The following is a 56,846-nucleotide window of genomic DNA, read 5'->3' on the forward strand; positions in this document are numbered from 1 at the left end:
CTGCCGGTAGGCCGACAGCGGCGACATGTTCAGCGCCGTCACCGCTTCCCACTGACCGCGCGGCACGGCGTCGAGGCCGGCGCGATACACCTCGGCGGTGTAGCAGGCGTAATGCAGGGCGATGCCGAGGATGCCCGCCTGCAACGCGGTAAGGTTCAGCCCGTAATTGGGGAACACGTAGAACAGGAAGTACACCTGGATCAGCAGCGGCGTGCTGCGGATGAATTCGATCAGCCCAGCCACCGGCCAGGACAGCCACAAGTGTCTGCTGCGCCGGGCGATGGCCAGCAGCAGGCCAACGACGATGGCGATGGCAAAGCCGGCGAAGGTGATCAGCAGAGTATTGAGCGAAGCCTTGAGCAGGTCCGGGAGGATGCTCAGGGCGAAATCCCAGTCGAAGAAATTCATTGCAGGCCTCCGCGCATCCGGCCGCGACTCAGGCGTTTTTCCAGCAGGCGCATGCCGAGGTTGATCACCTGTGCCATGAGGAAATACAGCAGCAGCGCCAGAGCGAAGATCTCCAGGGTCATGAAGGTCGCCTGGTCCAGCTGGCGGGCGCGGAAGGCCAGGTCCGACAGGGTGATCAGCGACACCAGCGAGGTGTTCTTCAGCAGCTCGATGAGCAGGTTGGTGCCCGGCGGAATCGCCGCCAGCAAGGCCTGCGGCAGGATGATGCGGGTGAAGCGCCGGAACGGCGTCATGTTCAGCGCGATGCAGGCTTCGTATTGGCCCTTGGCGACCGAGCGGATGGCGCCGCGCATGACTTCCGCACCGTAGGCGCCGATGTGCAGACCGAGGCCGACCACGGCCACGGCGAAGGCGCTCATCTCGATATTGAATGGTGGCATCGGCAGCACGAAGTACAGCCAGAACAGCTGCACCAGCAGTGAGGTGCCACGGAAGATCTCGATGTAGGTGATCGCCAGCCAGCGCAGCGGGCCGATTGGCGACAGCCGGCCGAGGGCGGCGATCACGGCGCTGACGATGGCCAGCAGCGAGCCCCAGAAGGTGACTTGCACGGTGACCCAGGCGCCTTGCAACAGCAGGGGGAGAAGATCGGTCATGAATGTCTACCGGTCGAAGGATCCATGCCGCGCACCGGCGTGCGCGGCAGACACCGCGTTACTGACCGCAGAGCTCGGCGGCGGTCTTGTCGGTGATGTTGGACTGGTCGAAGCCGAAGGGCTTGACCGTGGCCAGGTGATCCTCGCTGCCGAGCCATTTCTTCAGCTCGGCGTTCACCGCATCGCGCAGGTCCTTGTCTTCCGGACGGAAGGCAAGGGCGCCATAGCCGGTGTGGGCCGGGTCGTCCTTGAACTCGGCGATGGCCTCGACGCCGTCGCCACCCTTCTCGGCCAGGCCCTTCATGGTCAGCTGGGTACCGACCGCTGCATCGGCGCGCCCGGCGCGCACGGCCTGCAGCTGTGCGGTGGTGTCCGGCACCTGGAGAATCTGCTCGTCGGTCACGCCCGATTCACGTGCGTAACCCAGGTTCACCGTGCCGGCCATGATCGCCACCTTGGCGCCGCTCTTGGCGATGTCTTGGTAGCTGTGCAGGTTCTTCGGGTTGCCGGCCTTGGTCAGCAGGGTATCGGGCAACTGGTAGTGCGGATCGGTGAACAGCACCTGCTTGCAGCGTTCGGGGGTGATGTACATGCCGGCGGCAATCAGATCGAAACGGCTGGCGCGCAGGCCGGGGATCAGAGAGCCCCATTCGGTGAGCACCGGGTTGATGGTCTTGACACCCATCTGCTCGAAGATCTTCCTGACGATCTCCGGCGACTCGCCGGTGACGCTGCCGTCCAGCGCGGTGTAGGCGAAGGGCGTTTCGTTGGCGTAGCCGATGCGCACGCTGCTGCTGTCCTTGACCTTGTCCAGGGTCGAGGCCTGGGCGCCGGCCGCGAGACCGCCGAGCAAGGCGCAGGTCAGTGCGAGGTGACCGAAGCGGGAGGGGATAACGCTACTCATCTTGGTGTTCTCCTGTTTCTTGTAGTCCGCCAGCGGCGGCGTGCTGTGTTAGGAGGCAGGTAAATCAAGAGCGTTGGTGGCGCGTGGAGCGCCGGGTGGTGTTCTTCTGAGTTGCCGAGGCACTGTTTTCCACCCTTGGCCCGAGCATACAAAGGCTTTTTTCGCTGCGGCATTGCACTAGGACAATTGAATCGCAATGCCCCACGCGGGATGCTTGCCCGCAGCCGCCAGAGGAGGCCATCGATGCACAACTGGAAGAAGGCCCTGGCCAACGCGCGTCCGGGCGAGTCGAAATACAAGCTCCTGGTCCAGGCGGTCGCCGCCGACATCGAACAGGGTAACCTGATCGACGGTCAACGGTTGCCCCCGCAGCGCCAGGTGTCCGATGCCCTGGGTATCAGCGTGCAGACCGTGACCAACGCCTACAAGGAGCTGGAGCGCCAGGGCCGGGTGCGCTGCGAAGTGGGCCGCGGCAGCTTCGTTTCGCGGCGCACCAGCGAGCGCGTGGCCACCAGCATGCTCGATCGCAGCGAACAGGCGCTGATGGACTTTTCAAACGCGCGCATCCTGCACACCGATGCCCACAACCGCCTGTGGCGGCAGACCTGCCTGGAGCTGGCGCAGGAGTCGGATCAGCCGTGGATTCACGCCTTCCGCCCGATTGCCGGCATGCAGCACCAGCGCGAGGCGGCGGTGCGCTGGCTGGCGCGGCTGGGTATGGACGTGGGGACCGAGGACGTGTTGCTGACCAGCGGCGCAGCCCACGCCATTTTCCTGGCTTTGGCGACGCTGGCCGGCCCGGACGATGTGGTGCTCTGCGAAGGCCTGACCGACCACGGCGCCATCGGCAGCTCGCAGGTGCTCGGCTTTACCCTCAAGGGGCTGGAGATGGACCGCCACGGGTTGAATCCCGAGCACTTCGAGGACATGTGCGGCAACGAGCGCATCACCGCGCTGGTCTGTACGCCCAACCTGAACAACCCGACCAGCGCGCTGATGCCCGATGAGCGCCGCCGCGAGATCGCCGAGATCGCCCGCCGCTATGGCGTGTACATCATCGAGGACGACGTCTACGGCCCGCTGCTGGCCGGCCAGCAGGCCACCCGGCCGCTGAGCCATTACGCGCCGGAGCTGTCGTTCTACTGCACCAGCCTGACCAAGTCGGTGCTCACCGGCTTGCGCATCGGCTACCTGGCGATGCCCAAGCGCCTGGCCCTGCGCACCGAGAGCATCCTGCGGGTCAACAGCTGGATGGCGCCGTCGCTGCTCGGCGAAGTGGCGACGCGCTGGATCGACTCCGGTGAAGCTGAAGACCTGGTGCAGCTGCAGCGCCAACTGCTGGCCAACCGGCAGGCGCTGGTCGAGCAGGAGCTGGGCGAGCACCTGATCGGCAACCACCCCTACTCGCTCAATAGCTGGTTGCGCGTGCCCGAGGGTTGGGAGACCGACGGCCTGCTGCGCGAACTGCGCCGACGCAACGTCGCGCTGACCCTGCCCGACCCCTTCGTCCCGCCCGGCATGCCCAGGCCACGCGCGGTGCGTCTGTGCGTCGGCGCCGAATGCAGCGAGGCGAAGATGCGCCAGGGCGTGCAGATCGTCCGTGACGTGTTCGGCCAGTACCCGAAGGTGCATGATTTCTAGCGCGGTAAGAGGTTTCGCGGCTGAAGCGGAATGCCGCCCAGCCGCTCCTACAATTTCGCCCGTCATGCTGATCAGCCCCTCTCGCTTGCGGGAGAGGGTTGGGGAGAGGGCTACAAGCTGGTGCGCGCGGCGCACCCTACGGTCGACGCCTCTGTAGGGTGCGCCGCGCGCACCGATTGTCCACCGAGTTGAGCGGACCCATAAAAAATCGTCCTAGTACATTCAGCCACTCAATTTCCCGCTCATACACTCGGCCGCACACCTTCACGGAACGTGCGCCATGTCTTCCATCACCGCCGATGATCTACTCAAGGCCCGCCAGCGTATCGCCGGCCTGGTGCGGCAGACACCACTGGAGCACTCACCCAGCCTGAGCCGCCTGGCCGGGGTGCCGGTATGGTTGAAGCTGGAGTCACAGCAGGCCACCGGCAGCTTCAAGCTGCGCGGTGCGAGCAATGCGGTGGCGCAATTGGACGATGAGCAGAAACGCCTGGGCGTGGTCACCGCCTCCACCGGCAACCATGGCCGCGCGCTGGCCTTCGCTGCTTCGCAGCAGGGCGTGAAGGCCATCGTCTGCCTCTCCGAGCTGGTGCCGCAGAACAAGGTGCGCGCCATTCGCGAGCTGGGCGCCGAGGTGGTGATCAGCGGCCGCAGCCAGGACGATGCCCAGCTCGAAGCGCTGCGTATTTCCCATGAGCAGGGCGCGGCGTTCATCCCGCCCTTCGACCACCCGCATGTAATCGCCGGCCAGGGCAGCCTGGGCCTGGAGATTCTCGAGCAATGCCCGGACGTCTGCGAGGTGCTGGTGCCGCTGTCCGGCGGCGGTCTGTTCGCTGGTGTAGCGCTGGCGCTCAAGGCTTCCAGCCCGGCGATTCGTGCCCACGGCATCAGCATGAAGTTGGGCGCGGCGATGCATGCCAGCCTGCAGGCCGGCGAACCGGTCGAGGTGGAGGAGTTGCCAACCCTGGCCGATTCGCTCGGCGGCGGCATTGGCCTGGACAACCGCTACACCTACGCCATCACCCGCGACCTGTGCGACTTGGTGCATCTGCTCGACGAGGCGTCCATCGCCCGTGGCATACGCCACGCCTACCGCGAGGAACGGCTGGTGATCGAAGGTGCGGCCGCAGTGGGCATCGCTGCCCTGCTCGACGGTCTGATCGAGCCGCGTGGCCCGGTGGTGGTGGTGATCAGCGGGCGCAACATCGATATCGACCAGCACCTGCGCGTGCTCAATGGCGCTAATGCCTGAGGAGTTGCCATGGCCAAGACCCTGATTCTCAACCAGGCCGACCTGCGCGACTGTGTCGGCCTCGACAGCGACAGCCTGGCGGTGGTGGAAAACGCCTTCCGCCTGCTCGCCACCGCTGCCGTGGCCATGCCGCCGATCCTGCGTCTGGACGTGCCCGAGCACAACGGCGAGGTGGATGTGAAGACCGCCTACCTGCCTGGCGTTGCGCACTTCGCCATCAAGGTCAGCCCTGGCTTCTTCGACAACCCCAAGCTCGGCCTGCCCAGCCTCAATGGCCTGATGATGCTGTTCTCGGCGCACACCGGCCTGGCCGACGCGCTGCTGCTGGACAACGGCTACCTCACCGCCGTGCGCACCGCTGCTGCCGGCGCCATCGCCGCCAAATGGCTGGCCCGCGAGGACGCCAAGGTGGTCGCCATTCTCGGTGCCGGCGAGCAGGCACGCCTGCAGTTGCAGGCACTGCGTCTGGTGCGCGAGGTAAGCGAGGTGCGTATCTGGGCCCGCGACCCGGCCAAGGCCGAGGCGATGGTCGCCGAACTCGATGATGCCTGCGCCGTGGACAGTATCGACGCCGCGCTGGACGGCGCCGATATCGCCATCAGCACCACACCCAGCCGTGAGCCGCTGATCCAGCCGCAGCACCTGCGCCCCGGCCTGCACATCACCGCCATGGGCTCGGACGCCGAGCACAAGAACGAGATCGCCCCGGCCGTGCTGGCGCAGGTCGACGCCTATGTCGCCGACCGCCTGAGCCAGACCCGCGTGCTTGGTGAGCTCAACCACGCCATCGCCGCAGGGCTGGTTGAGGCTAACGCCGACTTCGCCGAACTGGGCCAGGTCATCGCCGGCCAACGGCCCGGCCGCACCGCCAACGAGCAGATCACCCTGTGCGACCTGACCGGCACCGGTGCGCAGGACACCGCCATCGCCAGCCTCGCCTATCAACGTGCCCGGCAGGCCGGCAAAGGCCTCAACTTCGATTCATGACCTTGTGGGAGGGCTTCGTCGCGGCTGAAACGGAATGCTGCCCGGTCCCTCCCGCAGCCAAAAAACCACGGGGATTCATCCATGTCCGAAATCGTCGTCAATCTCCCCTTCGCCCGGGAGGAATATGCCCAGCGTCTGGCCAAGACCCGCAGCGCCATGCAGGCCAAGGGCATCGAACTGCTGATCGTCAGCGATCCGTCCAACATGGCCTGGCTCACCGGTTATGACGGCTGGTCGTTCTACGTGCACCAGTGCGTGCTGCTGGCGCTCGATGGCGAGCCGGTCTGGTATGGCCGTGGCCAGGATGCCAACGGTGCCAAGCGCACGGTGTTCATGCAGCAGAGCAACATCGTCGGCTACCCCGATCACTACGTGCAGTCCACCGAGCGCCACCCGATGGACTACCTGTCCAAGGAGGTCATCGCCGCACGTGGCTGGGACAAGCTGACCATCGGCGTCGAGCTGGACAACTACTACTTCAGCGCCGCCGCCTACGCCTCGCTACAGCGCAACCTGGCCAGCGCACGCTTCGTCGACTGCACCGCGCTGGTCAACTGGCAGCGGGCGATCAAGTCGCCGACCGAGATCGGCTACATGCGCATCGCGGCGAAGATCGTCGAGAAGATGCACGCGGCGATCTTCGACAAGATCGAGCCCGGTCTACGCAAGAACGAGCTGGTGGCCGAGATCTACCGCACCGGCATCCTTGGCGCCGACGGCCATGGCGGCGACTACCCGGCCATCGTGCCGCTGCTGCCCACTGGCGCCGACGCCAGCGCGCCGCACCTGACCTGGGACGACTCACCGATGATCAGCGGCGCCGGCACCTTCTTCGAGATTGCCGGCTGCTACAAGCGCTACCACTGCCCGCTGTCGCGCACCATCTACCTGGGCAAACCGCCGCAGCATTTTCTCGATGGCGAGAAGGCCGTGGTCGAAGGTATTGCCGCCGGTCTGGAGGCGGCCAAGCCGGGCAACACCACCGGCGACATCGCCCGCGCCTTCTTCAAGGTGCTGGAGAAATTCGGTATCCACAAGGACAGCCGCTGCGGCTATCCCATCGGTATCAGTTACCCGCCGGACTGGGGCGAGCGCACCATGAGCCTGCGCCCGAGCGACGAGAGCGTGCTGCAGCCGGGTATGACCTTTCACTTCATGCCCGGCCTGTGGCTGGACGACTGGGGCCTGGAGATCACTGAATCGATCCTGATCACCGACAGCGGCGTGGAAACCCTCTGTGACGTACCGCGCCAGCTGTTCGTGAAGGATTGATCCTGTGGCTGCCGCTCCACCTGTAGGAGTGGCCGGGCGGCGATCCGCTTTAGCTGCGAAGTTTTCCAGTCGCGGCTAAAGCCCCTCCCACAATGAGCCCCATCTTGAAGGCCCGACCATGACCCAACTGCGCGACAACCCCATCAGCCCCACGCTCGACTTCGAGCGTGACGGCGTGCAACACGGTTTTCTCAAACTGCCCTATTCCCGCGACGACTCGGCCTGGGGCGCGGTGATGATCCCTATCACCGTGGTGAAGAACGGCAGCGGCCCCACCGCGTTGCTCACTGGCGGCAACCATGGCGACGAGTACGAAGGCCCGCTGGCGCTGAGCAAGCTGGCCCAGCGCCTGCGCGCCGAGGACGTCAGTGGCCGGGTGATCATTGTGCCGTTCATGAACACCCCGGCGGTGCAGGCCGGCAGCCGCACTTCACCGATCGACAAGGGCAACCTCAACCGCAGCTTCCCCGGCAAGCCGGACGGCACGGTGACGCAGAAAATCGCCGACTACTTCCAGCGCACGCTGTTGCCCATGGCCGATGTGGTGCTGGACATCCATTCCGGTGGCAAGACCCTGGATTTTCTGCCCTTCGCCGCCTGCCACGTGCTGCCGGACCAGGCCCAGGGCGCCGCCTGCGCCGCCGGCATGCGCGCCTTCGCTGCGCCCTACTGCATGCGCATGCTGGAGCTGGATGCGGTGGGCATGTACGACACTGCCGCCGAGGAACTGGGCAAGGTGTTCGTCACCACCGAATTGGGCGGCGGCGGTAGCAGCACGGCGAAAAGCCTGGCTATCGCTGAGCGCGGTGTGCGCAACCTGCTGATCCATTTCGGCCTGCTGCAGGGCGAGATCGAAGCCGGTGAGTCGGTGATGCTCGATATGCCCGACGGCGACTGCTTCGTCGCCAGCGAGGACGACGGCCTGCTGGAGATGTGCCGCGATCTCGGCGACAGGGTGGAGAAGGGCGAGGTGATCGCGCGGGTACACAGCACCCGCCGCACTGGCGAGCCAGCCCGGGAATACCGCGCTAAACGCAGCGGCCTGCTCGCTGCCCGGCATTTTCCGGGGCTGGTGAAGGGAGGTGATACCCTCGCCGTGATTGCCGAGGTGGTGGGCTAACCTGTCGCGGCTAAAGCCCCTCCCACAGACTTACCGATCGTGGGAGGGGCTTTAGCCGCGACCGGGAGTCATACGCCCCATGAACGCTCAATCGACCGAGGCACCGATGCACAAGCTCGACCGCTATGACCTGAAGATCCTGCGCATCCTCTCCGAGGACGGGCGGATCACCAAGTCGGCCCTGGCCGAGGCGATCAACCTCTCGGTGACGCCAGCCTGGGAGCGTGTGCGCAAGCTCGAAGGCGCCGGGCTGATCCAGGGTTACCGCGCGCAGATCGACTGGGCTGCGTTGTTCAAAAGCCAGCAGGTGCTGGTGGAAATCACCCTGGCCCGGCATACCGCGCAGGACATGCGCCGTTTCGAGCAGCGCCTGAGCGAGGCGCCGGAGGTGGGTTTCTGCTACGCCACCGGCGGCGGCGTCGACTACATCGCCATGATCCGCGCCCGCGACATCGACCATTACCAGCGCTTCATCGACCAGTTGCTGCTGGAAGACCTCGGCATCGAGCGCTACTTCACCTATATCGTCACCAAGACCATCAAGGCAGACGCCTCGGGTGCACCCGCCGAGCTGGATGACTAGAGTTTGGCCTTGACCGCCGCCAGGCCGTCACCACCATCGCGGGTGGTCACACCGTCCAGCCAGCGTTCCAGCACCTGAGGGTTGGCCTCGATCCAGGTCTTGATCGCCGTGGCGTTGGCCACCTGGCGGTTGAGCACCTCATCCATGATGCTGTTCTCCATCTCCTGGGTGAAGGTCAGGTTGCTCAGCAGCTTGCCGACGTTCGGGCATTCGGCAACAAAGCCCTTGCGCGCCAGGGTGTTGACCGAGCCGGTACTGCCGAAGAACTTCTCTCCGCCCTTCAGGTATTGCATGTCGTATTGCACGTTCATCGGGTGCGGCGTCCAGCCGAGGAATACCACGAACTGGTCGCGTTTCACCGCGCGGCCGACCTGCACCAGCATTGCCTGTTCGCTCGATTCCACCAGCTTCCAGTCGCCGAGGTCGAACTCGTTGCCGTCGATCATCTGACGAATGTAATCGTTGGCCGGCGAGCCGGAGCCGATGCCGTAGATCTTCTTGCCGAACTTGTCGGCGAATTTGTTCAGGTCATTGAAATTTTTCACACCGGCTTCATGGGCATAAGTCGGCACAGCCAGGGTGTATTCGGTGCCGCCGAGGTTTTCCACCACCTTGTCGACCTGACCGCTCTCGACGTAGCGCTCGTAGTCGTGCTGACCGGCCGGCATCCAGTTGCCGAGAAACACATCCACCTGCCCTTTCTGCAGCCCGGCGAAGATGATCGGCACGGCCAGGGTGCGGGTTTGCGGTTTGTAGCCCAGGCCGTCGAGCAGCAGGCTGGCGATGCCATTGGTCACGGCGATATCGCTCCAGCCGGGATCGGCGAGGGTTACCGAAGTACAGCTGGCACTGTCGTTCTGCGCCTGAACACCGAAGCTGATAGCCAGCAGTGAGGCACTGAGCAGGGCATTTCTCAGGTGCATGCGTGAATCCTTCCGGTTATGGGTCTTTCTGGACCATAACGGCCAGGCAGTGCCTGGCTCAACCGATTGGTCGCAATTGGGTGTGATTCGTCGAGAAAACGACGGTATCAGCAGAAAACCGTTGGTCGACTAATACCGTGTGCAGTGAACCAAGTGGGCTTCCTGATGGTCCGTCTCCGGGACGGTCGGGAAGGCCGTTTTCGATGCAAGGCCTTGATTCGGGAAGGTTTCCGTACGATGGCCAGTAACCAGGACTACTGGGTTTGAATAAATTTTTTCTGTCTTTTTGCCTTGGGGGCGCTCTTTTACTGGGAATTTGTACCCAAGCCTCCGCCACCTTTCGTATTCAGACTATTCCGGCAGGTTCGCAAGCGACCGCGCCCAAGCCGACCAGCGAAGTGATCGACCGTGCCCTTGGCGCGCTGGGCACCCCCTACCGCTGGGGCGGCACCAGTCTGCGTCATGGCTTCGACTGCAGCGGCCTGGTGCAGTACGCCTTCAAGACCCAGAGCGACCTCGACCTGCCGCGCACCTCGCGCGCCCTGTCGCGCCTGGATGCACCCTCGGTGAAGCGCAGCGACCTGCAGCCGGGCGATCTGCTGTTCTTCCGCATCCGCAGCCGCTCGGTGGACCACGTGGCCATCTATCTCGGTGACGGCCGTTTCATCCACGCGCCGCGGCGTGGCAGCAACGTGCGCATCGACCGCCTCAACAACGCCTACTGGCAGCGTCATTTCCAGTTGGCCAAGCGGGTCGTGCCGGAAGCCTGAGCGATCGAGCGGACCAACGGCGTGGGACCCGTCGGGCAAAAACTATCCCGCGGGTCAACAACGCGCTAGAATGCGCGCCGCTCGTGGCCATGTCGGCTGCGGCAGTGGGTTCCCTCACCCCACTTCACGAAAAAGGACATCGACATGACCCTGATTCCTGCGTCGGTCAGTCGGCCCGTGCTGGCCGGCCTGATCGCCTTCCACATCCTCATCATCATCGCCAGCAACTACCTGGTGCAGCTGCCGATCACCCTGTTCGGCTGGCATACCACCTGGGGCGCGTTCAGCTTCCCGTTCATCTTCCTGGCCACCGACCTCACTGTGCGTCTGATCGGCAAGCACGCCGCGCGCGTGGTCATCGCCCGCGTGATGCTGCCGGCGCTGGTCGCTTCCTACGTGGTTTCGGTGCTGTTTCACGAGGGCGCCTTTGGTGGTCTGGCGGCGCTGGGCGAGTTCAACCTGTTCGTCTTCCGCATCGCGCTGGCCAGCTTCCTCGCCTACGCCTTCGGCCAGTTGCTAGACATCCAGGTGTTCGACCGCCTGCGACGCATGCGCCAGTGGTGGATCGCACCGACCGCCTCGACCATCTTCGGCAACCTGCTCGATACCTTCCTGTTCTTCTCGGTGGCTTTCTGGCGCAGCGACGACCCGTTCATGGCCGCCAACTGGGTGGAAATCGCCACGGTGGACTACGTGATCAAACTGGCCATCAGCCTGATCCTCTTCGTGCCGCTGTACGGCATGCTGCTCAGTGCCATCGTGCGCGCCCTGCCGCAGCGTACTGCCACGGCGTGAAGCACGCTCGCCGCTAAAGCGCCTCCCACGGTGGCCGGTGGCGAGTGTGTGGGAAGGGCTTTAGCCGCGATTGTCTGAGTGCCGCTGCCGAGGCGCGATGGGGCCTCAGAAATCTTCTGTTCGTCCCGGTCCTTCAGAAAAAACTGCGGTAACGCGGTGGCGGCTTGGAAAAAACAGCAAGCCGCCTTTCCCTAGCATGTCTCCCATGCCCCTCGGCCCGGAGACATCGTCATGCCCCTCGACCATCCCCTGCTGTTCAAGTCGCTCTGCTATGTCGACGGTCATTGGGTACACAGTGACGACGGTGCCAGCGTCGCGGTGCAGAACCCGGCCGACCAGAGCCTGATTGGCCATGTGCCGATGCTCAGTCGCGGGCAGATCAGCGCCGCCGTGGACGCCGCCCAGCGTGCTTTCGCCGCCTGGCGCGAACAGAGCCTGGACAGCCGCGCGGCGTTGCTGCGGCGTTGGGCCGAGCTGATCCTGCAGCACCAGGAGGACCTGGCGCGCATCCTCAGCCTGGAGCAGGGCAAGCCGCTGGCCGAGGCGCGTGGCGAGATCCGCTACGCCGCCAGCTTCATCCCCTGGTTCGCCGAGGAGGCGCGCCGGCTCTACGGCCAGACCATCCCCAGTCATATCCCCGGCGCCCAGCTCGGTACGCTGAAGGAGCCGGTGGGCGTCTGCGCCCTGCTCACGCCCTGGAACTTCCCCAGCGCGATGATCACCCGCAAGGCCGCCGCGGCCCTGGCCGCCGGCTGCACCGTGGTGGTCAAACCGGCGCACGAGACGCCCTACTCCGCGTTCGCTTTGGCCCAGTTGGCCGAGGAGGCGGGCTTCCCTGCGGGTGTGTTCAACGTGGTGCTGGGCGAGCCGCAGATGGCCATGGAAACCCTGGTCAAGGATGCGCGGGTGCGTTCGGTGAGCTTCACCGGCTCGACCCGCGTCGGCAAGCTGGTGCTGCAGGCTGCCGCCGAGGACGTGAAGAAGGTGGCCCTGGAGTTGGGTGGCAACGCGCCGCTGATCGTCTGCGCCGACGCCGATCTCGATCATGCCGTGCAGGTGGCGCTGGACGCCAAGTTCCAGACCTCCGGGCAGGACTGCTGCGCGGCCAACCGCATTCTGGTGCAGCGTCCGGTCTACGAGGAATTCCTGCAGTGCTTCGCCAAGGCCGTGCGCGGCTTGCGCGTGGGGCCGGGGCATGACGAGCGCAACCAGATCGGCCCGCTGATGCACCAGGCGGCGCTGGACGGCACGGCTGCCCGGGTCGCCGATGCCATCGAGCAGGGTGCGCGGCTGCTGGTCGGTGGCGAGCCGCATGCGCTGGGCGGCTGGTTCTGGCAGCCCACGTTGCTGGCCGATGTCACCGACGGCATGCGCATCTACCGCGAGGAGAACTTCGCGCCCATCGCCGGGGTGCGCGCGTTCGACAGCCTGGACGACGCCGTGGCCATGGCCAACGACACCGAGTACGGTCTGGCCGCCTACATTTGCTCCAACCGCCTGGATGTCGTTCATCCGCTGATTCGCCGCCTCGAGCATGCCATGGTCGCGGTCAATGGCACCAAGTTCACCGGCCACCCGATCCCCTTCGGTGGCATGAAAGCCTCCGGCCTCGGCCGCGAAGGCGCTACGGAAGGCTTCGAGCCCTTCGTCGAAACCAAGTACTTCTGCATTCATCACCAGGGCCAGCGCTACCCCTGATGCACCCGGAGAGCAGCTGGGAGGAGCTTCAGCCAGGCGCTGCAAGCCCCTCCCACAAACCTGTGAATTACCTTTATCGCCACCCCAGCGAATTAGATGGAGATCGTCATGACCGACTACCAGAAGCTGTTCGAGCAGGACCGTGCCCACTTCATGCACCCGTCCACCCACGCCCATGACCATGCCAGCGGCGCGCTCAAGGGCCGCATCATCAAGGGCGCTTCGGGCATTCGCATTCAGGACCACGAGGGCCGCGAGCTGCTCGATGCCTTCGCCGGCCTGTACTGCGTGAACATCGGCTATGGCCGCACCGAGGTGGCCGAGGCCATCTACAAGCAAGCCAAGGAGCTGGCCTACTACCACACCTATGTCGGCCACTCGACCGAGGCGATCATCGAGCTGTCGGCGCGCATCATCGACTGGGCGCCGCAGGGCATGAAGAAGGTCTACTACGGTATGTCCGGCTCGGACGCCAACGAGACCCAGATCAAGCTGGTGCGTTACTACAACAACGTGCTCGGGCGCCCGGCGAAGAAGAAGATCATCTCGCGCCAGCGCGGCTATCACGGCTCGGGCATCATGACCGGCAGCCTCACCGGCCTGGCCAGCTTCCATCAGCATTTCGACCTGCCCCATGCCGATATCAAGCACGCCGCCTGCCCGCACTTCTACAAGGCGCCGGCCGGCATGGACGAGGCGGCCTTCGTGCGGCACTGCGCCGAGGACCTGGAGCGCCTGATCCTGGCCGAGGGGCCGGAGACAGTGGCGGCCTTCATCGGCGAGCCGGTGATGGGCACCGGCGGCATCATCGTGCCGCCCAAGGGCTACTGGCAGGCGATTCAGGCCGTGCTGGCGAAGTACGACATTCTGCTGATCGCCGACGAAGTGGTCTGCGCCTTCGGCCGCCTGGGCACGCCGATGGGCAGTCAGATGTTCGGCATGCAGCCGGATCTGATCACCACTGCCAAGGGCCTGACCAGCGCCTATGCACCGTTGTCGGCGGTGATCGTCGGCGAGAAGGTGTGGAACGTGATCGACGAGGCGTCCAGTCGCGACGGTGCCATGGGCCATGGCTGGACCTACTCCGGCCACCCGATCTGCGCCGCCGCGGCGTTGGCCAACCTGGATATCCTCGAGAAGGAAAACATCGCCGCCAACGCTGCCGATGTCGGCGCCTACCTCAACCAGCAGCTGCGCCAGACCTTCGAAGGCCACCCGCTGGTGGGCGAAGTCCGTGGGGTCGGCATGCTCGCGGCGCTGGAGTTCATGGCCGACCGTGACGCGCGTACACCCTTCGACGCCTCGCTCAAGGTCGGCCCGCGTGTTTCCGCAGCGTGCCTGGAGCGCGGCATGATCGCCCGCGCCATGCCGCACGGCGACATCCTCGGTTTCGCCCCGCCGCTGGTGCTGAACAAGGCCGAGGCGGACGAGGTGGTGGGTATCGCCAAGGCGGCGGTGGATGCGGTGGCCAGCAAAGTGCTCTGAGGCGGGCTGAACGGCGTAGGGTGCGCTGTGCGCACCGCGGCTGGCTCGGTGCTTCGGCCATCCATTCGCAGAGTTGCAGAGGAAAGTGTGGGAGGGGCATCAGCCGAGACAGCTTGAGTCCCTGAGAACAGGAGGCAATGGTTTGTTTCGGTGCGCACGGCGCACCCTACGGTTCTGAAGCGCCTCCTACGGATCGGCACCGAGCTTGTGGGAGGGGCTTTAGCCGCGATTGCTGCCCGGCTTGTCCAGGGCGACTCGGTGCTTGGTGTGCACGGCGTGGCCTACGAGTGTTTGTCCAGTTTGCGCAGAAACACGCTCATTTCCTTCTCGGCCTGTTTGTCGCCCTTGGCCTGTGCCGCAGCGATGCCCTGCTGCCAGGCCTGGCGCGCACCGTCGAGGTCGTCTTCGGCCTGCAGCGCCTTACCCAGCAGCTTCCACGCCGCCGAGTAGCCTGGGTCGAACTCGACGCAGCGTTGCAGGTGCTCGGCGGCCTGCGCGGTGTTACCGCTGTCCAGGTGGGCTTTGCCCAGGCCGAAGCGCAGCAGGGCATTGTCCGTGCCCTTGGCCAACATCTTTTCCAGTGCTTCGGTACTCATCTCGGCTCCTGCGTCGTCACGTGGGCATCCCGGATGGCATCCAGGCTACGGTCTCGTAGCCGGATGTGGCGAGGGACTCAGAAGAACGTCAGCCCGGCCTGGAACAGGCGCTCGACGTCGCGGATGTACTTCTTGTCGACCAGGAACAGGATCACGTGGTCGCCGGACTCGATCACTGTGTTGTCGTGGGCGATCAGTACTTCCTCGTCACGGATTATGGCGCCGATGGTGGTGCTCGGCGGCAGGGCGATTTCCTGGATCGCACGACCGATCACCTTGCTCGACTTGGCGTCGCCGTGGGCGATGACTTCCAGCGCTTCCGCCGCGCCACGGCGCAGGCTGTGCACGCTTTCGATGTCGCCGCGGCGCACGTGGGTCAGCAGGGTGCCGATGGTGGCCAACTGCGGGCTGATGGCGATGTCGATCTCGCCACCCTGCACCAGGTCGACGTAGGCCGGGTTGTTGATGATGGTCATCACCTTGCGTGCGCCGAGGCGCTTGGCCAGCAGCGATGACATGATGTTGGCCTCATCGTCGTTGGTCAGGGCGAGGAAGATGTCGGCGTCGTTGATGTTCTCTTCCACCAGCAGGTCGCGATCCGAGGCACTGCCCTGCAGCACGATGGTGCTGTCGAGGTTCTCCGACAGGTAGCGGCAGCGCGCCGGGTTCATCTCGATGATCTTCACCTGGTAGCGGCTTTCGATGGCCTCGGCCAGGCGCTCGCCGATATTGCCGCCACCGGCGATGACCACGCGCTTGTAGCTGTCTTCCAGGCGGCGCATTTCGCTCATCACTGCGCGAATGTGGGCCTTGGCGGCGATGAAGAACACCTCGTCATCGGCCTCGATGACGGTGTCGCCCTTGGGCATGATCGGCCGGTTGCGGCGGAAGATCGCCGCCACACGGGTGTCCACCGTGGGCATGTGCTGACGCAGCTGGCGCAGTTGTTGGCCCACCAGCGGGCCGCCGTAGTAGGCCTTGACCGCCACCAGCTGGGCCTTGCCTTCGGCGAAGTCGATCACCTGCAGGGCGCCGGGGTATTCGATCAGGCGCTTGATGTAGTTGGTCACCACTTGCTCGGGGCTGATCAGCACGTCGACCGGAATCGCCTCGTTGTCGAACAGCGCCTCGCGGGTCAGGTAGGCCGCCTCGCGCACCCGGGCGATCTTGGTCGGCGTGTGGAACAGGGTGTAGGCGACCTGGCAGGCGATCATGTTGACTTCGTCGCTGTTGGTCACCGCCACCAGCATGTCGGCATCGTCGGCGCCGGCCTGACGCAGCACCGTGGGGAACGACCCCTTGCCCTGCACCGTGCGGATATCCAGGCGGTCACCGAGATCGCGCAGGCGATCGCTGTCGGTGTCCACCACGGTGATGTCGTTGGCTTCGCTGGCCAGGTGCTCGGCCAGCGTGCCGCCAACCTGACCTGCGCCGAGAATGATGATTTTCACTGATCGCTCCGTTAGCCGTGGGTCGCCACGACAGTCTTTATCAGCTTGGCATAGTAGAAGCCGTCATGGCCGTCCAACTGCGGCAGCAACTGGCGACCATGCTCTGTTTGCACACCGAATTCACCGCCGATGCTGAGTTCCTGCGCATCGGCCGTGCGCGCGAGGAAGGCGGCGATGGTCTCGCTGTTCTCCGTCGGCATGACCGAGCAGGTGGCGTAGATGAGGATGCCACCGGGCGCCAGGGTCGGCCACAGCGCATCGAGCAGCTCGCCCTGCAGCTGGGCCAGCGCCGGGATGTCCTCGGCCTTGCGCGTCAGCTTGATGTCCGGGTGACGGCGGATCACTCCGGTGGCCGAGCACGGTGCATCGAGGAGAATGCGCTGAAACAGTTGGCCATCCCACCAGGCGGCGGTGTCGCGGCCGTCGGCGGCGATCAGGGTGGCGTTCAGCTGCAGACGTTCGAGGTTTTCCCGCACCCGCGTCAGGCGTTTGGCTTCCAGGTCCACGGCGACCACTTCGGCCAGCCCTGGCTCGGCTTCCAGCAGGTGGCAGGTCTTGCCGCCAGGCGCGGCGCAGGCATCCAGTACGCGCTGGCCGGGGGCCAGTTCGAGCAGGTCGGCGGCCAGTTGCGCGGCTTCATCCTGCACGCTGACGCGGCCTTCCCTGAAGCCAGGCAAGGTGGTTACGTCGCAGGGTTGCAGCAGGCGCACGCCGTCACGGCTGAAGTGGCAGGGCTCGGCCTCGATACCCGAGCCGCGCAGTTCGGCAAGGTAGTCGTCACGGCTGCCGTGGCGGCGGTTGACCCGCAGAATCAGCGGCGGATGAGCGTTGTTGGCGGCGCAGATGGTCTGCCAGTGCTCGGGCCAGTGCGCCTTCAGCGACTTCTGCAGCCAGCGCGGATGTGCGGTGTGCAGCACCGGGTCGCGCGCCAGCTCGGCGGCCAGCGCCTCGTGTTCGCGCTGCGCGCGGCGCAGCACGGCGTTGAGCAGGCCCTTGGCCCAGGGCTTCTTCAACGCGCCGGCGCAGCCGACCGTTTCGCTGATGGCCGCGTGTTCCGGGATGCGGCTGTGCAGCAACTGATAGAGGCCGACCAGCAGCAACGCTTCGACGTCCTTGTCGGCGGCCTTGAAGGGTTTTTCCAGCAGCTTCTCGGCCAGCAGTTGCAAGCGCGGCTGCCAGCGCGCGGCGCCAAACGCCAGGTCCTGGGCCAGCGCGCGGTCGTGGTGTTCGACCTTGTCCAACTGCGGCGGCAGGCTGCTGCCTAGCGAGGCCTTGCCGGACAATACGGCGGTCAGGGCGCGGGCGGCGGCCAGGCGCGGATTCATTGGCCGAGCACCAGGCCGGGGGCGAACTGCTCGCGGCGGCTGTTGTACAGGTCGCTGAAGGCCAGCGGCTTGCCGCCGGGCAATTGCAGGCGGGTCAGGCGCAGCGCGCCTTCGCCGCAGGCTACGGTCAGCCCGCTCTTGTCGGCGGCGAGGATGGTGCCGGGGGCACCGCTGCCCTCGCCCAGCACGGCGGCGTGGACTTTCAGCGCATCGCCGGTCAGCGTGCTGTGGCAGATCGGCCAGGGGTGGAAGGCGCGCACCAGACGCTCCAGCTCCACCGCCGGGCGGCTGAAATCGAGGCGTGCCTCGTCCTTGTTCAGCTTGTGTGCGTAGTTGGCCAGGGCGTCATCCTGCACCTCGCCTTGCAGCGTGCCGGCGGCGAGGCCGTCGATGGCCTCAAGCACGGCTTGCGGGCCGAGCTGGGCGAGACGGTCGTGCAGGCTGCCGCCGGTGTCGTCGGCCGAGATCGGCGTGCTTACCTTGAGCAGCATCGGCCCGGTGTCCAGGCCGGCTTCCATCTGCATCACGGTCACGCCGCTTTCGGCATCACCGGCCTGCACCGCGCGCTGGATCGGTGCCGCACCGCGCCAGCGCGGCAGCAAGGAGGCGTGACTGTTGATGCAGCCCAGGCGCGGGGTGTCGAGCACCACTTGCGGCAGTATCAGGCCGTAGGCCACCACCAGCATCAGGTCCGGCTGCAGTGCCGCCAGTTCGGCCTGGGCGTCTTCGTTGCGCAGGCTGACTGGCTGGTACACGGGGATATCGTGCGCCACGGCCAGTTGTTTGACCGGGCTCGGCATCAGCTTCTGGCCGCGACCGGCCGGGCGATCCGGCTGGGTATAGACGGCGATGATCTGGTGCTGGCTGGCCAGCAGGGCCTTGAGGTGTTCGGCGGCGAATTCCGGGGTGCCGGCAAAGACGATACGCAGGGAGTCAGGCATGGGCGGTCACCAAAGAAAAAGGCTTGCCTGGCAGTTCACATGGAAACTACTGCGCTCGGTTATGCCGCGTTGAAAACAGGCTCGGACTGCTCATTTACAACTCGTAAACTCCGCGTCCTCGCCTATTTTCGCCTTGCCTAACCTTCGCTCGTGACGTTTCCATGCGACCTGCTACGCAAGCCTTTGGAATAAGTGAATCAAGCGCGTTGGCGATGCTGTTTTTCCAGCTTTTTCTTGATCCGGTCGCGCTTGAGGTTGGACAGGTAGTCGACGAACAGCTTGCCGTTGAGGTGATCGCACTCGTGCTGGATGCACACGGCCAGCAGGCCTTCGGCGATCAGCTCGTAGGGCTGGCCGTCACGGTCCAGTGCCTTGATCTTGACCTTCTGAGGGCGGTCGACGTTCTCGTAGAAGCCGGGCACCGACAGGCAGCCTTCCTGGTACTGGTCCATTTCGTCGGTGAGCGATTCGAACTCGGGATTGATGAACACCCGCGGTTCGGATTTGTCCTCGGACAAATCCATCACCACCACACGTTTATGTACATTGACCTGGGTCGCGGCCAGGCCGATACCCGGAGCGTCATACATGGTCTCGAACATGTCATCGACCAGTTGACGAATGGAGTCGTCCACGACGTCCACCGGTTTGGCGATGGTACGCAGGCGTGGATCAGGAAATTCGAGGATATTCAGGATCGCCATATGCGTTTGTGATGCACTTGTGGAATAAAGTCAAAATCCGCTGCTAAGATGATGAACAGCATTGAAAAACGGCTTCACGCCGCGTATTCAGCGGGTTTGGCACGCGGCGCTAGGGCGCTTCACGTGAAGGCACATAATAAAGGGATTCACCGTATGAGGAAATCACTACTCGCCTTGCTCATGGCAGCTGGCGGAATGGTTCTGACCTGCATGGCTCAGGCCGCAGTGCAACTCAAGGACGGTCATCCGGACCGTTACACCGTAGTCAGGGGTGACACGCTCTGGGACATTTCCGGCAAGTTCCTTAGCCAGCCGTGGAAATGGCCGGAAATCTGGCACGCCAATCCGCAGGTAGAAAACCCGCACCTGATCTACCCCGGTGACACCCTCAATCTCGTCTACGTGGATGGCCAGCCGCGGCTGATGCTCAACCGTGGCGCGTCGCGCGGCACCATCAAGCTGTCTCCGCAGGTGCGCAGCACGCCGATGGCCGAGGCGATCCCGACCATCCCGCTGGAGGCGATCAACAGCTTCCTGCTGAGCAACCGTATCGTCGACACGCCGGAAGAGTTCAACAGCAAACCCTACATCGTCGCCGGCAATGCCGAGCGCGTAGTCAGCGGTGCTGGTGACCGTGTCTATGCCCGTGGCCAGTTCGATGAGCAAAACCCGGTCTACGGTGTTTTCCGTCAGGGCAAGACCTACACCGACCCTGATACCAAGGAGTTCCTCGGTATCAACGCTGACGATATCGGTACTGGCGAGATCGTCGCCGAAGAAGGCGATATCGGCACCTTTGTGCTGAGCCGCTCGACTCAGGAAGCGCGTCTGGGTGACCGCCTGTTCCCCACCGAGGAGCGTGCGATCAACTCCACCTTCATGCCCAGCGAGCCGACCGATGAAATCAACGGCCTGATTCTCGACGTGCCGCGTGGCGTCAGCCAGATCGGCCAGCTCGACGTGGTCACCCTGAACAAGGGCGCCCGCGACGGCCTGGAAATCGGCAACGTGCTGGCGGTGTACAAGACCGGTGAAACCGTACGCGACCGCGTCACTGGCGAACGGATCAAGATCCCGGACGAGCGTTCCGGTCTGCTGATGGTCTTTCGCACCTACGACAAGCTCAGCTATGGCCTGGTGCTGCAGGCCAGCCGCCAACTTGAGGTGATGGACAAGGTCCGCAACCCGTAACACCTGACGAGCCCCGCTGATGCGGGGCTCGTGCTTTCTGTCGCCAGGATGGCGACTTCACCGACTCAGGGACGAATTGCCATGTCTGCTACGCCCTCGCTTTCTCCCGCCGAGCTCGAAGCCCGTTTGCGTCTGCACCTTTTGCCGGAGCTCGGGCCGCGCCGTTTCCGCAAGCTGCTCAGTGCTTTCGACAGTGCCTCTGCCGCGCTCAGCGCCCCGGCCAGCGCCTGGCGTTCGCTGGGGCTGCCTGCCGTCTGCGCCGAGCCGCGACGCAGTGCCGAGATTCGTCAGCGTGCCACGGATACGTTGCGCTGGCTGGAAGCGCCAGGCCAGCACCTGATTATGTGGGATGACCCGCGCTATCCGGCGCTGCTTGCCGAGCTGAGCGATGCCCCGCCGCTGCTGTTCGTCGCGGGTGATCCGGGCGTACTGGAACTGCCACAACTGGCCATGGTGGGTAGCCGGCGTGCTTCGGGGCCCGGGCTGGACAACGCCCGGGCCTTTGCTCGCAGCCTGGCCGCGGGTGGTTTCGTGATTACCAGTGGCCTGGCCTTGGGCATAGACGGCGCCGCCCACCAAGGGGCGTTGGAGGGTGGTGGCAAGACGGTCGCGGTGCTGGGGACCGGCCTGCAATGCCTTTACCCCCGCCGGCATGAACGGCTGGCGCGGCAGATCGCCGAGCAGGGTGGCGCGCTGGTTTCCGAACTGCCGCTGGATTGTCCGCCGCAGGCGAGTAATTTCCCCCGGCGCAACCGCATCATCAGCGGGCTGTCACTCGGTGTGCTGGTGGTCGAGGCCAGTCCGTCGAGCGGCTCGCTGATCACCGCGCGGCTGGCTGCCGAACAGGGGCGGGAGGTCTACGCCATTCCCGGATCGATTCATCACCCGGGCGCGCGTGGCTGCCACCAGCTGATTCGCGATGGCGCCACGCTGGTGGAAAGCATCGAGCACATTCTCGAGGCTCTGCGTGGTTGGCAGACGCCGGCCGGCGCGCCGCAATCGTCGCAGCCAAGCGCCAGCATTGAACACCCGCTGCTGGCCTTGCTGCATGCCGCACCGCACAGCACCGAGGCGCTGGTGCAGGCCAGCGGCTGGCCCCTGGCGCAGGTGCTGGCGGCGCTGACCGAGCTGGAGCTGGATGGCCTGGTGTGCAACGAAGCCGGCCGCTGGCTGGCGCGCCGGCCGTAACTGGGCCTTTTGCGTAACGCTGATCAGATAAGGCCCCAAGCCGCTTTCCGTAGACGCCCCGCCCCGGAGCGAAGCGCTTCGATTCCGCGTCATGTCGGTTCGCGGCGGGGCGCCGCTCCTACCCGCTCGGCGCATCAAGGCCATTAGTCTTTCCCACAGGATCATGTTCACCCCAGCTGCGTAGCTCGGAGGCAATCCGGGGCGGGCTCGGTAATTTTCCCGGATTAGATCCGGGCTACAGTCGCCGCGCCGTCTTGGATAGACTGCCGCCCATTGGTTCAGTGGAGACAGTCGATGGCCAGCAACTGGCAGGTTCAGCAAACGGCGCGTGTGGTGCGTGAGGGAGGCGTGATCGCCTATCCGACCGAGGCGGTCTGGGGTCTGGGCTGTGACCCGTGGAACGAAGAGGCGGTGGATCGGCTGCTGGCGCTCAAGGAGCGGCCGGTGCACAAGGGCCTGATCCTGGTGGCTGACGCCATCGAGCAGTTCGATTTCCTGCTCGATGACCTGCCTGACGTGTGGATCGAGCGTCTGGCCGGCAGCTGGCCAGGCCCGAACACCTGGTTGGTGCCGCATCAGAACCGTCTGCCGGAGTGGGTCACGGGCATGCATGACAGCGTTGCCCTGCGCGTCAGTGACCATCCTCTGGTACGCGCATTGTGTCGCTACACCGGGCCGCTGATTTCCACCTCCGCCAACCCGGCCGGGCGTCCTTCGGCGCGTTCGCGTCTGCGCGTCGAGCAGTACTTCCCCGGCGAGCTGGACAAGGTGCTGGGCGGTGCGCTGGGTGGGCGCAAGAACCCCAGCCTGATTCGCGACCTGCGTACGGGCGATGTGATTCGCCCGTCCTGAGGCGCTTCAGCGCACGCGGCTAAAGCCCCTCCCACGATTGTGGCGGCTGTGGGAGGGGCTTTAGCTGCGACTGTTTTACGGCAGCAGAATGGTCGAGCCAGTGGTCTGCCGTGAGCTCAGTGCGTCCTGTGCGGCGGCGGCGTCCTTCAGGGCGTAGCGCTTGCTGATCTCCACCTGCAGCTTGCCGTTGGCGATCATGCCGAACAGCTCATCAGCCATGGCCTGCAGGCGTTCGGCGCTGGTGGCGTAGCCGGCCAGGGTCGGGCGGGTAACGTACAGAGAACCCTTCTGCGCGAGGATGCCCAGATTGACCCCGGTGACCGCGCCCGAGGCATTGCCGAAGCTGACCAGCAGACCGCGCGGTGCCACGCAGTCCAGCGAGGTTTCCCAGGTGTCCTTGCCGACGCCGTCATAGACCACCGGGCACTTGGCCCCATCGGTCAGCTCCAGCACGCGTTGCACCACGTTCTCATGGCTGTAGTCGATGGTCGCCCAGGCGCCCTGCTCCTTGGCGCGCGCAGCTTTTTCCGCCGAGCTGACGGTGCCAATCAGCTTGACGCCCAGGGCGCGCGCCCACTGGCAGGCGAAGGAGCCGACACCGCCGGCGGCGGCATGGAACAGGATGGTTTCACCGCCCTTGAGCTCATAGGTCTGGCGCAACAGGTACTGCACGGTCAGGCCCTTGAGCATCACCGCGGCGGCCTGTTCGAAGCTGATGCTGTCCGGCAGTTTCACCAGCTTGTCGGCCGGCAGCACGTGCAGCTCGCTGTAGGAGCCCAGCGGGCCGGTGGCATAGGCCACGCGGTCGCCAACGGCAAAGCCGCTGACTTCGCTGCCTACTGCCTCGACCACGCCCGCCCCCTCGGTGCCCAGGCTCGAAGGCAGCGCCGGTGGTTGGTACAGGCCGCTGCGGAAATAGGTGTCGATGAAGTTCAGGCCGATGGCGTGGTTGGCCACCCGCACTTCGCGCGGGCCTGGGGCTGCCGGTTGGTAATCACGGTATTCCAGCACCTCGCTGCCGCCGTGCTGGCTGAACTGAATACGCTTGGCCATCTCCGATTCCTTGTCTGACATGAGCCGCCTGCTGGCGGCGAAAGGGTCTATCCAAACCTTCTGATTGACTGACGTCAACTGCGGATCGGCGCTGTCGAGTGCTATGCTGCCCTCCGATTTCGACCTGCTCCCTGTTCAAGGTGCCGCCGTGACTGACCGTACCGAGGCCGTGAAGGCCTATCTGCTCGACCTGCAAGACCGTATCTGTTCCGCCCTGCAAGCCGAAGACGGCCAGGCCGTATTCGTCGAGGATGCCTGGCAGCGTCCGGCCGGTGGCGGCGGGCGCACGCGGGTGATCGAGAACGGCGCGTTGATCGAGAAGGGCGGGGTCAACTTCTCCCACGTGTTCGGTGACAGCCTGCCGCCATCGGCCAGTGCCCACCGACCGGAACTGGCCGGGCGTGGCTTCCAGGCCCTCGGCGTATCGCTGGTGATCCACCCGGAAAACCCCTACGTGCCGACCTCGCACGCCAACGTGCGCTTCTTCAGCGCCGAGAAGGAAGGCGAGGAACCGGTCTGGTGGTTCGGCGGCGGTTTCGACCTGACGCCCTACTACGCCAATGAGGAAGATTGCGTGTTCTGGCATCAGGTCGCGCATGACGCCTGCGCGCCGTTCGGCGCCGAGGTCTATCCGAAATTCAAGGCGTGGTGCGATCGTTACTTCCACCTCAAGCATCGTGGCGAGCCGCGTGGTATCGGTGGGTTGTTCTTCGATGACCTTAACGAATGGGATTTCGACACCTGCTTTGCCTTTATCCGCGCCATCGGCGATGCCTATGTCCAGGCCTATCTGCCCATCGTCCAGCGTCGCAAGCTGACGCCGTTCGGCGAGCGCGAGCGCGAGTTCCAGGCCTTCCGCCGTGGCCGTTACGTCGAGTTCAACCTGGTGTTCGACCGTGGCACCCTGTTCGGTCTGCAATCGGGCGGACGTACCGAGTCGATCCTCATGTCGCTGCCGCCGCATGTGCGCTGGGGTTACGACTGGAAACCGGAGCCGGGCAGCGAAGAGGCTCGCCTGACCGAGTATTTCCTTACTGACCGCGATTGGTTGTCGACCCACCCATGATGTAGCCCGGATTGCATCCGGGCTACGAACTGGCGTCATCCCCGTTCCCGTAGGAGCCCGCTTGCGGGCGATCTGACTTCAGAACGAATCGCCCGCAAGCGGGCTCCTAGGGTTCTTTGTACCGCAACAGGATTTTCCATGGACCGCTACTGCGTCTTCGGCAACCCCATCGGCCACAGCAAATCGCCGCTGATCCATCGTCTGTTCGCCGAGCAGACCGGCCAGGCGCTGACCTATGAGGCGCGTCTGGCGCCGTTGGACGACTTCGCCGGCGACGCCCATGCCTTTTTCGCCGAGGGCCTGGGGGGCAATGTCACGGTACCGTTCAAGGAGGACGCCTTTCGCCTGGCCGACGAGCTGAGCGAGCGTGCCCGCCGTGCCGGCGCGGTGAACACCCTGAAGAAGTTGGCGGATGGTCGCTTGCTGGGCGACAACACCGACGGTGCCGGGTTGACCCGTGATCTGCATAACGCCGGCTTCTCCCTGGCCGGAAAACGCATCCTGGTGCTCGGTGCCGGCGGCGCGGTACGTGGCGTACTCGAACCCTTTCTGCAGCAGAAACCGGCGGTGTTGGTGATCGCCAACCGTACGGTGGCCAAGGCCGAGCAACTGGTGCGCGAGTTTGCCGATCTCGGTCCGCTGGTCGCTGCCGGTTTCAACTGGATCGATGCGCCGGTGGACCTGATCGTCAACGGCACCTCGGCCAGCCTGGGCGGTGAGTTGCCGCCGATTGCGCCGAGCCTGATCCAGCCTGGCCATACGCTTTGCTACGACATGATGTACAGCCGCGAGCCGACTGCCTTCAATCGTTGGGCTGCCGAACAGGGTGCGGCGCGTTGCCTGGATGGCCTGGGCATGCTGGTCGAGCAGGCCGCCGAGGCCTTCGCCCTGTGGCGCGGCGTGCGACCGGATACGGCGCCGGTACTGGCTGAATTGCGCCGTCAATTGATGGCTTGAGGAGCGGCAGATGAACGAAACCATACGCATCAGTGGTTACCATGCTCACGTCTATTTCGATGCCGATACGCTGGAGCAGGCGCGCGCCCTCTGCGAGGACGCGGCAAAGCGTTTTCCCTTGAAAATGGGACGGGTGCATGAGCGTCTGGTCGGGCCGCATCCGTGCTGGAGTTGCCAACTGGCCTTCCGTGCCGACCTGTTCGCCGATGTCGTGCCCTGGCTGATGCTCAGTCGCGGTGGCCTGGATGTATTGCTGCACCCGATCACCGGTAACGAACTGCGCGACCATCGCGACTGTGCGATGTGGATCGGTCGCTCGCACGTGTTGGATCTGAGCGTGCTCGATGACGCCGAGGACTGAGGTTCAGTCTTCGAACAGCACCGGGCAGCTTTGCGCGCCTTCCAGTTTGAGGATTTCCTCCACCACCTGCGGCCGCGCCTGACGTAGCACCAGGCTGCGTTGCAGCGCCTGCAGACGGCGCGCTTCCTGGTGCAGCATCTCCACCCCGGCGTAATCGATGAAGTTGATGTGCCGCGCGTCGATCACCAGTCGCTGGCCGCGACTGCGCTGCAGTAACTGCTGAATGTACTGGCAGGCGCCGAAGAAGATCGAACCCTCGATACGCAGCACCTCGTCGTCGCCGTCGTGCCACAGGCGCACGCGCGGCTGCGAGGTGCGCTTGAGGTAGAAGAACAGCGAGGCCAGCACGCCGGCATAGATCGCCGTCTGCAGTTCCAGCACCAGGGTCGCGGCGAAGGTCAGCAGCATGACCGCGAATTCGGCACGGCTGACCCGGCGTAATGCGCGAATCGCCGGCAGATCCACCAGCCCCCAGCAGATCAGCAAAATGCCGGCGGCCATCACCGGCAGCGGGATGTGCGTCAGCAGCGCTGCGCCGAACATGGCGAACAGGGCCACCAGCGCGGCCGAGAAGATGCCGGCCAGCGGCGTGCGTGCGCCGGCTTGCAGGTTCAGCGCCGAGCGGGTGAAGGAGCCGGCCGACAGTGAGCCGGAAAACCACGGGCCGATGATGTTGGACAGGCCCTGGGCGCGTACTTCCTGGTTGGCATCGAGGAACTGGTGCGACTTCACCGCCAGAGCGCGGGCAATCGACAGGCTGGTCACCAGCCCGAGCATGCCGCAGGCCACCGCAGCCGGGAGCAGACGCAGCACAGCATCGAGATCGAAATTGAGCAGGGTCAGCGGTGGCAGGCTGCCGGCAAAAGGCGCGACCAGGGCAATGTCCCCGGTGTAGCGCGCCGGCAGCAGCCACACCAGCAGGCTGCCGCACACCAGGCTGATCAGCAGTGCCGGCGCCTTGGGCCAGAAATGCCGGATGGCGACGCTGAGAAGCAGGGTAAAGGCTGCCAGAACCAGGCTCGGCCAGTGCGTCTCGGGCAGGTGCTGGCCGATCTGCAACAGGCTGCTCAGTGCGGTGGCCTGGCTGGGCATCTCCACGCCCAGCAGGTTGGGTACCTGGCCGACGGCGATCACCAGCGCCGCGCCAAGGGTGAAGCCGAGCACCACCGATTGCGAGACGAAATTTACCAGTGCGCCGAAGCGCAGTAGGCCAAGCAGCCACTGGAACAGGCCGGCGAGAAAGGTCAGCAGCAGGACCAGGGCGACGAACTCTTCGCTGCCCATGCGCGCCATGGGGCTGACGCTGGTGAACAGGACGATGGAAATGGCCGCGGTCGGGCCGCAGATCAGGTGCCAGGACGACCCCCACAGGCAGGCGATGACCACCGGCACGATGGCAGCATACAGGCCGTACTCGGCCGGCAGCCCGGCAATCAGGGCATAGGCCAGCGATTGCGGCAGGGCCAGGATGGCGCCGGTCAGCCCCACCAGCAGGTCGTTGCCGAGGGTCTTGCGGCTGGTGCCGGGCAGCCAGCGCAGAAACGGCAGCAGGGTCTGTCGGTCGGGTAATCGCATGGTCAGGGTCGAGGGTGGGCCGTAGGCGACACCACCCTACTCACTTGTGCCGGCTAATTCAAAGCCGGGCTTTCACCGCCGCCAGGCCGTCGCTACCGTCCAGGGTGGTCACGCCCTGCAGCCAGGCGTCGAGTACCTGCGGGTTGGCCTGCAGCCAGGCCTTGATCGCAGCATCGTTGCTGGCCTCCTTGCTCAGCACCTGGTCCATGATGCTGTTCTCCATTTCCTGGGTGAAGGTCAGGTTGCTCAGCAGCTTGCCGACGTTGGGGCACTGCGCGGCGTAGCCTTTGCGCGCCAGGGTGTTGACCTGGCCACTCTCGCCGAAGTACTTCTCACCGCCACGCAGATACTTCATGTCGTACTGCACGTTCATCGGGTGCGGGGTCCAGCCGAGGAACACCACGAATTGCTCGCGCTTCACAGCGCGACCCACCTGCACCAGCATCGCCTGCTCGCTGGATTCCACCAGTTTCCAGTCACCCAGGCCGAACTCGTCGCTGTCGATCATCTGCTTGATCGACTCGTTGGCCGGCGAGCCGGACGCGATGCCGTAGAGTTTCTTGCCGAACTTGTCGGCATGCTTGTCCAGATCGGCGAAGGTCTTCACGCCAGCCTCATAGGCGTAGGCGGGGACGGCCAGGGTGTACTCGGTGCCTTCGAGATTCTGGGCGACCTTGTCCACCTCGCCGCTGGCGACAAACTTGTCGTAGTTGCTCTGCTGCGCCGGCATCCAGTTACCGAGAAACACGTCGACCTGACCTTTTTGCAGACCGGCGAAGATGATCGGTACGGCAAGGGTCTGGCTTTGCGCCTTGTAGCCCAGGCCGTCGAGCAGGAAGCTGGCGATGCCGTTGGTCACGGCGATGTCGCTCCAGCCCGGGTCGCCCAGCTTGACCGTAGAACAGGCTGCATCATCGGCCCAGACATTGCCGGCGCTGCTGAGCGCGGTGGCGAGTAACAGCACGCTGAATCGGTTCATGGCGTCTCTCCTTTTTTCTTCTGTTTTGGGTAGCGGCAGCTTCAAGGCTCGGGCCCGTGGCGCGGAGCAAAAGTTCAACCGACGACCGGAAAACGCGCCCGGCGCTCCAGGTCGTCGAGGTCGATGTGGTTGCGCATGTATTGCTGGCTGGCGTCGACCATTGGCTGGTGATCCCAGCTGGTCAGCTTGCCCTGGCTCAGCGCTTCGGCCACCAGGCGGCGGCGGCGCTGGCTGGCCAGGGTGGCGGCATGGATCGCCGTTACGTCCCAACGCTGGCGCGCTTCGGCGATGAACTCGGCCAGCAGGGCCTGATGCTCGGCACTGCTGGCGAGGTTCTCGCGTTCGGCCGGATCGTGCTGCAGGTTGAACAGCAGCAGTGGGTCCTGTTCGGAGTAGACGAATTTCCACGGCCCACGGCGGATCATCATCAACGGGCTGTCGGTGCCCTCGGCCATGTATTCGCCGAGCACCTCGTCATGTCCGCCTTCGCCCTTGAGGTGTGGCAGCAACGAGCGACCTTCGAGTTCCAGGCCGGCGTCGACCTGGCCACCGGCCAGCTCCACCAGGGTTGGCAGCAGGTCGAGGGTTGACACCGACTGGCTGACCCGGCCGGCGGCGAAGCGCTGCGGTGCATGCACCAGCAGCGGTACGCGGGCGGACATCTCGAACCAGTGCATCTTGTACCAGAGGCCGCGCTCGCCAAGCATGTCGCCGTGGTCGCCGGAGAAGACGATCAGGGTGTCCTCGGCCAGACCGCACTCTTCCAGGGTCTTCAGCAGCTTGCCGATGTTGTCGTCGATGTAGCTGCAGGAGCCGAAGTAGGCGCGGCGGGCGTCGCGGATCTTGTCCTCGGGCAGTGGTTTGTCCCACAGGTCGATGACTTTCATGATCCGCTGCGAGTGCGGGTCCTGCTCGTGTTGTTCGATGTACTGACGCGGCAGGGGAATGTCCACGCCCTCGTAGCGATCCCAGTACTCGCGCGGGATGGTGTAGGGGTCGTGCGGGTGGGTCATCGACACGGTCAGGCAGAACGGCTGCTCCGGGGTCAGGCGCACATGGTCGTAGAGGTACTGGCGGGCCTTGAACACCACCTCTTCGTCGAAGTCGAGCTGGTTGCTGCGCACGCAGGGGCCGGCTTGCAGCACCGAGGACATGTTGTGGTACCAGGTGGCACGCACGTCCGGCTCGTCCCAGTTCACCGCCCAGCCGTAGTCGGCGGGGTAGATGTCGCTGGTCAGGCGCTCTTCATAACCGTGCAACTGATCCGGGCCGCAGAAGTGCATCTTGCCCGACAGCGCCGTGCGGTAGCCGAGGCGGCGCAGGTAATGGGCGTAGGTCGGCACGTCGGCAGGAAGGTCGGCGGCGTTGTCGTAGGCGCCGATCTTCGATGGCAGGCGGCCGCTGACCAGGGTGAAACGCGACGGCGCGCACAGCGGGCTGTTGCAGTAGGCCGAGTCGAACACCACGGCCTGTTCGGCCAGCCTCATCAGGTTGGGCATCTGCACGGGTGAAGCGGTGTCGTGCAGCGGCAGGATCGGCGCGGCCATCTGGTCGGCCATGATGAAGAGGATGTTCGGGCGCTTCATGGTGGCAGGTATTCCATACTGTTGGTTTATGCGACAGTGCTGCCACCATGATTCCGGTATGAGACCTGCAAGGTAAACCCGGTTGAAATACATGCCTCGGATAAGCAGTACTTATGTTTAAAGCCATCGATGGACTGTCACTCGACGCGTTGCGGGTGTTCGAGTCGGCAGCGCGTCAACTCAGCTTTACCGCTGCGGCCAACGAACTGGGCAGCAGCCAGCCGGCGATCAGCCAGCAGATCAAGCGCCTGGAACAGCAACTGGCGACGCGCCTGTTCGACCGTGTATATCGTGGCATCGTGCTGACCGAGGCCGGCGAGCTGTTGCTGGCCCATGTGCAGGAGGGCCTGGCCAGTCTCGACGCCGGCCTGGTAGCGGTCACCGCGCGGCAGCAGCATGAGGTACTGCAGGTGGCCACGGACTTCGCTTTCGCCGCCTACTGGCTGATGCCACGTCTGCAGCGTTTCAACCGCCTCTATCCGGAGGTGGATGTCAGCCTGATCACCAGTGAGCGCGACCCGGCTACGGTGCCCAGCGATATCGACGTGGCGATCCGTTTCGGCGACGGTCGTTTCAAGCATGGCGAGGCGCACCTGCTGTTCCGCGAAGAGGTGTTCCCGGTATGCAGCCCGCGCCTGCTCGGCGAACGCCAGGCGCCGTTGGCGGCCTCAGCCCTGGCAGAACTGCCGCTGCTGCACCTGCGGCCGGAGAGTCGCTCGCGCTGGTTCGACTGGGACGGTCTGTTCCGTGAGTTCGGCATCGCCAGCCTGCCGACGCCCGGCGCGCTGCGCTTCGACAACTACACCCTGTTGATCCAGGCGGCGATTGCCGGGCAGGGCGTGGCCATCGGTTGGCGCCACTTGGTCGATGAGCTGCTGGCACAGGGGCTGCTTTGCCGGCTGGTCGATGCTCAGGCGCAGTCGGCGCGTGGCTATTACCTGGTGTTGCCTGAGCGCAAGCGCCGTCAGCGTCTCACTGCGCGTTTCGTTGACTGGTTGCAGAGCGAGCTGGATTCTCCAGCAGCAAGCGTTTGATCGGACCATACTGCAATCGCAGGTCCTGAGTCCCTATACTGCTCTGCGCCGACCCTGAGGCGCCCACACACAACCGGTGAAGTGAACCGTGAAACTCCGTCATTCGATTTTGGCCCTGCTGCTGTGCAGTGGCCTTGCAGTTTCGAACCTTCAGGCTGCGTCTACCCAGTCCAAGCAGGAGCTGGCCGCGGGTAGTGCGCTGTTAGTGGATCTGAAGACCGGAAAGGAACTCTATTCCAGCAACCCCGACCTGCGTCTGCCGATCGCTTCGGTGACCAAGCTGATGACGGCCATGGTCACCCTCGACGCCAAGCTGCCGCTGGATGAGCTGCTGCCCGTCAACATCCGTGACACCAAGGAGATGCAGGGTGTGTTTTCGCGAGTGCGCGTGGGCAGCGAGCTCAGCCGTCGCGACATGCTGCATCTGGCGCTGATGTCCTCGGAGAACCGCGCGGCCGCCAGTCTCGCCCATCACTATCCTGGCGGTCAGGTCGCGTTCATCAAGGCGATGAACGCCAAGGCTAAGGCGCTGGGGATGAGCCACAGCCATTTCGTCGAACCCACCGGCCTCTCCGAGCAGAACGTGTCCACCGCCCGTGACCTGGCGCTGATGGTCAAGGCGGCGGCGCAGTATCCGCTGATCCATGAGTTCACCACCGATTCGGAAGCTACCGTCGCGTTTCGCAAGCCGAACTATACCCTGGGGTTCCGCAACACCAATGCCCTGGTGCGCAAGGCGGACTGGAACATCAACCTGAGCAAGACCGGCTTCACCAATGCTGCCGGCCGCTGCCTGGTAATGGCCACCACCATGGCCAATCGCCCGGTGGCTTTCGTCGTGCTCGGCGCCTTCGGCAAGTACACCCACATGGCCGACGCCAACCGCCTCAAGCGCTGGATGGAGACCGGCAAGGTCACCCCGGTGCCGGCTGCGGCGCTCAGCTACAAGCAGCAGAAGCTCGCCGAGTGGAGTCTACAGGCAGCGCAGTGATCTGGCGCTGATGCAAACAAGGGCGACTCGCTGAGTCGCCCTTTTTCGTTGACTCTCAGTCGTGTAGCCCGGATGAAATCCGGGGATCAGGCGCCCACAGAAGTCCCGGATTGCATCCGGGCTACCCGTGCCATCGCATGCGTAGGAGCCGGCTTGCCGGCGATCCCTCGATGTTCGACTCCCGATCTGACCGCAAGCAAGCTCGCTCCTGCGGTTCGTGCGTTGAGGCTTGACTGACTGGCGTCGGGGTCGACGAGTCGCCCTGTCGTTGTGACAGCCGTAGCGCGGATGCTTTGCGTCAATCGCGGTGCTTCAGCCCAGCCGCTCGCTGAGAAAATCGAGAAAGCAGGTGATACGCGAGGCCAGTGCGGTGTTGCGGTAATACACCGCGTTGATCGGCTGGCGCACCTCCACGCGTTGCTTGGCCAGCACTTCTACCAGGCTGCCATTGGCGCGGGCGGCGTCGGTCATGAAGTCCGACAGACACACCAGCCCTTCTCCGGCCAGGGCCAGTTCGAGCATGGTGTCGCCGCTGGAGGCGCGCAGGGTCGGGGTAATCTGCCAGCGTTCGCCGATGGCGTGGCGCAGTGGCCATTCATTGAGAGTTTCCGGTTCGGTGAAGCCAATCAGGCTGTGCGCCTGCAATTGCTCGGTGCGCGTGGGTGTGCCGTGCTTGCGCAGATACTCCGGGCTGGCCAGCACGCGGCGACGGCTGTGGCACAGCGGTCTGGCATGCAGGCTGGAGTCCGGCAGAGCGCCGATGCGAATGGCCAGGTCGGTGCGCCGCTCCAGCAGGTCGATGATGCGATCGTCGCTGTTCAGCTCCAGTTCGATCTGTGGATAACGTGCGCGAAACTCGCCAATCAGCGGAACGATCACGTGCAGCATGAAGGGCGAGGCGGTGTTGATGCGCAGGCGGCCGGCTGGTGCCTGGCGGCGCAGGGTCATCTGTTCCTCGGCTTCCTCCACGCTGGCGAGGATGCGCCGCGCCTGGGCGAGGAACACCTCGCCCTCCTCGGTCAGCTCCAGGCGCCTGGTGGTGCGGCGCAGCAGGGTGACCGCGAGCTTTTCCTCCAGCCTGCTGAGGGCACGGCTCACGCCCGAGGCGGTCTGTTCCAGCTGTTCGGCGGCGGCGCTGATGGAGCCGCAGTCGACCACACTGACGAAGGCGAGCATTTCTTCCAGGCTGGTTTTCATTGTTGAGCTTCAGTCAAATGTTCTTGCGCATTGGTTCGGTTCTACGCGTGAGTCTGGCGTGGATGCCGCTCACCATCAAGCCTGGGTCCCTGCAGTGAGTGGCAGTGTCTGCAACCCTTTATCCGGCATGGCGTCAGCCCGGACCTCGCTCCGCGCTGGGATTGGGCCTGCTGCCACGCCAGGCTGACCTGGGTCAGTGATGACGTGGCAGGTGCCCGTCAGAACCTCGCGCTCAGGGTCAATTGCAGGTTGCGTGGCTCGCCATACCAGAGCTGGCTGTAGAAGCCGATCTGCTCGAGATACTTTTTGTCGAAGACGTTGTTGAGGTTGGCAGTGGCCGTAATGTTTTCGTTGATCTGGTACTTGGCCATCAGGTCGACCAGGGCGTAGCTGCCGGTGCTCACGTCCACCGGGCCGTTGGGGCTGCCGGTGTTTGCGCGTGATACGCCGCTGCGCCAGGTGGTTCCACCGCCCAGGGTCAGATCTCTCAATGCGCCGTCCAGGCGATAGGTCGTGAACAGCTTGAACTGTGTGCGCGGGTGGGTGGTGTTGATCGCCCTGCCTTCGGCATTACGGGCGATGAAATGGGTGTAGCTGGTAGACAGGTTCCAAACGTCGCTCAGGGCGCCGCTCAGCTCCAGGTCGAAGCCATCGACCACTGCCCCTTCGCCGGACTTGTAAGCCTGTTGGCTGGGGTCGGCGATCAGGAACGTATCGGGAATGGCCTCTGCCAGGCCTTCCTGTTTGGTGCGATAGACCGATAGCGCCGCGTTGAGCTGGCCGTCCAGATAGCCGGCCTTGATCCCGGCCTCGTAGCTGTCGCCGGTAACCGGGTCAAGGAAGCTGCCATCCGGCGCGCGCTGGGTCTGGTTCTTGAAGATGCTGGTGTAGCTCGTGTACAGGCTATAGGTCTGGTTAAGGTCGTACACCAGCCCGGCATAAGGGGTGACCTCATCGCTGTAGCGGTAGTTGCGTTGGGTGCCGAAGTAGTTCTGTTCGATCGTCCAGGTGCTGACACGCGCCCCGAGGATCAGGTGCAGTGGGTCGGCCAGCGACAGACGGGTCACCGCGTAGCCACCGGTCTGGCGAATATCGGTTCGGTCGCCGTTGGCCCGCACGTTCGACCAGACAGGTTCGGCGATGTTGCCGTTGGTCCAGTCCGACTGCGAGTCGGCTATCGGTGCCGTGCCTGGCGCCGGCAGGTATTGATCCATCTGTAGATCGTCGTCGATGCTCATCCAGCCGAATGCAGCTTCATGAGTGCGCCCCAGCAATTCGAATGGTCCGCTGCTGGTCAGGTGCCAGTCGTCGCGGGTGCGCTCGCCGTCATACTTCAGAAAGCTGGCGCTCATGCCGGCGTTGTTGCGGTCCGGGTAGCCGCCACGGAATACGTAACGCATCGCGTAATCGGCCTCGGTACGGCTGTAGGCGGCGCGTAGTTTCCAACCGTTGTCCAGCTGATGTTCGAGATCGACGAAGGCCGTGTTCGACTCGGTGCCGAAATACGACCACCTGGTGTTGTTGCCCGCTGAGCGGCCGTAGTCGGTGCGCGATCCGTCGGCGTAGAACATCGGAACACCGGAGCCCATGCCATCGGTGTCGTTCTTCTGATGTTCGAGGCTCAGGGTCAGTTGCGTGCGTGGCGTCAACTCCGCGCTGATCACGCCGTACAAGGTTTCACTGCCGTAGCTCTGCTCGTCGATGAAGGTGTCACGCTCGGAGTAGGCGGCAACGACCCTGGCTGCGACACGACCATCGGCGCTGAGCGGAGCCGAGATATCGATATCGCCACGTCGCTGATTCCAGCGACCGAGGCCGAGCGAGCCGCCAATGGCGAACTCCGGCAATGGTCGCTTGCGGATGAAGTTGACCGCGGCCGAAGGGCTGCCGGCGCCTGTCAGCAGTCCCGTCGAGCCCCGTACGACCTCGACGCGGTCATAGATCGCCGAATCGATATCGGTGGCGCCGAAGTTCCAGAAGTTGTTGATCGGCGAAGCCAGTCCATCGAACTGGAAGTTGTCGATCTCGAACCCGCGAGCGGAAAACGACACGCGATTGCTATCGTTGCGGCTCATCGAGATACCCGGAGCGCTGGCGAGGATGGCCGCGGTATCACGCAGGCCGCGATCTTCGATCTGCTGGCGAGTCACCACGCTCACCGACTGCGGCGTCTCACGGATCGACAGGGGCAGGCCCACGGCAGTGGACATGCTGCCAGTGGTGTAGCTGCCGGTGCCTTCTGTCCCGGACTGCGGCAGCTGTTTGGCATGCACATTCATGGCTGGCAGCGTCAGGCTGGCGTCGCGCGTGTTGTCGACCTCCTCTTGCGCCGCTGCACCTGCTGCCAGCGGGGCCAGTGCGCTGGCCAACAATGCGCTGCGCATCATCGATGCGAGCGGGGATGGATTGAAGGTCGAACACTTCGGCATGGCAGAGCCCTCTTGGGAATAATTTACTCATGCGAATTATTCACATATAGAGGCGATGCCACTTATGCCAGATGCCAGTGTTCCTATGCCGTATGCCAGGCCGGGAACAACCTGGTCCGGTTGGTGTCGTGCGCAGCTACGTGAGCTTGCGGGGAGACACTCCGAAATGCTGTCGGTACGCCGTGGCGAAATTGCTGGCGTGGCGATAGCCCACATAGTGAGCCGCGTCTTGCACGCGCCACCCCTGCGCGAGGTAATGCCTGGCAAGTTCCATGCGCCGCTGACGCAGGTAGCCCATGACGCTCAGGCCATAGGCATGCTGGAACTTGTGGCGCAGAGCGCTGGGGCTCATGCATGCAAGTTGCGCCAGTTCATTCAGGCTGTGATCGGCTCCAGGCTCCTGATGCAGGTAGTCGCGAACCCGCTTCAACAGGGACCGGTCACGTGGATTGAGCGAGGGCCCATTGCGCTCATCTTTACCGATGGCGTTCAGACCATGCGCCAGAAGTTGCAGTGCCAGGCCTTCGCTCAGGAGTCGCTGCAGACAACCCTGCGACTGCTCGCAGGCCAGGGCTCGTAGCTCCTGCTGCAAGTTCGCAGGGACGCTCCAGAGTTCTGTGTAGGTGCTGCGGCGCTGAAGGTTGGACTGTAGCTGGTCTGCCAGATAGTCGTCTGCCAGATCCTCGATGCTGCCAATGGACAGATTGAGGCCGTGCAGGTTGTCGTGGGCGTGGTGCCGGGCTGTCTGACTGGGCCTGTCCTGGCTCAACAGGATCACGCCCTGGCCAGGGGTGAGGGTGATTGAGGTGGAGCCGGCGAGCTGGGCCTGTCCTTCCTGCAAGACGACCATGGTGAGGTTGGGAGACGTGCATGACTGGGCCTGGTAACTCTGAAAGGTTTGCACCCGAGAGGTAACAAGCGTCATGCCCAGGCTGGTTTCCTGCTCGTTGATGTAGCCCTGCATCACGCACGGATTCTCGTCGTGCGGTGTGCCAAGCAGGCTGTAGTGCACCTGATGACGCCGGCCCAACTGGTGGAGATCTTCCAGCGAATACAAGCAAGGGGCGGGTTGGGGCTGAACCAAGAGAGTCACACGCGATCAGTCAAAGCGCAGATAATATCATTGCTTCTCATTTGCGAGTTTAGATGTGTCGCTGCAACTCTCGGCTGAGTTCCCTGCGTCCGGAGCTAACGCCCACCGGCGATATCGATCAGCGCGCCGGTGGTATAGCTGGCCTGGTCATCGAGCAGCCAGACGATGGCTTCGGCGACCTCTTCGGCACGCCCGGCACGCCCCAGCGGCGTGGATTTGCCGAGGCGTTCGGCGCGATCCGGCTGGCCGCCGCTGGCGTGGATTTCGGTGTCGATCAGCCCGGGTCGCACGGCATTGACCCGTACGCCCTCACCACCCAGCTCCTTGGCCAGGCCGCGGGTCAGTACATCCATGGCGCCCTTGGCACCGGCATAGTCGACGTACTCGAATGGCGAGCCGAGGCTGGCGGCCACCGATGACACCAGCACCATCGAGCCACCCTCGCCGCCGCGACTTCTGGCCATGCGCCGGGCGCCTTCGCGGGCAGTGAGATAGCTGCCCAGCACGTTGACCTCGAACATGCGCCGCAGCCGCTCGCCGCTCATCTCCAGCAGCGGCATGGGCGGAGCGACGATACCGGCGTTGACCACCAGCCCATGCAGCGGGCCGAGTGCGTCCATGGCCTCGAAAAGGCGCAGTACATCGTCCTCGACGGCCACGTCGCCTGGCAGCGCAATGGCCTGCCCGCCCATGGCTTCTATCTGTGCCACCACACTCTCGGCTGCGGCGCGGTCAGTGCGGTAATTCACCCCTACGCGCCAGCCGCGCTCGGCGGCCAGCAAGGCAGTGGCGCGGCCGATGCCACGGCTGGCACCGGTAATCAGCAGGTTCTTGCTCATCGGTTCGGGCTCCCTGTAGGCGTTGCGCCTCAGGGTGCCCGCTTTCCGTCGTCTGCGCTACATCCAGCCCAGCCAACGCCACCAGGTCAGGGCGAATACCAGCATCAGCACATAGCCGATCACTGTCAGCCAGATACCGGTGCGCAGAAACTGGCGCGAGGTGAAGGTATCGGTGCCGATGCACACCATGTTCTGTGGCGCGTTGATCGGCAGCAGAAAGCCGAAGCTGACCACGTAGCCCAGCAGCATGCTCATGCCCAGTGGATTGACTCCTTCGCCCAACTGCAGCAGCAGGGCAATCATGATCGGCAACATGGCCGAGGTCAGCGCCGTGGCACTGGCGAAACCCAGGTGGATAAGGATCAGGAACAGGCTGAGCACGGCGAACACCCAGAACGGTGACAGGCCATCCATGCCCAGGTAGGTCACCATCAGTTTGGCCAGCCAGGCGCCAGCGCCGGTACTGAGAATGGCGCCACCGAGGCTGATACCGACGCCGAAGACGATCACCGTACCCCATGGAATGCGCGGCTGCGCCTGCTTCCAGCTCATCACCCCGAGCCCTGGCATCAGCAGGGCGGCCAGGCCCACCAGGGTGGTAGAAGCGGTGTCGAATTCGTGCAGTTTGCCCTCGGTGGCCCAGAAGCCCAGCAGCGTCAGAACGATGGCCAGCAGCTTGCGTTCATCGCCGGTCATCGGCCCCAGCTCGCTCAGCGCCTTGCGTACGGCCTCTTTGCCGCCTTCGATGCGGTCGGTTTCCGGTGGCATGACGCGCAGGATCACCCAGTACAGCACCGCCGACATCAGCAGGCTCCAGGGTGCGCCGGCGATCAGCCAGTCGGTCCAGGTCACCGATTCGCCGAGCAGCTTCTGCATGAAGCCGGCTGTGAGCAGGTTCTGCGCGGCCGAGGTCTGGATGCCGACGTTCCAGATACTGGTGGCCTGTGCCACCAGGATCATGATGCCGCCGGCAAAGGCCGAGCGTTTGTCCACACCGAAGGCAGCGATCACGCCCATCATGATCGGCACCACGCAGGCCACCCGCGCTGTGGCGCTGGGCACGATGAAGCTGAGCAGGATGGTCACCACGATGGCGCCGAGCAGCACGCGGTGAGTGCTGGCGCCGACCTTCGACAAGGTCACCAGGGCGATGCGCTTGTCCAGACCGGTCTGGGTCATCGCTGCGGCGATGAACAAGGCCGCCGCCACCAGCGCCAGGGCCGAGCTGGCAAAGCCGCCGAGCGCCATGCTCAGTGCGTTGCGCGTGCCGATCAGCGTCTGCGGGTCGCTCAGGCTCGGCGCGCTGCCCAGCAGAAAGGCCATCAGCGCCATGATCATGATGGCGCTGACCTCGTAGCTGACTGCCTCGCTGATCCATACGATCACGGCGAAGGCGAGGATCGCCAGCATGTACTGACCGGCCAGTGGCAGCCCGGCCTGCTCCGGCAGGAAGACGATGGCCAGCCCGGCGAGCACAGCCAGCAACAGCCCCCAGGGCAGGCGGAAGGGTGAATCGGATGCAGTGGTTGCAGACATGGTCGCGAGGCTCCGGCGAATGACTTGCCTGCACTATGAGCGTCTAGCACGGGCCTTGCATTGCTTCGTGTCAGTGTTGCGCATGACCGCAACGGCCAATTTCCGGCTGGACGACCGCGCTGGCAGGCGACCTGAGACCTGCCCCCGCGCATGACGGCGACTACCTCAGGGGTTACCATGCGTGCCCTTTTTTGCCTGTTCGCCTTGCCATGAAACCCGTTTCCCTACGCGCCGACCTGCTGGCCGGTCTGACGTCTTCCTTTGCGCTGGTGCCCGAGTGCATCGCCTTCGCCCTTGTCGCCCAGCTCAATCCGCTGATGGGCCTGTATGGCGCCTTTATCATTTGCACCCTCACCGCCCTGTTCGGCGGTCGTCCGGGGATGATCTCCGGCGCCGCCGGCTCGATGGCCGTGGTGATCGTCGCCCTGGTGGTGCAGCACGGCGTGCAGTACCTGCTGGCCACGGTGCTGCTCGGCGGTGTGCTGATGATCCTGTTCGGCCTGCTGCGCCTGGGCAAGCTGGTGCGCATGGTGCCGCACCCGGTGATGCTCGGTTTCGTCAACGGCCTGGCCATCGTCATCGCCATGTCGCAGCTGGAGCACTTCCATACCCAGGACGGCTGGCTGCAGGGCACGCCGCTGTACTGGATGATCGGCCTGGTGGCGCTGACCATGGCCGTGGTCTACCTGCTGCCGAAGGTGACCAGTGCAGTACCGCCGGCGCTGGTGGCGATCCTCGGCATCGGCCTGCTGGTGTACCTGCTCGACCTGCCCACGCGCACCCTCGGCGACATGGCGCACATCGCCGGCGGCCTGCCGCAGTTCGCCCTGCCGGACGTCCCGTGGAACCTGGAAACCCTGCAGATCATCGCCCCTTACGCGGTGCTGATGGCGTTGGTCGGCCTGCTGGAAACCCTGCTGACCCTCAACCTCACCGACGAGATCACCCAGAGCCGCGGCATGACCAACCGCGAGTGCGTCGCCCTCGGCGCCGCCAACATGGTGTCCGGTGCGTTCGGCGGCATGGGCGGCTGCGCGATGATCGGCCAGACCGTGATCAACCTCAGCTCCGGTGGCCGTGGCCGCCTGTCCGGGGTGGTGGCCGGCGTGATGATCCTGCTCTTCGTGCTGTTCCTCTCGCCGCTGATCGAGCTGATTCCGCTGGCCGCGCTGGTCGGGGTGATGTTCGTGGTGGCCCAGCAGACTTTCGCCTGGGGCTCGCTGCGCGTCGCCGGCAAGGTGCCGGCCAATGATGTGCTGGTGATCATCGCCGTCACCGCCATCACCGTCGCCACCGACCTGGCCACCGCCGTGCTCTGTGGCATCGTCATCGCCGCGCTCAACTTCGCCTGGCAGCACGCCCGCGAGCTGTACGCCGACAGCGACCTGCAGGCCGACGGCAGCAAGCTGTACCGCGCCCACGGCACGCTGTTCTTCGCCTCCTGCACGACCTTCCTCAACCAGTTCGACCCGGCCGAAGACCCGCAGCAGGTCACGCTGGACTGCAGCCACCTGAGCTTCGTCGACTACTCGGCCATCGCCGCGCTGAAGACCCTGCGCGATCGCTACGAGCGCGCCGGTAAACATCTTCGTGTGGTGCACTTGTCCGAGCGCTGCAAGCAGTTGCTCAAGCGCGCTGGGGCAGGTGAGTAAAATCTTCACCCAAGGAGCCTATGGTCGCTCCGGAGGCCATTCATCCAGACGCTGCAGTGCGTTGTCCCAGGGCAACCTGCGGGCATTGGCGCGCATGCGTAGATAGGCATTCCGTGCCCGCTCAATAGAGATGAGGTCGTGATGAATCATCTCTTCCACCAACCAAATCGTTCCCATAACCACTACGGCTTCTGCCGCGGCTACCCTACGCAAAGCTTGATCACCGGAGAGCAAGGGGCAGCTCTGCTGCTTGGCCAGTGCTAGAGCGAAACAGTCGTTACGACTAGGCCCATTCACACGCTGGATCAGCTCAAAGGCATATACCATCGCTTGGGACTCTAACTCTCCGAGGAGTAGCCCCATATCCGGTAAATAAGCATGCTGAGCTTCTAGCTCTTCAGCAAAGAGAATGTCAGGCACACTAAACTGGTAGGGCAGCTGGAAGAGCAGTTCGAGAAGCTCTCCTTCCTCCAAGTCAATCAGGATATTGGCATCACTGATTAACAGTTGCATCCAAAGACTCCAGTTTACGTGCTTGGTGGAACTGGAATACCGAGATGCCTAGCAGCTCAGCAGCTTTGGATTCTCCAACAATTCCCTCACCCAAGGCACGGTATACCAGCTGTTGGAATAACAGCGTGTTCTCCGGACGATAAGGGTCACCAGGCTCTTTTTTTCGCCATCCCTGGGTAGCGAACACCATGAAGAGACGATGCCGCACATTCTCAGGAATGATCGCCAAGTCAGCGGCACGATAGAGGCAGCTTTGCATGCTCAAACCATACTCAATCTTCAGCAGATAAAGCTCTCGAATCTCCAGCATATGACGCTTGGTGCCGAGCTGCTGGCGCATCGCACAGGCGGGAAGCAGAAAAGCAGAAGCGAATCGATGACAGGCTTTCTCTTCATCAATCCCCTCCGCCAAACGCTCGTGCAGCAATAGATGTCCAAGCTCATGGGCCAGAGTGAAACGCTGTCGATCTCCTGGCCAGTTTGCAGAGACCACGATTACGGGCTTGCCTGCGACAGTAGCTTGGAGCCCGTCGAATTTTGCCTGCACGTCGACTTGGGTGATGATCACTAAGATGCCATGTGACTCTAGAACATCGATTAGATCTGGGATTGGATTGAGTCCAAGGCTCCAGGATGCTCGGACTTGATCTGCAACTTCATCGATCTGATCCATCGATTGAATTTTGGCTGGCAGCCCTTCTGGAACAGAAAACTGCCGCTGAGGAAACTCTGGCCATAGGTTAGCCAGCTCTTGCCAGCGCTCTGCTTGATCTAGGACATCGGCTTCGATTCGTTTGAGAGTGCCTACGGGAGTACTGGAGCGCTTGCGATACTCTACGCCTTTAAGCTCGATCTTGAAGGGCCGAAAAAAATACTCAGTGCGCACCGCGAGCGCTTTGCTAAGGCCCAGCAGGGTGCTGGAGCCGGGCATGCTTTTGTCATGCTCATACTTCTTGATCATGTTGGCGCTCACACCAACCAGCAGCCCAAGCTCTTGCATCGACAAGCCGGCAGCAGCGCGTGCTCGCTTCAGGCGCTCACCTATCATCGTGCGCTCCTTGGTTTATAAATTTAATAAAGTTGAATAAATTGTAAACCTGGAAGGAAATTTCGTCGAGTTGGGGCGCATGGGCTAGCTAGAGCGCTTCTGCCTAGTGCCACACACACTAGGTATTAAATGGACAATACCAGTCCATAATTGGCGCTAACGTGCTTTATAACGATTTGCAAACTATCTAACTGAAGCCGCTGACAGAACACTCTGCCAGCGGCTTTTTGTCTTGCCGGACAACTTATTCAGCGACGCGCGCCGCGTACCCCTTCGGCCAGTTCGCGGCACAGGGTCAGCACGCCGTTGATGGCTTCATCCGGCGAGCTGGCCTGGGCGATCTTGTCGATCAGCGCCGAGCCGACCACTGCACCTTCAGCGCGCTTGGCCACTTCGGCGGCGTGCTCGGGGGTGCGGATGCCGAAGCCGATGCACACGGGCAGGTCGGTGTGGCGGCGCAGGCGCGCCACGGCTTCTTCGACGTGATCCATGGTCGCCGCGCCGGCGCCGGTCACGCCGGCTACCGAGACGTAGTAGACGAAGCCGGAGCTGCCGTTGAGCACGGTGGGCAGGCGCGCGTCGTCGGTAGTCGGGGTGGTCAGGCGGATGAAGTCGATGCCGGCGGCCTGGGCCGGGTCGCACAGCTCGTCGTTGTGCTCCGGCGGCAGGTCGACCACGATCAGGCCATCGACGCCGGCGGCCTTGGCATCGGCGATGAAGCGCTCGACGCCGTAGCAGAAGATCGGGTTGTAGTAGCCCATCAGCACCAGCGGCGTGCTCTGGTTGCCGGTGCGGAACTCGCGGACCATCTGCAGGGTTTTCACCATGTTCTGCTTGCCGTCCAGCGCGCGGATGTTGGCCAGCTGGATGGCCGGGCCGTCGGCCATCGGGTCGGTGAACGGCATGCCCAGTTCGATCACGTCAGCACCGGCGTCCGGCAGGCCCTTGAGAATCTCCAGCGAGGTGGCGTAGTCCGGGTCGCCGGCGGTGACGAAGGTGACCAGCGCGGCGCGGTTTTCCGCCTTCAACTCGGCGAAACGGTTCTGCAGGCGGCTCATGCGTGTTTCTCCTGTTCGCCCATGTGGTGCATCACGGTTTGCATGTCCTTGTCGCCACGACCGGACAGGTTGATCACCATCAGGTGATCCTTGGGCAGCCCGGGCGCGCGCTTGAAGGCTTCGGCCAGGGCGTGGGACGACTCCAGCGCCGGGATGATGCCTTCCAGGCGGCAGCAATGGTGGAAGGCTTCCAGTGCTTCGTCATCGCTGATCGGCACGTATTCGACCCGTTTGATCTCGTGCAACCAGGCGTGCTCGGGGCCGACGCCGGGGTAGTCGAGACCGGCGGAGATCGAGTGGGCGTCGGTGATCTGGCCGTCCTCGTCCTGTAGCAGGAAGGTGCGGTTGCCGTGCAGCACGCCCGGCGCACCGCCGGCCATGCTCGCCGCGTGCTTGCCGGTGTCGACGCCGTGACCGGCCGCCTCGACGCCGACGATCTGCACGCCGGCATCATCGAGGAACGGGTGAAACAGGCCGATGGCGTTGGAGCCGCCGCCGATGCAGGCGACCAGCGAGTCGGGCAGACGGCCTTCCTTCTCCTGCATCTGCTCGCGCACTTCGTTGCCGATCACCGACTGGAAGTCGCGGACCATTTCCGGGTACGGGTGCGGGCCGGCAGCGGTGCCGATCAGGTAGAAGGTGTTGTGCACGTTGGTGACCCAGTCGCGCAGCGCTTCGTTCATCGCGTCCTTCAGGGTGCCGGTGCCGGCGGTGACCGGGATCACCTCGGCGCCGAGCAGCTTCATGCGGAAGACGTTGGCCTGCTGGCGGTCGATGTCGGTGGTGCCCATGTACACCACGCACTGCATGCCGAAGCGCGCGGCCACGGTGGCGGTGGCCACGCCGTGCATGCCGGCGCCGGTCTCGGCAATGATGCGTTGTTTGCCCATGCGCTTGGCCAGCAGGATCTGGCCGATGCAGTTGTTGATCTTGTGCGCGCCGGTGTGGTTGAGGTCTTCGCGCTTGAGGAAGATCTTCGCCCCGCCGAAGTGCTCGGTCAGCCGCTCGGCGAAGTACAGCGGGCTGGCGCGGCCGATGTAGTCGCGCTGGAAGTAGGCCAGCTCGGCGAGGAAGGCCGGATCGTCCTTGGCCTTCTCGTACTCGGCGGCCAGCGAATTGATCAGCGGCATCAGGGTTTCGGCGACGAACTGGCCGCCGAAGCGACCGAACAGGCCGCGGCTGTCGGGACCATTACGCAGTGAAGTCATGGAACACTCTCCTCGGGATTCTGCCTGTAGGAGCCAGACTCCTACGCGATGAGTCCACCCTAACCGCATGCAGCCGGGAAAAAAAGCGATAAGATCGCCGCAATACGTCAGGAAAACTCACCAATGAAGAGCAACCTGCCTCCCCTCAATGCACTGCGCGCGTTCGAAGCCGTGGCCCGCCTCGGCAGCCTGAAGCTGGCGGCAGCCGAGCTGAATGTCACCCATGGGGCGATCAGCCGGCAGTTGCGGCTGCTCGAAGAACAGCTCGGGGTGAGCCTGCTGGCCAAGGACGGGCGCGGCGTAAAACTCACCGATGCCGGCCTGCGTCTGCGTGATGCCGCCGGCGAGGCCTTCGAGCGCCTGCGCAGCACCTGCGCCGAGCTGCGCCGCGAGGCCGGCGAGCGGCCGTTCGTGCTCGGCTGCCCGGGCAGCCTGCTGGCGCGCTGGTTCATTCCACGGCTGGACCGGCTGCAGCGCGAGCTGCCGGAACTCAACCTGCAGCTGTCGGCCAGCGAGGGCGAGCTGGACCCGCGCCGCCCCGGCATCGACGCCACCCTGCTGTTCGCCGAGGCGCCGTGGCCTGCCGACATGCAGGTGTTCGAGCTGGCCGCCGAACGCATCGGCCCGGTGCTCAGCCCGCGTTACGCGCGCCACGCCGCGCTGGCCGGGCAGCCGCCGGCGGCGCTGCTCGGCGAGCCGCTGCTGCACACCACCTCACGCCCGCAGGCCTGGCCGCAATGGGCGCGCGCGCAGGCGTTGCCGCCTGAGCAACTGAAACGGGGGCAGGGCTTCGAGCACCTCTACTACCTGCTGGAAGCAGCCGCCGCCGGCCTCGGCGTGGCCATCGCACCGCAACTGCTGGTGGCCGACGACCTGGCCGCCGGCCGCCTCAGCGCGCCCTGGGGCTTTATCGACACGCCGGCGCACCTGGCTCTGTGGGCGCGCCCCGGCGACAACCGCAGCGAACGCCTGGCGCAGTGGCTGCGGCGTGAACTGCAGGGTGCGGGCTGAGCCCGACAGCTCAATGGTGATAAGTATTCGCAATTGCATGTATGCTTGCCGGCCCCGTTCAACCTCCGCCACCTGGTCGGTCTTCGAGAGACCCGCGATTTACATGCGCCGCCGCTTCTCCTCGCCGTTGCTGAAGAGCTTCCAGACCCACTATGCGGATCTGCTGCGCTTTCTTGCGCGGCGCCTCGGTGACTCCCAGCGCGCCGCCGATGTGGCGCAGGACACCTGGCTGCGCCTGGCTCATCAGGACGACGACGAAGCGGTGCGCGACCCGCGCGCCTATGTGTTCCGCGTGGCCGGCAACCTGGCCATCGACAACCTGCGCCGCGATCAGCGCCTGGCCGAGCAGCAGGACGACGGCGAGGTGCTGGAGCAGCTCAGTGATCCGCTGGCCGAGCCGGAGTCGCGCCTGCTCGCCCAGGAAGACCTGGCCCGCCTCGACGCCGCGCTGGCCAGCCTGCCGGCCAAGGCGCGCGAGGCGCTGCTGCTCAACCGCCTGGACGGCCTCACCTACGCGCAGATCGCCACGCGCCTGGGCGTCTCCGAGAGCATGGTCGGCAAGTACCTGATTCAGGCCATGCGCCATTGCCGGCAGTGGCGCAGCGAGCAGGAGGCCGAGGCATGAGCGAGCTCGACGAGCAGGCCAGCGAACGCCTGCTGCGTCTGCATGCCGGCGGCGACCAGGCCGCGGCCCGTGCCGAGTGGCAGCGCTGGCGCCAGCAGAGCCTGGCCCACGCCCGCGCCGCACGCGAGGCCGAGGCGCTGTGGGCGGCGCTGGAGCACACCGCCGCCGCGCGCGGCCATGTTCAGCGCCGCCAGCAGCCCCGTCGCTGGCGCCTGCCGGCCATGGCCGCGGTGCTCTGCCTGGGCCTGCTGCTGACCCTGCTCGGCCGCCCGCAACTGCTGGAAAACCTCGGCGCCGATTACCACACCGGCGTCGGCGAGCGGCGCCTGATCGAGCTGGAAGACGGCAGCCGGGTCTGGCTCAACAGCGACAGCGCGCTGTCGGTGCACTACTCGGCGCAAGGCCGCGACCTGCAACTGCAACGCGGCCAGGCGCTGTTCGAGGTGGCCAAGGATGCGCAGCGGCCGTTCGTGGTGCAGGCGGCTGACGGGCAGATCCGCGCGGTCGGCACCCGCTTCGATGTCGCCCGCCGCGGCGAGCGGGTGCAGGTGGAGGTCAGCGAAGGTGTGGTGCAGGTGCGCAACGGCGCGACGCCGGGCGTGCAGGTCGACGCCGGCCACTGGCTCGACTACCGCCAGCAGCAGGCGCCCGGGCCACTGCAGCCGCTGGACCTGAGCAACGCCAGCGCCTGGCAGCGCGGCAAGCTGATCTTCAACCAGCGCCCGCTCGGCGAGGTGCTGGCCGAACTGGAGCGCTACCTGCCGGGACGCATCCTGATCGAGGACGCCGCCCTCAGGGAGCGGCGCATCAGCGGCGTGGTCGACCTCGACCACCCCGAAGCCCTGCTCAACAACCTCGAACGCCTGCAGCCACTGCGCATCACCCGCCTGCCCTGGCTGGTGCTGGTGCAGCCGCGCTAAGCCTGGGCGGGCGCACCCCGCCACCATGCAGCACGTGCCTCGCCCATTGGTGGACAAGCAAAGCGTTGTCCACCCTGCCCATGCCCCGCACCACGCTTCCACCAAAACAGACGCCACAGCCCGCGCCCTGACTGGCATGCAAACCCGCACAGGCGGGTCCACCCCGCCATCGCACAGAACATGCCTCGCCCGCTGGTGGTTGATCCCGACGCATGCCCCCCGCGGCCAATACCGGGGGCCGGCAACGCTCTCCCATCCCCCCGGCAAAAATAATTTTCATCCGCCACTGCAGGATCGCGGCAGGTGTTTCGTCGTAGAGGTGAACGCGACTTATTCCCAAATAACGACAACTGCCACACGACACGGATAACCCTTCATGCGCCACCCCGTTTCCGCCCTGCACCGCGCCATCGCCTTTGCCACTCTGCTCGGCACTGCCTGGCCGCTGGCCCAGGCTGCCGAGCCACTGCGTTACGACCTGCACATCAGCGCCAGCGATCTGGATGGCGCCATGACCCAGTTCGCCGATCAGGCCGGGCTGCACCTGCTGTTCAATTCCGGCGATCTGCAGGGGCTGGCCAATCCCGGCCTGGAGGGCAGCTTCACCGCCCGCGAGGCGCTGCAGCGCCTGCTCGACGGCAGCGGCGTGACATGGAGCTTCACCGACGAAGACACCGTGCTGCTGCAACGCGGCGCCGCGCCGGCGCCCAGCGCCGAGGCGCAGAGCAACCGCGAGCGGGTACGCCTGGACGCCATGCAGATCCAGGTGGCATCGCGCACACCGACGCAGATCAGCAACATCCCCGGCACCGTCTGGGTGGTCGAGCAGAAGCAGCTGCGCGAACAGCTCGACACCGGCGTGACCCTCAAGGAAGCCCTCGGCAAGCTGGTGCCGGGCCTCGATCTGGCGCCGGAAGGGCGCACCAACTACGGCCAGAACATGCGCGGCCGCGATGTGCTGGTGATGATCGACGGCGTCAGCCAGAACAGCTCGCGCGGCCTGTCGCGGCAGTTCGACAGCATCGCCCCGTTCAACGTCGAGCGCGTCGAAGTGCTCTCCGGCGCCAGCGCCCTGTACGGCGGCGGCGCCACCGGCGGCATCATCAACATCGTCACGCGCAAGGGCGAGGCCGGCCCGGCGCGCTTTCACAGCAGCGCCAGCCTGACCAGCGGCTTCAACAACAGCGACGACCTGAGCACCCGCCTGGCGCAGTCGGTGAGCGGCGGCAACGAGCGCGTGCATGGCCGCATTGGCGTCTCGGTGGAGAAGAACGAGGCCTTCTACGATGCCGACGGCGATCAGGTGTTCATCGACAACACCCAGACCGACCTGCAGTACAACCGCGCCGTGGACATCCTCGGCAACCTCAGCGCACGCCTCGACGACACCCAGTCGCTCGACCTGCTGGCGCAGTACTACGACTCCGGCAACGACGGCAGCACCGGCATCTACTTCCCCAACCTGAATGCCAACGCGCCCTCGGACCTCAACGACGCCGAGATCCGCAACGGCCTCGACGCCGACCTCAAGCCGCGCACCCGGCGCACCCTGATCAACGCCAGCTACCGCAACAGCGACCTGCTCGGCCAGGACTTCTACCTGCAGGGCTACTACCGCCGCGAGAACAACAACTTCCACCCCTTCCCCTACTACAACGCCGGCAACCCGCCGGGCAGCAACGGCATCTACTTCGCCGGCTCGCAGCAGAACTTCGAGGTCAGCGGCCTCAAGGGCGTGTTCAGCAAGCAGTGGGAGCGCCTCAAGCTGACCTACGGCCTGGACCTCGACCACGAGCGCTTCAACGCCACGCAGAAGATCTTCGACGCCCAGCGCTCCTCGGACAGCGGCGGCCTGCAGCTGGAAACCCAGAGCAGCGGCGCGCGCTACCCCGGCTACGTGGTCGACGGGCTGTCCGCCTATGCCCAGCTCGACTGGCAGGTGACCGAGCACCTGAGCCTGTCCGCCGGCGCCCGCCAGCAGCACATGGACGTCGACGTCAGCGACTTCCGCGGCGTACCCGGCGGCAGCAACGACTACGAGGTCGGCCTGTACAATGCCGGCGCGCTGTATGACTTCGGCAACGGCCATCAGCTGTGGAGCAACTACAGCGAAGGCTTCGAGCTGGCCGACCCGGCCAAGTACTTCGGCCGCGCCGGCATCTCCGTGGCCGACAACCCGCTGGCCGGGATCAAGAGCCGTCAGGTGGAGCTCGGCTGGCGCTTCAGCGATGCCTACTGGCAGGCGCAGGCGGCGTTCTACTACATCTGGTCGGACAAGGTGATCAACACCGACAGCGCCACCCTGACCATCAACGTCGACGAGCAGAAGAGCCGCGACGTCGGCTTCGAGGCAGCGCTGAGCCGCGACTTCGACAGCGGCTGGCAGGCCGGCACCACCCTGCACCTGGTGCGCTCCGAGGAGCAGGACGATGACGGCGACTGGATCAAGCGCGACGCCCGGTACGCCTCGCTGTCCAAGACCACCGCGTTCGTCGGCTGGAGCGACGAGCAGCGCAGCCTGCGCCTGCAGGGCAACCACGCCATGGACCTGAGCGACGACGCCGGCCACCGCATCGAGGGCTACACCACCTTCGACCTCAGCGCCCGCCAGCAGACCGCGTTCGGCACCTTCAGCGCCGGCATCCAGAACCTCCTGGACAAGCGCTACAGCACCGTCTGGGGCCAGCGCGCCGCGCTGTTCTACTCGCCGGCCTACGGCCCTGCCTACCTGTACGACTACCAGGGCCGCGGCCGCACCCTGACCCTGGGTTACGAAGTGCAGTTCTGATCCGTCCGGCAGCCCTGAGGTTGCCAAGCGCCACGGGACGAATGACAATGCGAGTCATTGTCATTTGATTCCTGTTGGCGCCCATGTCTTCCCATCACCAGGCTCTGCACAGCCTCTACCACGACCACCACAACTGGCTGCAGGGCTGGCTGCGCCAGCGCCTGGGCAACCGCTGCGATGCCGCCGACCTGGCCCAGGACACCTTCGTCCGCCTGCTGCGCGCCGGCAATGCCGCGAGCATCCGCGAACCCCGCGACTACCTGGCAACGGTGGCGCGCGGGCTGATGGTCGACCTGCTGCGCCGGCGTTCGCTGGAGCAGGCCTACCTCGACGTGCTGGCCAGCCAGCCGCCGGCCCATCAGCCCGACGCCGAGCAGCAGGCGCTGCTGCTGGAGGCGCTGATGGAAGTCGACCGCCTGCTCGCCGGGCTCGGTGCCAAGGTGCGCGAGGTGTTCATCCTGTCCCAGCTCGACGGCCTCACCTATGCGCAGATCGCCCGGCACCTGGGCATCTCCCTGCGCAGCGTGAATACCTACATGGCCCGCGCCGTCGAACATTGCTGCCTGCTGCAGGCCGGCTGGCAGGCATGAGCACGCCCTCGGCCAGCCAGCAGGCCGCGCTCAAGGCCGCCAGCCGCTGGTATGCACGGCTGTGTTCCGGCAGCAGCAGCGCCGCCGAGCAACAGGCCTGGCAGCACTGGCACGACGCCGATCCCGCGCACCAACAGGCCTGGCAGCAGATCGAACAGCTGCGCGCGCAACTCGGCCTGCTGCCGGCACAGATCGCCGCCCCCACCCTGCGCGGCGCCGCACAGAGCCGCCGGCGCGTGCTCGGCAGCCTGCTGCTGGCCGGCGTCGCCCTGCCGCTGGGCTGGCTGGCCTGGCGCAGCGACAGCCGCCGCTACTGGACCGCCGACTACCGCAGCGGCGTGGGCGAACAGCGTCACTGGCAACTGGCCGACGGCAGCCAGCTGCTGCTCGGCAGCGCCAGCGCCGCGCAGTTCGACAGCGCCCGGCGCCAGCTGCAGATTATCGAGGGCGAGGTGCAATTGGAGATCGCCAGCCAGCCGCAGGCGTTGCAGGTGCAGACCCGCGACGGCCTGATCCGCTGCAGTAGCGGCCGTATCAACCTGCGCTGCGACGAGCACGGCAGCCGCATCGCCCTGCTCGAAGGCAGCGCCGCAATCAGCAGCGCCGCCGGGCAGCAGCAGCGCCTGCAGGCCGGCCAGCAACTGCGCCTGCAACGCGGCCAGATCGGCGCGCCACAGCCGCTGGATGCACGCAGCACGGCCTGGGCCAGCGGCAGCCTGCTGGTCCTCGACCAGCCGCTGGGCGAAGTGGTCGCGGAGCTGGCGCGTTACCGCCACGGCATCCTCCGGGTCGACCCGGCGCTGGCCGGGATGAAAGTCTCCGGCAGCTTCCCCCTGCTCGACAGCGACCGCGCCCTCGCCGCCCTGCAACACCACCTGCCGCTGCAGGTGGTACGCCGCAGCGCTTATTGGGTAACCCTGGTGCCACGCGGCGCGTGAGCAGGCTCCCACAGCCGGTAGGGCGTGCTCGCGGGTGTACTCGGCTTTGGCCTCCTGCATCCAGGCCGTCATCGTACGTAGGGTGTACTCGCGAAGCAGTACACCGAGCGGGGGTTACGTGCATGCCCATGGTGGATTGTTCGTGGCATTTACCTGTCGCCGAGGCGTGCACTTCGGCCCCGTCCGGTGGACTGTTCGCTACGCTCCGAGTCCACCCTACGCTCCGAGCGGCCGGCGCACCGGGCCACCCTACGTGCGACGCTCCTGAGCAGCGGCGAAAGAAATTTCCCCATCATTTGCACTTTTTGCCGCGCTGCTTCGGCCCTCCCTGCAAACAATCACTCAGCGCCTTGCCGCCAGGGATCCGCCATGCCGTCACCTCGCTCCATTCGTTCGCCGCTGCGCACCGCCATTCGTCACGCTCTGCTCTGTTCCGGCTTGTTGCTGGGCGGCAGCCTGCCGCCATTGGCGCTGGCTGCGCCGGCGGTGCAGCAGTACCAGATCGGCGCCGGGCCGCTGGCCGAGGTGCTGGGCCGCTTTGCCAGCGCCGCCGGCGTCGCCCTGTCGTTCGATGCCGCGCTGTTGCAGGGCCGGCAGAGCAACGGCCTGCAGGGCCAGTACGGCGTCGATGAAGGCTTTGCCCGCCTGCTGCAAGGCAGCGGCCTGCAGGCGGTGCGTCAGGCGGAGGGCATCTACGGCCTGGCGCCACAACCGCAAACGTCGCCGGCCAACCGCGCGCCGCGCCAGGCGCCCGCCGAGGCGCTGCGCCTGCAGGACACCGAGGTCACCGTCAGCACCCTGCGCGGCGACACCGCCGTGGGCCAGACCAGCCAGCGCGTCACGGTCATCGACCGCCAGCAGATTGAGCGCCAGCTGGCCCTGAGCAGCGACCCCGGCGCAGTGCTGGCCAACCTGATTCCGTCCTACTCGCCGAGCCGGCAGAAGCTCTCCAACTCCGGCGAAACCCTGCGCGGGCGTACCCCGCAGTTCCTCGTCGACGGCGTGCCGCAGGCCAGCTCGCTGCGCAACGACGGGCGCAGCAGCTACACCATCGACCTGGCCCAGGTCGAACGCATCGAGGTGATCCACGGCGCCTCGGCCGAGCACGGTGGCGGCGCCACCGGCGGCATCATCAACTTCATCAGCCGCCGCCCCAGCGGCAACGGCGTGCGCCAGCAGGCCGGGGTCAGCCTGGAGAGTGACGACGCCTTCAGCGGCGACGGCCTCGGCTACAAGTTCAACTACCGCCTCAGCGCCCAGCAGGGCGACTGGGAGGCGCTGTTCGGCAGCACCTGGCAATCACGCGGGATGTTCTACGACGGCGACAACACGCGCATCGGCGTGGCCTATCCCGGGGAAATCCAGGACACCCGCGACCACGACCTGATGCTCAAACTCGGCTACTGGATCGACGACGCCCAGCACCTGCAGTTCAGCGCCAACCACTACCGCCTGACCGGCAACAACGACTACCTGCCGGTGCTCGGCGACCGCGACGCCGGCATCCCCAGTACCGCCGAGCGCGGTGACGTGCCCGGCGAGGCGCCGTTCAACGAGAACCGCCAGTACAGCCTCGACTACAGCCACGAGGACTGGTTCGGCAACCTGCTCGACGTGCAGCTGTACAAGCAGCGCTATCGCGGCCAGTTCGGCGCGCTGCTCAGCGGCTCGTTCCAGGACCCCAGTATCGCCCCGGTCGGCACCCTCTGGGAGCAGAGCCGCAGCGACTCGGAAAAGCTCGGCGGCAAGCTGACCCTGCGCCGCAAGGGCATGTTCGACGGCCTGCTGGACCTGGCCGGCGGTCTCGATCTGATGCGTGACGAGGGCGAGCAGAAGCTGGTGCAGACCAACCGCAGCTACGTGCCGCCGTCCACCTATGACAACCAGGCCGGTTTTCTCCAGGGCGACCTGCATCTGGGCGAGCGCCTGACCCTGATGGCCGGTGTGCGCCGCGAGCATGCCGAGCTGGATGTGGATGACTTCCACACCGTGTGGGGCACCAATAACGCCGGCGGCGTGGACGTCGGCGGCGGCACTGTGTCCTTCAGCAAGACCCTGAGCAACTACGGCTTCACCTACCAGGCCATGGACTGGGCGCAGCTCTACGGCAGCTACTCGGAAGGCTTCGGCATGCCCGACATCGGCCGCGTGCTGCGCGCCGTCGACACGCCCGGGCAGGATGTGGAAAACCTGCTGCAGCTGGAGCCGATCATCACCCGCTCCAACGAGCTGGGCCTGCGCCTGAACTTCAGCGATGTCGACGTCGAACTGAGCTACTACGAGTCCTCGTCCAACCTCGGCGAACGCCTGTCGGTAAACAGCGGCGGCAACTATGTCGCCAACCGCGAACGGGTGGAAATCCAGGGCTACGAGCTGACCGGCAACTGGCGCATCAATCCCGACCACAGCCTGCACGCCAGCTACGCCCACAGCGAGGGCGAGTCGGACACCGACGACGACGGCAAGGTGGACACCAGGCTGACCGGCCTGAACATCGCCCCGGATCAGCTCAGCCTGAGCTGGAACGCGCAGTGGAACGACGACTGGGCCAGCTACCTGCAGTACCACCTCTACCGCAGCCGCGAGTTCGACGACCCGCGCCTGAAGTTCGACGGCTACGCCATGCTCTCGGCCAGCGTCAGCCGCCGCCTGCCGGTGGGCAGCCTGTCGCTGGGCATCGACAACCTGCTCGACGAGGACTACTTCACCTACTACTCGCAGTCCGCACGGGTCGCCGACGACTACAACTTCAAGGGCCGCGGCCGCACCTTCACCCTGGGTTATCAGGTCGAGTTCTGAGGGGGCTGTGGATAAGCACGGACTGATTCCGCGCCCACCGCGTCAGTCCTGAGCAGCGCGTGTGGGGCGGAACCACCATCGCCCGCAAGCGGGCTCCTACGTGACCTGCAGCGCTGTAGCACCCTCTCCCCCGGCCCCTCTCCCATGAATGGGAGAGGGGAGAAATGCCCTGCCCCGCGCCCGCAGGCGCCGGCTTGCCGGCGATACCGGGCCACCGGCAAGCGAGATAACCGCACCCGGGCGAAGCACTGCCCGCCCGGGCGCGGTTATCCACAAGGCTCAGAACTGGTGGCTGAGGCTGGCGGTGAGGCTGCGTGGGGTGCCGTACCAGCCGCGCGCGCCGATGGCGCTGTAGTAACGCTCGTCGAGGGCGTTGTTGAGGTTCAGCGAAACGCTGGTCTCGGGGCTGAAGGCGTACTGCGCCATCAGGTCGACCACGGCGTAGTCATCCTGATGGAAGGTCGCGTTGTTCGGCCCGGCGCCCTTGAAGTACTCCTCGCCTTGCCAGCGCACGCCGCCGCCCACTTTCAGTTGCGGCAGTGCAGACAGGCGATAGCTGGTAAACAGCTTGAGGGTGTCGCGCGGCACTTCGCTGGTCAGGCGCTCATCGTCCGAGTCCTTGATCACCGCATAGCTGTAGCTGGCCGAGACCTGCCAGTCCGGCAGCAGCTCACCGGCCATTTCCACCTCGAAGCCACGGGTCTTGGTGCCGGACTCGGGGAGGGAGTAACCGGGGTTGTTCGGGTCGGCCACCGGCAGGTTGTCCTGCTGCACCTCGAACACGCTCAGGCCGGCGGTCAGGCGCTTGTCCCAGAACTCGGCCTTGAGGCCCAGCTCGTAGTTCTCGCCTTCCTTGGGTTCGAGATAGGTGCCATCGGCCTGCTGACGGTCCTGCGGATTGAAGATGGTGGTGTAGCTGGCGTAGGCCGACCAGTTGTCGTTGAAGTCGTAGACCAGGCCGACATAGGGCGTGACGATGCCGTTCTCCTGCTCCTTCGAGCGGCTGACATCGCCGTTCGCCAGAGTCCGCGAGGAGGTATCGCGCTGCCAGTCGATGACCCGCGCCCCGGTGATCAGCGCCAGATCGTCGCGCAGGCTCCAGCGCACGGCCGCCACCAGGCCTAGCTGGGTTTCGTCCAGGGCGTCTTCCACAAATTTGTTATGGATAGCGTCAGGTACCGCCAGCGAGCCATCCCAGGTATGGATGTTGTCGATATCCTGGAACGTCCACAGCGGATAGCCGCCATTACGGTAGTAAGCCCGGTGGTGGCTGGCGCCCAGGTACAGCTCGTGTTCGCGGGAAAACAGGCTGAAGGGGCCGGTGGCCGACAGGTCGAACGAGGTCTGCCGGGGCTCGCCGGCCCAGCGCCCGGTCCAGGTGCTGATGCCGCTGCCGTCGGCGTTGACCGTGCCACTGGCTGCGGTGGCGAAGGCGTCGTCATAGCTGCGGCGGCTGTGCTCGGCGTTGAATTTCAGCTGCCAGCCATTGCTCAGCGCCTGTTCGAGGGTGGCGAACAGCGTTTTCGTCTCGCGCTCGTGGTAGCTCCAGTCGGCGCCGGAGTTGAACGAGCGCGACGGTTTGAAGTGGCTGCCGTCGCTGTTGTACATCGGAAAGCCGTGGTTGCCGGCGCCGTCGTTGTCCATGTCCTGATACTCGGCGCCGACGGTCAACATTGTGGTATCGCTGATGTCCCACTCCAGCACGCCGTAGGCCACCTGCTTTTCCAGCGCCTGGCGGTCGACATGGCTCTTGCTGTCGGTCTTCGCCGCAACCACCCGGCCGCGTACGTGGCCGCTTTCCGAGAGCTTGCCGGAGATGTCCAGCTCGCTGCGGTAGTTGTCCCAGCTGCCGGCCTGCAGGGTCAGTTTGCGCTGCGTCTGCAGGGTCGGCTTCTTGCGGATCAGGTTGACCGTGGCACTGGGGTCACCGGTGCCCGACATCAGGCCGGTGGCGCCGCGCACCACTTCGACGCGGTCGTAGATGGCCATGTCGGCCAGATCATCGTTGAAGCCATAGGTGCTGGGGCGGCTGATGCCGTCGACCTGGATATTGTCGATCGGCAGACCGCGCACGTAGACCTGGTTGGCGTCACTGCCGGCGGGGCCCATGTTGTTGGCCACCACACCCGGCGTCTGTTCGAGCACCTGGGTGATATCGGTGAGGTTCTGATCCTCGATCTGCTGGCGGGTCACCACGCTGACCGCCTGCGGGGTTTCGCGCATCGACAGGTTGAGGCCGGTGGCCGTGTTGGCCGAGG

Annotated in this window: 49 protein-coding genes (2 of these 49 cut by a window edge); 26 read left to right on the plus strand and 23 right to left on the minus strand. The window is 65.1% G+C overall.

The genetic code is table 11. From position 1 onward, the window contains the following. The 3 genes in view from ehuD to ehuB are tightly spaced (at most 58 nt apart) and all read right to left on the minus strand, a layout consistent with a single transcriptional unit that may run on beyond the window. A protein-coding gene (gene ehuD / locus ACJRW5_RS15715; RefSeq protein WP_484571438.1) for an ectoine/hydroxyectoine ABC transporter permease subunit EhuD crosses the window boundary here: on the minus strand, positions 1-408 show its 5' portion. The gene continues 255 nt to the left of window position 1, outside the view; 408 of the gene's 663 nt are visible here — the first part of the coding sequence; its start codon is at positions 406-408; its stop codon lies off the left edge, out of view. After that, complete coding sequence (gene ehuC, locus ACJRW5_RS15720; RefSeq protein WP_484571439.1) at positions 405-1,064, minus strand: ectoine/hydroxyectoine ABC transporter permease subunit EhuC; 660 nt, start codon at positions 1,062-1,064, stop codon at positions 405-407. Before ehuC ends, ehuD begins: the two co-directional genes overlap by 4 nt. Positions 1,065-1,122: 58 nt before the next feature. Continuing rightward, on the minus strand, positions 1,123-1,968 hold the full coding sequence (gene ehuB / locus ACJRW5_RS15725; protein ID WP_484571440.1) for an ectoine/hydroxyectoine ABC transporter substrate-binding protein EhuB: 846 nt from the start codon (positions 1,966-1,968) through the stop codon (positions 1,123-1,125). A gap of 243 nt (positions 1,969-2,211) precedes the next feature. Here ehuB and ehuR point away from each other — a divergent pair, with 243 nt between their 5' ends. The 6 genes from ehuR to ACJRW5_RS15755 all read left to right on the plus strand — a co-directional run bounded on the left by ehuR (position 2,212) and on the right by ACJRW5_RS15755 (position 8,823). After that, positions 2,212-3,609, plus strand: a complete 1,398-nt coding sequence (gene ehuR, locus ACJRW5_RS15730; protein WP_484571441.1) for a MocR-like ectoine utilization transcription factor EhuR — start codon at positions 2,212-2,214, stop codon at positions 3,607-3,609. A 280-nt stretch (positions 3,610-3,889) separates the two neighbouring features. Further along, positions 3,890-4,861, plus strand: coding sequence for a hydroxyectoine utilization dehydratase EutB (gene eutB / locus ACJRW5_RS15735; RefSeq protein ID WP_484571442.1), 972 nt, complete (start codon positions 3,890-3,892; stop codon positions 4,859-4,861). Positions 4,862-4,870: 9 nt separating this feature from the next. Next, entirely contained in the window at positions 4,871-5,848 is a 978-nt protein-coding gene (eutC, locus tag ACJRW5_RS15740) for an ectoine utilization protein EutC (RefSeq protein ID WP_484571443.1), read from the plus strand. A gap of 81 nt (positions 5,849-5,929) precedes the next feature. Then, positions 5,930-7,120, plus strand: coding sequence for an ectoine hydrolase DoeA (gene doeA / locus ACJRW5_RS15745; RefSeq protein ID WP_484571444.1), 1,191 nt, complete (start codon positions 5,930-5,932; stop codon positions 7,118-7,120). A gap of 118 nt (positions 7,121-7,238) precedes the next feature. Next, a complete protein-coding gene (gene doeB / locus ACJRW5_RS15750) occupies positions 7,239-8,240 on the plus strand; it encodes a N(2)-acetyl-L-2,4-diaminobutanoate deacetylase DoeB (RefSeq protein WP_484571445.1) in 1,002 nt (333 codons plus the stop codon). A gap of 106 nt (positions 8,241-8,346) precedes the next feature. Next, positions 8,347-8,823, plus strand: coding sequence for an Lrp/AsnC family transcriptional regulator (locus tag ACJRW5_RS15755; protein WP_484571619.1), 477 nt, complete (start codon positions 8,347-8,349; stop codon positions 8,821-8,823). On the opposite strand, the gene choX (ACJRW5_RS15760) is transcribed toward ACJRW5_RS15755, so the two are convergent. Continuing rightward, positions 8,820-9,746, minus strand: coding sequence for a choline ABC transporter substrate-binding protein (gene choX / locus ACJRW5_RS15760; protein ID WP_484571446.1), 927 nt, complete (start codon positions 9,744-9,746; stop codon positions 8,820-8,822). The genes ACJRW5_RS15755 and choX (ACJRW5_RS15760) overlap by 4 nt on opposite strands. Before the next feature lie 398 nt (positions 9,747-10,144). Here choX (ACJRW5_RS15760) and ACJRW5_RS15765 point away from each other — a divergent pair, with 398 nt between their 5' ends. The 4 genes from ACJRW5_RS15765 (at position 10,145) to ACJRW5_RS15780 (ending at position 14,494) form a co-directional block, all read left to right on the plus strand. Beyond that, entirely contained in the window at positions 10,145-10,516 is a 372-nt protein-coding gene (locus tag ACJRW5_RS15765; protein ID WP_484571447.1) for a C40 family peptidase, read from the plus strand. Positions 10,517-10,660: 144 nt separating this feature from the next. Next, positions 10,661-11,311, plus strand: a complete 651-nt coding sequence (locus ACJRW5_RS15770; RefSeq protein WP_484571448.1) for a 7-cyano-7-deazaguanine/7-aminomethyl-7-deazaguanine transporter — start codon at positions 10,661-10,663, stop codon at positions 11,309-11,311. A 231-nt stretch (positions 11,312-11,542) separates the two neighbouring features. Next, a complete protein-coding gene (locus tag ACJRW5_RS15775) occupies positions 11,543-13,009 on the plus strand; it encodes an NAD-dependent succinate-semialdehyde dehydrogenase (protein ID WP_484571449.1) in 1,467 nt (488 codons plus the stop codon). Positions 13,010-13,117: 108 nt separating this feature from the next. Then, entirely contained in the window at positions 13,118-14,494 is a 1,377-nt protein-coding gene (locus tag ACJRW5_RS15780; RefSeq protein ID WP_484571450.1) for an aminotransferase, read from the plus strand. A gap of 281 nt (positions 14,495-14,775) precedes the next feature. Here the strand turns inward: ACJRW5_RS15780 and ACJRW5_RS15785 are convergent, their stop codons facing one another. The 5 genes from ACJRW5_RS15785 to def all read right to left on the minus strand — a co-directional run bounded on the left by ACJRW5_RS15785 (position 14,776) and on the right by def (position 19,511). Beyond that, a complete protein-coding gene (locus tag ACJRW5_RS15785) occupies positions 14,776-15,090 on the minus strand; it encodes a tetratricopeptide repeat protein (RefSeq protein WP_484571451.1) in 315 nt (104 codons plus the stop codon). Positions 15,091-15,167: 77 nt separating this feature from the next. Next, positions 15,168-16,541 (minus strand): Trk system potassium transporter TrkA, encoded by a 1,374-nt coding sequence (gene trkA, locus ACJRW5_RS15790; RefSeq protein ID WP_484571452.1) that lies wholly within the window; start codon positions 16,539-16,541, stop codon positions 15,168-15,170. Positions 16,542-16,552: 11 nt separating this feature from the next. Continuing rightward, on the minus strand, positions 16,553-17,866 hold the full coding sequence (gene rsmB / locus ACJRW5_RS15795) for a 16S rRNA (cytosine(967)-C(5))-methyltransferase RsmB (RefSeq protein ID WP_484571453.1): 1,314 nt from the start codon (positions 17,864-17,866) through the stop codon (positions 16,553-16,555). Further along, entirely contained in the window at positions 17,863-18,807 is a 945-nt protein-coding gene (fmt, locus tag ACJRW5_RS15800) for a methionyl-tRNA formyltransferase (protein WP_484571454.1), read from the minus strand. Before fmt ends, rsmB begins: the two co-directional genes overlap by 4 nt. A gap of 197 nt (positions 18,808-19,004) precedes the next feature. Further along, positions 19,005-19,511: a peptide deformylase gene (gene def, locus ACJRW5_RS15805; protein WP_013713230.1), complete on the minus strand. Its 507-nt coding sequence runs from the start codon at positions 19,509-19,511 to the stop codon at positions 19,005-19,007. Positions 19,512-19,664: 153 nt separating this feature from the next. Between def and ACJRW5_RS15810 the strand changes: the two genes are divergently transcribed. The 3 genes from ACJRW5_RS15810 (at position 19,665) to tsaC (ending at position 22,742) form a co-directional block, all read left to right on the plus strand. Next, complete coding sequence (locus ACJRW5_RS15810) at positions 19,665-20,702, plus strand: LysM peptidoglycan-binding domain-containing protein (RefSeq protein ID WP_484571455.1); 1,038 nt, start codon at positions 19,665-19,667, stop codon at positions 20,700-20,702. 81 nt (positions 20,703-20,783) lie between these two features. After that, positions 20,784-21,890 (plus strand): DNA-processing protein DprA, encoded by a 1,107-nt coding sequence (gene dprA / locus ACJRW5_RS15815; RefSeq protein WP_484571456.1) that lies wholly within the window; start codon positions 20,784-20,786, stop codon positions 21,888-21,890. Positions 21,891-22,184: 294 nt separating this feature from the next. Continuing rightward, on the plus strand, positions 22,185-22,742 hold the full coding sequence (gene tsaC / locus ACJRW5_RS15820; RefSeq protein ID WP_484571457.1) for an L-threonylcarbamoyladenylate synthase type 1 TsaC: 558 nt from the start codon (positions 22,185-22,187) through the stop codon (positions 22,740-22,742). A 75-nt stretch (positions 22,743-22,817) separates the two neighbouring features. Here the strand turns inward: tsaC and ACJRW5_RS15825 are convergent, their stop codons facing one another. Next, entirely contained in the window at positions 22,818-23,795 is a 978-nt protein-coding gene (locus ACJRW5_RS15825; RefSeq protein ID WP_484571458.1) for an NADPH:quinone reductase, read from the minus strand. Between the two features lie 148 nt (positions 23,796-23,943). Between ACJRW5_RS15825 and hemF the strand changes: the two genes are divergently transcribed. The 3 genes from hemF (at position 23,944) to ACJRW5_RS15840 (ending at position 26,179) form a co-directional block, all read left to right on the plus strand. Continuing rightward, positions 23,944-24,861, plus strand: a complete 918-nt coding sequence (gene hemF, locus ACJRW5_RS15830; protein ID WP_484571459.1) for an oxygen-dependent coproporphyrinogen oxidase — start codon at positions 23,944-23,946, stop codon at positions 24,859-24,861. A gap of 138 nt (positions 24,862-24,999) precedes the next feature. Then, positions 25,000-25,818 carry a shikimate dehydrogenase gene (gene aroE, locus ACJRW5_RS15835; RefSeq protein WP_484571460.1) on the plus strand — a complete coding sequence of 273 codons (819 nt, stop codon included), beginning with the start codon at positions 25,000-25,002 and terminating at the stop codon, positions 25,816-25,818. A gap of 10 nt (positions 25,819-25,828) precedes the next feature. Continuing rightward, on the plus strand, positions 25,829-26,179 hold the full coding sequence (locus ACJRW5_RS15840) for a DOPA 4,5-dioxygenase family protein (protein WP_484571461.1): 351 nt from the start codon (positions 25,829-25,831) through the stop codon (positions 26,177-26,179). Between the two features lie 3 nt (positions 26,180-26,182). Here the strand turns inward: ACJRW5_RS15840 and ACJRW5_RS15845 are convergent, their stop codons facing one another. The 3 genes from ACJRW5_RS15845 to betC form a co-directional block, all read right to left on the minus strand. Beyond that, the gene (locus ACJRW5_RS15845; protein WP_484571462.1) at positions 26,183-27,754 is read right to left on the minus strand and encodes a SulP family inorganic anion transporter; all 1,572 of its coding nucleotides are present in this window, start codon (positions 27,752-27,754) and stop codon (positions 26,183-26,185) included. 58 nt (positions 27,755-27,812) lie between these two features. Then, complete coding sequence (gene choX, locus ACJRW5_RS15850) at positions 27,813-28,733, minus strand: choline ABC transporter substrate-binding protein (protein WP_484571463.1); 921 nt, start codon at positions 28,731-28,733, stop codon at positions 27,813-27,815. Between the two features lie 74 nt (positions 28,734-28,807). Continuing rightward, positions 28,808-30,319 carry a choline-sulfatase gene (betC, locus tag ACJRW5_RS15855; RefSeq protein ID WP_484571464.1) on the minus strand — a complete coding sequence of 504 codons (1,512 nt, stop codon included), beginning with the start codon at positions 30,317-30,319 and terminating at the stop codon, positions 28,808-28,810. 113 nt (positions 30,320-30,432) lie between these two features. On the opposite strand from betC, the gene ACJRW5_RS15860 reads away from it, so the two are divergent. Next, positions 30,433-31,353: a choline sulfate utilization transcriptional regulator gene (locus ACJRW5_RS15860; protein ID WP_484571465.1), complete on the plus strand. Its 921-nt coding sequence runs from the start codon at positions 30,433-30,435 to the stop codon at positions 31,351-31,353. A gap of 88 nt (positions 31,354-31,441) precedes the next feature. After that, positions 31,442-32,344 (plus strand): D-alanyl-D-alanine endopeptidase, encoded by a 903-nt coding sequence (gene pbpG / locus ACJRW5_RS15865; protein ID WP_484571466.1) that lies wholly within the window; start codon positions 31,442-31,444, stop codon positions 32,342-32,344. 312 nt (positions 32,345-32,656) lie between these two features. Here the strand turns inward: pbpG and ACJRW5_RS15870 are convergent, their stop codons facing one another. From ACJRW5_RS15870 to ACJRW5_RS15890, 5 genes are all read right to left on the minus strand, one after another. Beyond that, entirely contained in the window at positions 32,657-33,541 is an 885-nt protein-coding gene (locus tag ACJRW5_RS15870; RefSeq protein WP_484571467.1) for a LysR substrate-binding domain-containing protein, read from the minus strand. 218 nt (positions 33,542-33,759) lie between these two features. Further along, the gene (gene fauA, locus ACJRW5_RS15875) at positions 33,760-35,970 is read right to left on the minus strand and encodes a TonB-dependent alcaligin siderophore receptor FauA (protein ID WP_484571468.1); all 2,211 of its coding nucleotides are present in this window, start codon (positions 35,968-35,970) and stop codon (positions 33,760-33,762) included. 136 nt (positions 35,971-36,106) lie between these two features. After that, positions 36,107-37,000, minus strand: coding sequence for a helix-turn-helix transcriptional regulator (locus ACJRW5_RS15880; protein ID WP_484571469.1), 894 nt, complete (start codon positions 36,998-37,000; stop codon positions 36,107-36,109). Positions 37,001-37,158: 158 nt separating this feature from the next. Continuing rightward, a complete protein-coding gene (locus ACJRW5_RS15885; RefSeq protein WP_484571470.1) occupies positions 37,159-37,902 on the minus strand; it encodes an SDR family oxidoreductase in 744 nt (247 codons plus the stop codon). Between the two features lie 57 nt (positions 37,903-37,959). Next, positions 37,960-39,438 carry a DASS family sodium-coupled anion symporter gene (locus ACJRW5_RS15890; protein WP_484571471.1) on the minus strand — a complete coding sequence of 493 codons (1,479 nt, stop codon included), beginning with the start codon at positions 39,436-39,438 and terminating at the stop codon, positions 37,960-37,962. A gap of 209 nt (positions 39,439-39,647) precedes the next feature. Between ACJRW5_RS15890 and ACJRW5_RS15895 the strand changes: the two genes are divergently transcribed. Then, positions 39,648-41,090, plus strand: a complete 1,443-nt coding sequence (locus tag ACJRW5_RS15895; RefSeq protein ID WP_484571472.1) for a SulP family inorganic anion transporter — start codon at positions 39,648-39,650, stop codon at positions 41,088-41,090. A gap of 18 nt (positions 41,091-41,108) precedes the next feature. Here the strand turns inward: ACJRW5_RS15895 and ACJRW5_RS15900 are convergent, their stop codons facing one another. From ACJRW5_RS15900 to trpB, 4 genes are all read right to left on the minus strand, one after another. Beyond that, a complete protein-coding gene (locus ACJRW5_RS15900) occupies positions 41,109-41,603 on the minus strand; it encodes a PIN domain-containing protein (RefSeq protein ID WP_484571473.1) in 495 nt (164 codons plus the stop codon). Further along, positions 41,584-42,651, minus strand: a complete 1,068-nt coding sequence (locus ACJRW5_RS15905) for a helix-turn-helix domain-containing protein (RefSeq protein ID WP_484571474.1) — start codon at positions 42,649-42,651, stop codon at positions 41,584-41,586. Before ACJRW5_RS15905 ends, ACJRW5_RS15900 begins: the two co-directional genes overlap by 20 nt. A 248-nt stretch (positions 42,652-42,899) precedes the next feature. After that, positions 42,900-43,709, minus strand: a complete 810-nt coding sequence (trpA, locus tag ACJRW5_RS15910; RefSeq protein WP_484571475.1) for a tryptophan synthase subunit alpha — start codon at positions 43,707-43,709, stop codon at positions 42,900-42,902. Then, entirely contained in the window at positions 43,706-44,917 is a 1,212-nt protein-coding gene (gene trpB / locus ACJRW5_RS15915; protein ID WP_484571476.1) for a tryptophan synthase subunit beta, read from the minus strand. The genes trpA and trpB overlap by 4 nt, the downstream gene beginning before the upstream one ends. A gap of 123 nt (positions 44,918-45,040) precedes the next feature. Between trpB and ACJRW5_RS15920 the strand changes: the two genes are divergently transcribed. The 7 genes from ACJRW5_RS15920 to ACJRW5_RS15950 all read left to right on the plus strand — a co-directional run bounded on the left by ACJRW5_RS15920 (position 45,041) and on the right by ACJRW5_RS15950 (position 54,588). Then, positions 45,041-45,928 carry a LysR family transcriptional regulator gene (locus tag ACJRW5_RS15920; protein ID WP_484571477.1) on the plus strand — a complete coding sequence of 296 codons (888 nt, stop codon included), beginning with the start codon at positions 45,041-45,043 and terminating at the stop codon, positions 45,926-45,928. A 103-nt stretch (positions 45,929-46,031) separates the two neighbouring features. Then, entirely contained in the window at positions 46,032-46,553 is a 522-nt protein-coding gene (locus ACJRW5_RS15925) for an RNA polymerase sigma factor (protein ID WP_484571478.1), read from the plus strand. After that, positions 46,550-47,473, plus strand: a complete 924-nt coding sequence (locus ACJRW5_RS15930) for a FecR family protein (protein WP_484571479.1) — start codon at positions 46,550-46,552, stop codon at positions 47,471-47,473. Before ACJRW5_RS15925 ends, ACJRW5_RS15930 begins: the two co-directional genes overlap by 4 nt. 376 nt (positions 47,474-47,849) lie before the next feature. Continuing rightward, a complete protein-coding gene (locus ACJRW5_RS15935; protein ID WP_484571480.1) occupies positions 47,850-50,261 on the plus strand; it encodes a TonB-dependent receptor in 2,412 nt (803 codons plus the stop codon). A gap of 83 nt (positions 50,262-50,344) precedes the next feature. Beyond that, entirely contained in the window at positions 50,345-50,851 is a 507-nt protein-coding gene (locus ACJRW5_RS15940; protein WP_484571481.1) for a sigma-70 family RNA polymerase sigma factor, read from the plus strand. Continuing rightward, the gene (locus ACJRW5_RS15945) at positions 50,848-51,789 is read left to right on the plus strand and encodes a DUF4880 domain-containing protein (protein ID WP_484571482.1); all 942 of its coding nucleotides are present in this window, start codon (positions 50,848-50,850) and stop codon (positions 51,787-51,789) included. The genes ACJRW5_RS15940 and ACJRW5_RS15945 overlap by 4 nt, the downstream gene beginning before the upstream one ends. Positions 51,790-52,158: 369 nt before the next feature. Continuing rightward, on the plus strand, positions 52,159-54,588 hold the full coding sequence (locus ACJRW5_RS15950; protein ID WP_484571483.1) for a TonB-dependent receptor: 2,430 nt from the start codon (positions 52,159-52,161) through the stop codon (positions 54,586-54,588). Positions 54,589-54,867: 279 nt separating this feature from the next. Here ACJRW5_RS15950 and ACJRW5_RS15955 read toward each other — a convergent pair whose 3' ends face one another. Then, positions 54,868-56,846, minus strand: partial view of a TonB-dependent siderophore receptor gene (locus ACJRW5_RS15955; RefSeq protein ID WP_484571484.1) — the 3' portion only. Its footprint extends 418 nt past the window's final position; only the last 1,979 of its 2,397 coding nucleotides appear in the window; its start codon lies off the right edge, out of view; its stop codon occupies positions 54,868-54,870.

The sequence above is a fragment of the Pseudomonas pichavaramensis genome, from assembly GCF_050473265.1.
Classification (GTDB): Bacteria; Pseudomonadota; Gammaproteobacteria; order Pseudomonadales; family Pseudomonadaceae; genus Aquipseudomonas.

Coding starts and splice junctions, on each gene's coding strand:
- ehuC (WP_484571439.1), bottom strand. CDS start 1,064: ATGACCGATCTTCTCCCCCTGCTGTTGCAAGGCGCCTGGGTCACCGTG.
- ehuB (WP_484571440.1), bottom strand. CDS start 1,968: ATGAGTAGCGTTATCCCCTCCCGCTTCGGTCACCTCGCACTGACCTGC.
- ehuR (WP_484571441.1), top strand. CDS start 2,212: ATGCACAACTGGAAGAAGGCCCTGGCCAACGCGCGTCCGGGCGAGTCG.
- eutB (WP_484571442.1), top strand. CDS start 3,890: ATGTCTTCCATCACCGCCGATGATCTACTCAAGGCCCGCCAGCGTATC.
- eutC (WP_484571443.1), top strand. CDS start 4,871: ATGGCCAAGACCCTGATTCTCAACCAGGCCGACCTGCGCGACTGTGTC.
- doeA (WP_484571444.1), top strand. CDS start 5,930: ATGTCCGAAATCGTCGTCAATCTCCCCTTCGCCCGGGAGGAATATGCC.
- doeB (WP_484571445.1), top strand. CDS start 7,239: ATGACCCAACTGCGCGACAACCCCATCAGCCCCACGCTCGACTTCGAG.
- ACJRW5_RS15755 (WP_484571619.1), top strand. CDS start 8,347: ATGCACAAGCTCGACCGCTATGACCTGAAGATCCTGCGCATCCTCTCC.
- choX (WP_484571446.1), bottom strand. CDS start 9,746: ATGCACCTGAGAAATGCCCTGCTCAGTGCCTCACTGCTGGCTATCAGC.
- ACJRW5_RS15770 (WP_484571448.1), top strand. CDS start 10,661: ATGACCCTGATTCCTGCGTCGGTCAGTCGGCCCGTGCTGGCCGGCCTG.
- ACJRW5_RS15775 (WP_484571449.1), top strand. CDS start 11,543: ATGCCCCTCGACCATCCCCTGCTGTTCAAGTCGCTCTGCTATGTCGAC.
- ACJRW5_RS15780 (WP_484571450.1), top strand. CDS start 13,118: ATGACCGACTACCAGAAGCTGTTCGAGCAGGACCGTGCCCACTTCATG.
- ACJRW5_RS15785 (WP_484571451.1), bottom strand. CDS start 15,090: ATGAGTACCGAAGCACTGGAAAAGATGTTGGCCAAGGGCACGGACAAT.
- rsmB (WP_484571453.1), bottom strand. CDS start 17,866: ATGAATCCGCGCCTGGCCGCCGCCCGCGCCCTGACCGCCGTATTGTCC.
- fmt (WP_484571454.1), bottom strand. CDS start 18,807: ATGCCTGACTCCCTGCGTATCGTCTTTGCCGGCACCCCGGAATTCGCC.
- def (WP_013713230.1), bottom strand. CDS start 19,511: ATGGCGATCCTGAATATCCTCGAATTTCCTGATCCACGCCTGCGTACC.
- ACJRW5_RS15810 (WP_484571455.1), top strand. CDS start 19,665: ATGAGGAAATCACTACTCGCCTTGCTCATGGCAGCTGGCGGAATGGTT.
- dprA (WP_484571456.1), top strand. CDS start 20,784: ATGTCTGCTACGCCCTCGCTTTCTCCCGCCGAGCTCGAAGCCCGTTTG.
- tsaC (WP_484571457.1), top strand. CDS start 22,185: ATGGCCAGCAACTGGCAGGTTCAGCAAACGGCGCGTGTGGTGCGTGAG.
- ACJRW5_RS15825 (WP_484571458.1), bottom strand. CDS start 23,795: ATGGCCAAGCGTATTCAGTTCAGCCAGCACGGCGGCAGCGAGGTGCTG.
- aroE (WP_484571460.1), top strand. CDS start 25,000: ATGGACCGCTACTGCGTCTTCGGCAACCCCATCGGCCACAGCAAATCG.
- ACJRW5_RS15840 (WP_484571461.1), top strand. CDS start 25,829: ATGAACGAAACCATACGCATCAGTGGTTACCATGCTCACGTCTATTTC.
- ACJRW5_RS15845 (WP_484571462.1), bottom strand. CDS start 27,754: ATGCGATTACCCGACCGACAGACCCTGCTGCCGTTTCTGCGCTGGCTG.
- choX (WP_484571463.1), bottom strand. CDS start 28,733: ATGAACCGATTCAGCGTGCTGTTACTCGCCACCGCGCTCAGCAGCGCC.
- betC (WP_484571464.1), bottom strand. CDS start 30,319: ATGAAGCGCCCGAACATCCTCTTCATCATGGCCGACCAGATGGCCGCG.
- ACJRW5_RS15860 (WP_484571465.1), top strand. CDS start 30,433: ATGTTTAAAGCCATCGATGGACTGTCACTCGACGCGTTGCGGGTGTTC.
- ACJRW5_RS15870 (WP_484571467.1), bottom strand. CDS start 33,541: ATGAAAACCAGCCTGGAAGAAATGCTCGCCTTCGTCAGTGTGGTCGAC.
- fauA (WP_484571468.1), bottom strand. CDS start 35,970: ATGCCGAAGTGTTCGACCTTCAATCCATCCCCGCTCGCATCGATGATG.
- ACJRW5_RS15885 (WP_484571470.1), bottom strand. CDS start 37,902: ATGAGCAAGAACCTGCTGATTACCGGTGCCAGCCGTGGCATCGGCCGC.
- ACJRW5_RS15890 (WP_484571471.1), bottom strand. CDS start 39,438: ATGTCTGCAACCACTGCATCCGATTCACCCTTCCGCCTGCCCTGGGGG.
- ACJRW5_RS15895 (WP_484571472.1), top strand. CDS start 39,648: ATGAAACCCGTTTCCCTACGCGCCGACCTGCTGGCCGGTCTGACGTCT.
- ACJRW5_RS15900 (WP_484571473.1), bottom strand. CDS start 41,603: ATGCAACTGTTAATCAGTGATGCCAATATCCTGATTGACTTGGAGGAA.
- ACJRW5_RS15905 (WP_484571474.1), bottom strand. CDS start 42,651: ATGATAGGTGAGCGCCTGAAGCGAGCACGCGCTGCTGCCGGCTTGTCG.
- trpA (WP_484571475.1), bottom strand. CDS start 43,709: ATGAGCCGCCTGCAGAACCGTTTCGCCGAGTTGAAGGCGGAAAACCGC.
- trpB (WP_484571476.1), bottom strand. CDS start 44,917: ATGACTTCACTGCGTAATGGTCCCGACAGCCGCGGCCTGTTCGGTCGC.
- ACJRW5_RS15920 (WP_484571477.1), top strand. CDS start 45,041: ATGAAGAGCAACCTGCCTCCCCTCAATGCACTGCGCGCGTTCGAAGCC.
- ACJRW5_RS15925 (WP_484571478.1), top strand. CDS start 46,032: ATGCGCCGCCGCTTCTCCTCGCCGTTGCTGAAGAGCTTCCAGACCCAC.
- ACJRW5_RS15930 (WP_484571479.1), top strand. CDS start 46,550: ATGAGCGAGCTCGACGAGCAGGCCAGCGAACGCCTGCTGCGTCTGCAT.
- ACJRW5_RS15935 (WP_484571480.1), top strand. CDS start 47,850: ATGCGCCACCCCGTTTCCGCCCTGCACCGCGCCATCGCCTTTGCCACT.
- ACJRW5_RS15940 (WP_484571481.1), top strand. CDS start 50,345: ATGTCTTCCCATCACCAGGCTCTGCACAGCCTCTACCACGACCACCAC.
- ACJRW5_RS15945 (WP_484571482.1), top strand. CDS start 50,848: ATGAGCACGCCCTCGGCCAGCCAGCAGGCCGCGCTCAAGGCCGCCAGC.
- ACJRW5_RS15950 (WP_484571483.1), top strand. CDS start 52,159: ATGCCGTCACCTCGCTCCATTCGTTCGCCGCTGCGCACCGCCATTCGT.